The 57671-nt window shown below is 57.4% G+C and carries 44 protein-coding genes, 1 tRNA gene, 1 other RNA gene and 1 pseudogene (2 of these 47 running past the window's edge); 25 read left to right on the forward strand and 22 right to left on the reverse strand.

The annotated features are described in order from the left end of the window. Positions 1-369: the end of an acetylornithine deacetylase gene (gene argE, locus IEX10_RS00775; protein WP_188669979.1), read on the forward strand. Its footprint begins 786 nt before the window's first position; the window shows 369 of its 1155 coding nt (coding positions 787-1155); the start codon falls outside the window, past its left edge; the stop codon is at positions 367-369. Between the two features lie 10 nt (positions 370-379). Here argE and ggt read toward each other — a convergent pair whose 3' ends face one another. Beyond that, positions 380-2116 carry a gamma-glutamyltransferase gene (ggt, locus tag IEX10_RS00780; RefSeq protein ID WP_188669981.1) on the reverse strand — a complete coding sequence of 579 codons (1737 nt, stop codon included), beginning with the start codon at positions 2114-2116 and terminating at the stop codon, positions 380-382. A gap of 117 nt (positions 2117-2233) precedes the next feature. Beyond that, positions 2234-3970 (reverse strand): BCCT family transporter, encoded by a 1737-nt coding sequence (locus tag IEX10_RS00785; RefSeq protein ID WP_188669983.1) that lies wholly within the window; start codon positions 3968-3970, stop codon positions 2234-2236. Positions 3971-4272: 302 nt separating this feature from the next. On the opposite strand from IEX10_RS00785, the gene IEX10_RS00790 reads away from it, so the two are divergent. Both IEX10_RS00790 and IEX10_RS00795 read left to right on the forward strand, forming a co-directional pair. Then, on the forward strand, positions 4273-5340 hold the full coding sequence (locus IEX10_RS00790) for a type III polyketide synthase (protein WP_188669985.1): 1068 nt from the start codon (positions 4273-4275) through the stop codon (positions 5338-5340). Continuing rightward, complete coding sequence (locus IEX10_RS00795; RefSeq protein ID WP_188669987.1) at positions 5337-5852, forward strand: isoprenylcysteine carboxyl methyltransferase family protein; 516 nt, start codon at positions 5337-5339, stop codon at positions 5850-5852. The genes IEX10_RS00790 and IEX10_RS00795 overlap by 4 nt, the downstream gene beginning before the upstream one ends. On the opposite strand, the gene IEX10_RS00800 is transcribed toward IEX10_RS00795, so the two are convergent. Continuing rightward, positions 5849-6454, reverse strand: a complete 606-nt coding sequence (locus tag IEX10_RS00800) for a TetR/AcrR family transcriptional regulator (protein ID WP_188669989.1) — start codon at positions 6452-6454, stop codon at positions 5849-5851. The genes IEX10_RS00795 and IEX10_RS00800 overlap by 4 nt on opposite strands. Before the next feature lie 159 nt (positions 6455-6613). Between IEX10_RS00800 and IEX10_RS00805 the strand changes: the two genes are divergently transcribed. From IEX10_RS00805 to IEX10_RS00830, 6 genes are all read left to right on the forward strand, one after another. Further along, complete coding sequence (locus IEX10_RS00805) at positions 6614-9844, forward strand: carboxyl transferase domain-containing protein (RefSeq protein WP_188669991.1); 3231 nt, start codon at positions 6614-6616, stop codon at positions 9842-9844. Between the two features lie 36 nt (positions 9845-9880). Continuing rightward, positions 9881-11590 (forward strand): AMP-binding protein, encoded by a 1710-nt coding sequence (locus IEX10_RS00810; RefSeq protein ID WP_188669993.1) that lies wholly within the window; start codon positions 9881-9883, stop codon positions 11588-11590. Positions 11591-11686: 96 nt separating this feature from the next. Further along, positions 11687-12799 (forward strand): C4-dicarboxylate TRAP transporter substrate-binding protein, encoded by a 1113-nt coding sequence (locus tag IEX10_RS00815; RefSeq protein ID WP_188669995.1) that lies wholly within the window; start codon positions 11687-11689, stop codon positions 12797-12799. A 65-nt stretch (positions 12800-12864) separates the two neighbouring features. Further along, complete coding sequence (locus tag IEX10_RS00820; protein WP_188669997.1) at positions 12865-13410, forward strand: TRAP transporter small permease; 546 nt, start codon at positions 12865-12867, stop codon at positions 13408-13410. After that, the gene (locus tag IEX10_RS00825; RefSeq protein ID WP_188670000.1) at positions 13410-14714 is read left to right on the forward strand and encodes a TRAP transporter large permease; all 1305 of its coding nucleotides are present in this window, start codon (positions 13410-13412) and stop codon (positions 14712-14714) included. Before IEX10_RS00820 ends, IEX10_RS00825 begins: the two co-directional genes overlap by 1 nt. Before the next feature lie 543 nt (positions 14715-15257). Next, positions 15258-21116 (forward strand): DUF11 domain-containing protein, encoded by a 5859-nt coding sequence (locus tag IEX10_RS00830; protein ID WP_188670002.1) that lies wholly within the window; start codon positions 15258-15260, stop codon positions 21114-21116. A 422-nt stretch (positions 21117-21538) separates the two neighbouring features. Here the strand turns inward: IEX10_RS00830 and IEX10_RS00835 are convergent, their stop codons facing one another. The 7 genes from IEX10_RS00835 to IEX10_RS00865 form a co-directional block, all read right to left on the reverse strand. Further along, entirely contained in the window at positions 21539-22087 is a 549-nt protein-coding gene (locus IEX10_RS00835) for a hypothetical protein (RefSeq protein ID WP_188670004.1), read from the reverse strand. 93 nt (positions 22088-22180) lie between these two features. After that, positions 22181-22257, reverse strand: a tRNA-Arg gene (locus IEX10_RS00840). A gap of 100 nt (positions 22258-22357) precedes the next feature. Continuing rightward, a complete protein-coding gene (locus tag IEX10_RS00845) occupies positions 22358-23959 on the reverse strand; it encodes an ABC transporter ATP-binding protein (protein WP_188670006.1) in 1602 nt (533 codons plus the stop codon). After that, positions 23956-25065: an ABC transporter permease gene (locus IEX10_RS00850; protein ID WP_373287393.1), complete on the reverse strand. Its 1110-nt coding sequence runs from the start codon at positions 25063-25065 to the stop codon at positions 23956-23958. Before IEX10_RS00850 ends, IEX10_RS00845 begins: the two co-directional genes overlap by 4 nt. Next, positions 25062-26141, reverse strand: a complete 1080-nt coding sequence (locus IEX10_RS00855) for a microcin C ABC transporter permease YejB (RefSeq protein ID WP_188670008.1) — start codon at positions 26139-26141, stop codon at positions 25062-25064. The genes IEX10_RS00850 and IEX10_RS00855 overlap by 4 nt, the downstream gene beginning before the upstream one ends. Then, positions 26142-28061 (reverse strand): extracellular solute-binding protein, encoded by a 1920-nt coding sequence (locus tag IEX10_RS00860; RefSeq protein WP_188670010.1) that lies wholly within the window; start codon positions 28059-28061, stop codon positions 26142-26144. 195 nt (positions 28062-28256) lie between these two features. Continuing rightward, positions 28257-28775, reverse strand: a complete 519-nt coding sequence (locus tag IEX10_RS00865) for a c-type cytochrome (protein WP_188670012.1) — start codon at positions 28773-28775, stop codon at positions 28257-28259. Between the two features lie 153 nt (positions 28776-28928). Between IEX10_RS00865 and IEX10_RS00870 the strand changes: the two genes are divergently transcribed. Next, positions 28929-29783 carry a prephenate dehydratase gene (locus tag IEX10_RS00870; RefSeq protein WP_188670013.1) on the forward strand — a complete coding sequence of 285 codons (855 nt, stop codon included), beginning with the start codon at positions 28929-28931 and terminating at the stop codon, positions 29781-29783. Positions 29784-29789: 6 nt separating this feature from the next. On the opposite strand, the gene IEX10_RS00875 is transcribed toward IEX10_RS00870, so the two are convergent. Further along, complete coding sequence (locus IEX10_RS00875) at positions 29790-30260, reverse strand: SRPBCC family protein (protein ID WP_188670016.1); 471 nt, start codon at positions 30258-30260, stop codon at positions 29790-29792. Between the two features lie 49 nt (positions 30261-30309). Beyond that, complete coding sequence (nudC, locus tag IEX10_RS00880) at positions 30310-31272, reverse strand: NAD(+) diphosphatase (protein WP_188670017.1); 963 nt, start codon at positions 31270-31272, stop codon at positions 30310-30312. A gap of 99 nt (positions 31273-31371) precedes the next feature. Here nudC and ffs point away from each other — a divergent pair. Further along, positions 31372-31470, forward strand: an RNA gene (gene ffs / locus IEX10_RS00885) — signal recognition particle sRNA small type. 16 nt (positions 31471-31486) lie between these two features. Here the strand turns inward: ffs and IEX10_RS00890 are convergent. After that, positions 31487-31984: a phosphatase domain-containing putative toxin gene (locus tag IEX10_RS00890; protein WP_188670019.1), complete on the reverse strand. Its 498-nt coding sequence runs from the start codon at positions 31982-31984 to the stop codon at positions 31487-31489. Positions 31985-32037: 53 nt separating this feature from the next. On the opposite strand from IEX10_RS00890, the gene IEX10_RS00895 reads away from it, so the two are divergent. Beyond that, positions 32038-33819 (forward strand): DNA polymerase III subunit gamma/tau, encoded by a 1782-nt coding sequence (locus tag IEX10_RS00895; protein ID WP_188670021.1) that lies wholly within the window; start codon positions 32038-32040, stop codon positions 33817-33819. A 14-nt stretch (positions 33820-33833) separates the two neighbouring features. Here IEX10_RS00895 and IEX10_RS00900 read toward each other — a convergent pair whose 3' ends face one another. Then, positions 33834-34811, reverse strand: a complete 978-nt coding sequence (locus IEX10_RS00900) for an endonuclease/exonuclease/phosphatase family protein (protein WP_188670022.1) — start codon at positions 34809-34811, stop codon at positions 33834-33836. A gap of 124 nt (positions 34812-34935) precedes the next feature. Continuing rightward, the gene (locus IEX10_RS00905; protein ID WP_188670024.1) at positions 34936-35808 is read right to left on the reverse strand and encodes a DMT family transporter; all 873 of its coding nucleotides are present in this window, start codon (positions 35806-35808) and stop codon (positions 34936-34938) included. Between the two features lie 126 nt (positions 35809-35934). Here IEX10_RS00905 and IEX10_RS00910 point away from each other — a divergent pair, with 126 nt between their 5' ends. From IEX10_RS00910 to ocd, 5 genes are all read left to right on the forward strand, one after another. Next, on the forward strand, positions 35935-36888 hold the full coding sequence (locus IEX10_RS00910) for an ABC transporter substrate-binding protein (RefSeq protein WP_188670026.1): 954 nt from the start codon (positions 35935-35937) through the stop codon (positions 36886-36888). A gap of 3 nt (positions 36889-36891) precedes the next feature. Then, positions 36892-37956: a quaternary amine ABC transporter ATP-binding protein gene (locus tag IEX10_RS00915; RefSeq protein ID WP_188670028.1), complete on the forward strand. Its 1065-nt coding sequence runs from the start codon at positions 36892-36894 to the stop codon at positions 37954-37956. Next, entirely contained in the window at positions 37953-40010 is a 2058-nt protein-coding gene (locus IEX10_RS00920; RefSeq protein ID WP_188670030.1) for an ABC transporter permease, read from the forward strand. Before IEX10_RS00915 ends, IEX10_RS00920 begins: the two co-directional genes overlap by 4 nt. 320 nt (positions 40011-40330) lie before the next feature. Further along, complete coding sequence (gene rocF / locus IEX10_RS00925; RefSeq protein ID WP_188670033.1) at positions 40331-41287, forward strand: arginase; 957 nt, start codon at positions 40331-40333, stop codon at positions 41285-41287. 34 nt (positions 41288-41321) lie between these two features. Beyond that, positions 41322-42371, forward strand: coding sequence for an ornithine cyclodeaminase (ocd, locus tag IEX10_RS00930; protein ID WP_188670035.1), 1050 nt, complete (start codon positions 41322-41324; stop codon positions 42369-42371). Positions 42372-42451: 80 nt separating this feature from the next. Here ocd and putA read toward each other — a convergent pair whose 3' ends face one another. Beyond that, a complete protein-coding gene (gene putA, locus IEX10_RS00935; RefSeq protein WP_188670037.1) occupies positions 42452-45922 on the reverse strand; it encodes a bifunctional proline dehydrogenase/L-glutamate gamma-semialdehyde dehydrogenase PutA in 3471 nt (1156 codons plus the stop codon). Between the two features lie 135 nt (positions 45923-46057). On the opposite strand from putA, the gene IEX10_RS00940 reads away from it, so the two are divergent. The 8 genes and pseudogenes from IEX10_RS00940 (at position 46058) to recO (ending at position 52920) form a co-directional block, all read left to right on the forward strand. Next, complete coding sequence (locus tag IEX10_RS00940; RefSeq protein ID WP_188670039.1) at positions 46058-46528, forward strand: Lrp/AsnC family transcriptional regulator; 471 nt, start codon at positions 46058-46060, stop codon at positions 46526-46528. Between the two features lie 156 nt (positions 46529-46684). Further along, positions 46685-47719 (forward strand): PstS family phosphate ABC transporter substrate-binding protein, encoded by a 1035-nt coding sequence (locus tag IEX10_RS00945; RefSeq protein ID WP_188670041.1) that lies wholly within the window; start codon positions 46685-46687, stop codon positions 47717-47719. Positions 47720-47844: 125 nt separating this feature from the next. Further along, positions 47845-48744: pseudogene (gene pstC, locus IEX10_RS00950) on the forward strand (phosphate ABC transporter permease subunit PstC); the annotation flags it as partial. Continuing rightward, entirely contained in the window at positions 48737-49993 is a 1257-nt protein-coding gene (pstA, locus tag IEX10_RS00955; protein ID WP_188670045.1) for a phosphate ABC transporter permease PstA, read from the forward strand. The pseudogene pstC and the gene pstA, both read left to right, overlap by 8 nt. 4 nt (positions 49994-49997) lie before the next feature. Then, positions 49998-50762: a phosphate ABC transporter ATP-binding protein PstB gene (pstB, locus tag IEX10_RS00960; protein WP_188670047.1), complete on the forward strand. Its 765-nt coding sequence runs from the start codon at positions 49998-50000 to the stop codon at positions 50760-50762. A 10-nt stretch (positions 50763-50772) separates the two neighbouring features. Beyond that, positions 50773-51438, forward strand: a complete 666-nt coding sequence (phoU, locus tag IEX10_RS00965) for a phosphate signaling complex protein PhoU (protein ID WP_188670049.1) — start codon at positions 50773-50775, stop codon at positions 51436-51438. Then, positions 51435-52130: a phosphate regulon transcriptional regulator PhoB gene (gene phoB / locus IEX10_RS00970; RefSeq protein WP_188670050.1), complete on the forward strand. Its 696-nt coding sequence runs from the start codon at positions 51435-51437 to the stop codon at positions 52128-52130. Before phoU ends, phoB begins: the two co-directional genes overlap by 4 nt. A 31-nt stretch (positions 52131-52161) precedes the next feature. Beyond that, positions 52162-52920 carry a DNA repair protein RecO gene (recO, locus tag IEX10_RS00975; protein ID WP_188670053.1) on the forward strand — a complete coding sequence of 253 codons (759 nt, stop codon included), beginning with the start codon at positions 52162-52164 and terminating at the stop codon, positions 52918-52920. 11 nt (positions 52921-52931) lie between these two features. Here the strand turns inward: recO and IEX10_RS00980 are convergent, their stop codons facing one another. The 6 genes from IEX10_RS00980 to IEX10_RS01005 all read right to left on the reverse strand — a co-directional run. After that, a complete protein-coding gene (locus tag IEX10_RS00980) occupies positions 52932-53324 on the reverse strand; it encodes an META domain-containing protein (protein WP_188670055.1) in 393 nt (130 codons plus the stop codon). Between the two features lie 103 nt (positions 53325-53427). Next, a complete protein-coding gene (locus IEX10_RS00985) occupies positions 53428-55086 on the reverse strand; it encodes an acyl-CoA dehydrogenase family protein (protein WP_188670057.1) in 1659 nt (552 codons plus the stop codon). Between the two features lie 145 nt (positions 55087-55231). Further along, positions 55232-56176 carry a nickel/cobalt transporter gene (locus tag IEX10_RS00990; RefSeq protein WP_188670058.1) on the reverse strand — a complete coding sequence of 315 codons (945 nt, stop codon included), beginning with the start codon at positions 56174-56176 and terminating at the stop codon, positions 55232-55234. Further along, entirely contained in the window at positions 56161-56814 is a 654-nt protein-coding gene (locus IEX10_RS00995; RefSeq protein WP_188670060.1) for a DUF1007 family protein, read from the reverse strand. The genes IEX10_RS00990 and IEX10_RS00995 overlap by 16 nt, the downstream gene beginning before the upstream one ends. 270 nt (positions 56815-57084) lie before the next feature. After that, positions 57085-57384 (reverse strand): DUF1294 domain-containing protein, encoded by a 300-nt coding sequence (locus tag IEX10_RS01000; RefSeq protein WP_188670063.1) that lies wholly within the window; start codon positions 57382-57384, stop codon positions 57085-57087. Positions 57385-57450: 66 nt separating this feature from the next. Continuing rightward, positions 57451-57671 carry the 3' end of a phosphoenolpyruvate carboxykinase gene (locus tag IEX10_RS01005; RefSeq protein WP_188670065.1) on the reverse strand. The gene runs 1384 nt beyond the window's last position, so only the last 221 of its 1605 coding nucleotides appear in the window; its start codon lies beyond the right edge, outside the window; the stop codon is at positions 57451-57453.

Consider the following 57671-nt stretch of genomic DNA (forward strand, 5'->3'; position numbering starts at 1 on the left):
CAGCAAAGCGACCGCGATTATGTGCGTGAGCGGATTGAGAGCTTTACCCGCGATGTGCTGCTGCCAGAGATGAAGGCGAAGAACCCCGTGGCTAACATCGAGGAAATCTTTGCAAGCGAAGTGGCAGGGCTGGAACCGGACCCTGACAGCGAGGCGGTGGCCATCGTGCGTGCCCTAACAGGGGGAAACGAGACCGAAGTGGTGTCCTTTGGAACCGAGGCAGGATTGTTCCAACAGGGCGGCGTCAGCGCGGTGATCTGCGGGCCGGGTTCGATTGAACAGGCCCATAAACCGGACGAATACGTCAGCCGCGACCAGCTTGCCGCTTGTCTGGAAATGCTGGGGCGGGTTGCAGGGCAGCTTCATTAAAAAGGCTCGTTCATTCCCCGATTGCGATGCCTTCGCGTCGGGGGTCGGCCCCACCTGCGAGCGTTTCCGCAATGCTGATCCCGTGCAGGCCGGAGGTGATCGCCCCGCGTTTCACCTCGAACCCCATGTCTTGCAGCGGTTGGGTCAGCGCCTCGGTGTCGGTGCGGTCCTCTATTTCATAGGTGCCAAAGCGGTTCACAAGGCGGGGCATGGAAATCGCGCTTTGAATGTCCATGCCCCAGTCCAGCACCGCGATGATGGTTTGCGCGGTAAAGCCGATGATCCGGCTGCCTCCGGGGGAGCCGATCACCAGAACGGGTGCCCCGTCTTTCAGGACTATGGTCGGGGACATAGAGGAACGTGGCCGCTTGCCGGGCGCCACACGGTTGGCTATCGGAACGCCGTCTTTGTGGGTGGCGAAGGAAAAATCCGTCAGCTCGTTATTCAGGATAAACCCGCCCGCCATCAACCGCGATCCAAAGCGGTTTTCCACTGTCGTCGTCATGGACAGCGCGTTGCCATAGCTGTCCACGATGGAAAAATGGCTGGTAGAGGGAAGTTCAATAGATTGGTCGTCCGCACGGTTCAGTCCGTGATCAAAAGCAGGGTCGCCTGCTGTGATTTCGCCCAGCGCTGTGTCGCGGTCCAGCAGTTTAGCGCGGGCGGATGTGTAGGCCGGATCAAGCAGACCCTTCACCGGAACTGGCACAAAATCGCTGTCAGCCATATATCGGCCACGATCCGCAAAGGCCAGACGGGAGGCATCCCCGATCAACCGCCAGCTTTCCGGCGCATCAGCTCCAAGCGCGGACAGGTCATAAGGTTCCAGCAGTTGCAGGATTTGCCCGACCGTCAGCCCGCCGGATGAGGGCGGACCCATGCCGCAGACCTCATACTCGCGGTAAGTAGCACAGACGGGGGCGCGTTCCTTCACGCGGTAAATCGCCAGATCCACTAGAGACAACACGCCCGGATTGCCCGTGGCCCCTTGCACCGCTGTTACGATTTCCTGCGCCAGCGGTCCGGTGTAAAACACATCTGCCCCATGCTGTGCCATAGCGTCCAGCGTCTTGGCATAGGCGGGGTTTTTCAGGGTGTCGCCCGCGATTAATGGTTGTCCGTCAGGCAGGAAGTAATTGCGGGTTCTCTCCCATCTTCCCAACCTTTCGGGATCGGCCGCAACGGATTCTGCCAGTCTGGGGGAAACCGTGAAGCCTTCAGAGGCGAGCTTTCCGGCAGGGGCCAGCAGCTCTGCCCAAGGGCTGTTGCCCCAGCGTTTGTGGGCGGCTTCCATCAGGGCTGGGGTGGCGGGAACCCCGACCGAACGTCCGCCAACGACTGCATCGAAGAACTTCAGTGGCGTGCCGGAGTCGTCCTGAAACAGGGTGGGCGTAGCGGCAAGGGGGGCCGCTTCGCGTCCGTCGAGCGTGGTGACTTTGCCGCTGGCATTATCGTACCAGATCAAGAATGCCCCACCGCCGAGCCCCGAGGATTGCGGTTCTGCCAGACCCAACACCGCCTGAACCGCGACCATTGCATCGGCGGCAGTGCCACCGGCGCGCAGCACGGCGGCTCCGGCCTGTGCGGCGTGGGGATTGGCGGCGCTGATCATCCAGTTTTCAGCGGTGATGGAATGTCCGGCGTCCCGTTGTTCTAATGCGTTGCGGGAAGCTTCGGACCAGTCCTGTGCCAGCACGGGTGCTGCGCAGAAGAAGAAAGCTGTCGTTAATCTGGTGAGAAGGGTCATGGCAGGGCTCCGTCCGTTTACCCCACGATACGCGGCCAATGTATCCGTGCAACCCCCATAAAAAAGCAGCGCCGGACGGACCGGCGCTGCCTGATGTTTATTCAAGTCGCGGGGGGGTTATTCCGCCGGATTGATCTGGTTCTTGATCGCCTTACGCTCGGAGCGCAGACCCATGAAGATACACACGCACAAGAGCAGAAGTACTGCTGCAAACGGCAGGCCGGTCGAGATCACCATAGACTGCAGTGACGACAGGCCGCCCACAGAGAGCAACAGCACGATGGCAACCGCACCTTCGAACGTGCACCAGAACACACGCTGTGGCAGCGGTGCATCCACCTTGCCGCCAGCCGTAATCGTGTCGATCACGAGCGAGCCGGAGTCAGAGGAGGTAACGAAGAAGACGATGACCAACAGGATGCCCACGAAAGAGGTGATGGACGCCAGTGGCAGCGCATCAAGCATGCCGAACAGTTTCAGCTCCAGTGGTGCATTCACAACAGCCTGATAGCCGTCCTGAACGAATTGCTGGATCGCGGTGCCGCCAAAGACGCTCATCCACAGGACGCAGACCAGCGACGGGATCAGCAGTACGCAGATCATGAATTCGCGCACGGTACGGCCACGGGAAACGCGGGCGATGAACATGCCAACGAAAGGCGACCAGCTGATCCACCATGCCCAGTAAAAGGCGGTCCAGCCTTGAACAAAGTTGGTGTCTTCGCGGCCAAAGGGCATCGCCAGTCTCGGCAGATACTCAAAATACGCACCAAGGGCGCTAACGAAGCCCTTGAAGATGTCCAGTGTCGGGCCGACGATCAGCACAAACAGAACCAGCAGGATCGCCAGAACCATGTTGAGTTCGGACAGAACTTTGACGCCGCCGTCCAGACCACGGATCACCGAAACAAGCGCAACTGCTGTGATCGCGACGATCAGCAGAACAAGCAGGCCGCCGGAGTTTTCCACGCCGCTGTCAGCTGTATTGCCAAAGGGCATACCCAGCAGGCTGCGTGTACCTTCTTCTGCAACACCGCTACCAAACAGCAGGGTCAGACCGTTTGCTGCCTGCGTCGCGCCAAGCCCGAGCGAGGTCGCAAGACCGAACAGTGTGGCAAACACTGCGAGGATGTCGATGACGTGGCCGGTCCAGCCCCAAACCCGTTCCCCGAAGATCGGGTAGAACGCAGAGCGGATCGAAAGTGGCAGGCCTTTGTTGTAGGAAAACAACGCCAGTGCCAGCGCAACAACAGCATACATCGCCCAAGGGTGCAGACCCCAGTGATATATCGTTGCGGCCATCCCAAGACGGATCGCCTCGGCCTGATCGCCTTCAGCGCCGTTCAGCGGTGCCCAGTCGGTGCGCAGTCCGTTCTCCATTGATGTACCGCCAAAGGAACTGGAGAAGTGGCTCATCGGTTCGGACACGCCGTAGAACATCAGGCCAATGCCCATACCAGCGGCAAACAGCATGGCAAACCAGCCGAGATAGCCGTAATCCGGCTTCGCATCCGCGCCCCCGAGCCGGACGGAGCCGACAGGCAGAACAATAAGCGCCAGACTGAACAGCACAAAAATGTTCCCCGCTGAGAGGAAGAACCAGTCAAAGTTCTTAGTCACAACATTGAACATAGCTTTGAACATCACTTCGGCCTGTGCAGGCAGGGCCAGAGTAAAGATAACAAAAGCAATCACAGCAATACCGGAGATCGCAAAAACGGGGTTGTGGATGTCAAACCCAAACCGTCCAATGCTTCCGTCTACGTTGTTTTCACCGATTTCATGGTCGGTATCTATGGGAAGGTGGTACCCGTCCGGGTCCGGTATCCCCTGATCGTTATTTACGTCCGTCATCGGAGTCTCCTTGGTGATTGTTATCGTATCAGAAGCGAAAAACCGCCGCAGCTCTGACAAGGAACCGCAGCGAAAACGCCAAAAAACGACTAAACATGAGCTACTAGTGACTATCAAAAGGGCAGAACAGGTACAACCGCCAGTCCGACTCGTGCCGTTGGGCGGTATGGCGCACTGTTGCGGATTTGTACTATTGCATTTGGGATGCCCTGCATATGCGGACTTGTACAGCGGCGCGGTGGGGCTATGTTCTGGCCTAGGTCTTCGCCGCCTTGGCCGGATCGTACTAATAAAGGCACGCAATGACCGTTTACCTTCATGGAATATCCACTGCTTTGCCGGAATTTTGTCTGGACCAGACGGAAGTAGAGCAGCGGGCCGGTCTTATTTTCGGCGATAAATACCCCCAGTTTCACCGGCTTTCGCGTAGTTTCCGCAGTGCGGGGATCAAGACCCGTCACAGTGTCGTGCCGCTTGACTGGTTTTCTGAAAGCCACGGTTGGGCCGACCGGAATGCCGCTTTTATTCAAGGAGCAACTGCGCTGTTTTGCGATGCGGCCCGTTCAGCGTTGAAGGCTTCGGGCTGGAGCGCGCAAAGCGTGGATTGTGTGGTGACAGTGTGTTCGACCGGTATCGCGACACCCTCGCTAGAGGCACAGGTCCACAAAGATATGGGGTTTCGCGACGACATTATGCGCGTTCCGGTTTTTGGACTTGGCTGCGCTGGCGGGGTCAGCGGGCTGTCCCTCGCGCAGTCTATCGCGGCGGGGCGTGCGGGCTTTAGGGTGTTACTGGTGGTGGTAGAAACCTGTTCCCTGTCGTTTCGCGCCGACCGTTTGCAAAAAGCCGACATTATCGCCGCTGTCTTGTTCGGGGATGGTGCTGCGGCGGCTTGCCTGTGTGATCAAGCGCCCGACGCAGGGCCAATGGTGCAGCTTGGGCAGGGGTATCAAAAACTCTGGCCGGATACGTTGCAGATCATGGGGTGGGATATTGACGAAACCGGTTTTGGCGTGGTGTTTGACCGCTCCATCCCGGATTTCGTCAACGCCGAATTTGCGCAAGCCACCACTGCTGCACTTGCGGCGAGCGGATTGCAGCACAGCCAGATTGATCGTTATATCTGCCACCCCGGTGGCGCAAAAGTTGTCGCTGCCATTGAAACAGCGTTGGAACTGGAGGCGGATACTCTGGACAAGGAACGGGATATTCTGCGAGAGGCCGGAAATATGTCTGCGCCTACTGTGATGTTTGTTCTCAAATCCGTGTTGGAAGCGGGGCGCACAGGGCAGTTTATGGCTTGCGCGCTTGGGCCGGGGTTCACGGCGTCCTACCTGCCGGTTCATGTGTCTGCGGGGCAGGGGGCATGACGCTTGGCGCAGGTCTGTTCTTAGGGTTCATCATCCTTCAAAGGCTCAGCGAACTGGTGATTGCCAAACGCAATACCGCACGTCTGCTGGCGCGGGGGGCTTATGAGGTTGGAGCTTCGCATTATCCGGTGATGGTTGCCATGCACAGCGCGTGGATCGCCTGTCTGGTATTTGCCGGATATGATGAAACGGTTTCGCTTGGCTGGCTAGTTTTGTTTGCTGTGCTGCAAATCCTGCGGGTCTGGATACTCACCACGCTTGGGCCGCGCTGGACCACGCGGATCATCGTGCTGGAGGAGCCGCTGGTGGTGCGTGGGCCGTTCAAATATTTGTCCCACCCGAACTATACGCTGGTGGTGGCCGAGATCATCGTCGCACCGATGGTGTTGGGACTGGTCTGGGTGGCAGTTCTGTTTACTGTCCTGAACGCGGCAATGCTGTGGGTGCGGATCGGTGTGGAAGGTAAGGCGCTGGCGGGATTGCGCGATGGTGCCATAGGGGCGAACAGTTAGGAGAGATACCCTAGCAGGGCTTCCCGCGTGACTTCGGCGGCGATGGCAGCAGGGGATTGCCCGCCCCCTTCGCGAAACCAGATGCCGACCCAGTTGACTGCGCCCAGAATGATCAGACTGGCCAGTTTCGGGTCCAGATCCGCGCGCAGGGACCCATCCGCGATCCCGGCATCCAGCATCTCCCGAAACATCATATCCAGCTTGTCACGGCTGGTCTGCACACTGCGTTTGTCACCGGACGTGACCATCGGGCGGGTGTAGCTCCATAGATATTGCATATCGGGGCGCAACATGGTGACGATATAGGCCTGCAATCCGGCGTCCAATCGCGCTGCTGCGTTGCCGTCCCGCCCCAAAGCCGTCTTCACCGCGTCCACAAGCCGGTCCATTCCCATTTCATAGCACTGCATCAGCAGGTCGTTCTTGCTGCTGCAATAATTATACAGCGCCGCTTTGGTAACACCGAGTTCGGCTGCAATCGCTTCGAGAGTCACATGCTCGTAGCCTTCCGTGCCGAACTTGACGGTCGCGCAGCGCACGATTTCTCGGCGCTTTAAATCTCGGAGCTGTTTGCGGGTCGGAAAACCGGTCAATTCTGTCATTGGATGAGTATCCAGTAGCCTTATCTTCCGGTCAATAGAGTGAACAGGTAATAGTTGACTTCCCACTGGCCATATTCCTAAACTTTAGAAAGTTCAGTGACCCTCGGTTATCAAAGTGCCAGGAAGTCAGTGCAGTTTGGTTAAAGGGAGGATTGTTACATGATCAGAAAGTTGCTGATTGCGAATCGCGGGGAGATTGCCATCCGTGTTGCGCGCACCGCAGCGGCCGCAGGGTTGGAAACTGTGGCGGTTCACACGGCAGATGACGCTACGTCTTTGCATACCAAACACATGGACGCGGTGCGTGCGCTGCCTAAGGCTGGTGTGGCGGGCTATCTCGACATCGAAGCGCTGATCGCAATTGCCAAGGAAACCGGCTGCGATGCAGTGCATCCGGGCTATGGATTGCTCAGCGAACGCGCCGATTTTGCAGATGCCTGTGCGCAGGCGGGGATCATCTTTGTCGGACCGGATGGAGACACGCTGCGCCGTCAGGGGGACAAAGTGTCCGCCCGCGCACTGGCCGAAGATGCGAATGTTCCGGTGCTGCGCGGGTCAGATCCGTTAGAGAATGCTGCGCAAGCCAAGGCGTTCTTTGAAGCCCAAGACGGCGCGCCGCTGATGATCAAGGCTGTGAACGGCGGCGGCGGGCGCGGTATGCGGATCGTGCAAAATGCTGACGAAATTGAAACCGCGTTTCATCAGGCCAGCACCGAAGCGGCAGCTGCCTTTGGAGATGGCACGCTTTATGCCGAACGCTTTCTGCCTTCCGTGCGTCATATCGAAGTGCAGATCGTAGGCGATGGCACAAATGTCACCCACTTGTGGGAGCGGGATTGCTCTGTGCAGCGGCGTCATCAGAAGATTATCGAACTGGCCCCCGCGCCGAACCTGACCGAAGACACCCGCCGCGCCCTTCTGGATGCGGCTGTGGCGATCGGGCAGGCGTGCGGCTATCGCGGTTTGGGCACGGTGGAGTTTTTGGTGGAGGACACAGGTGCGTTCCACTTCATCGAAACCAATCCGCGTATTCAAGTGGAACATACGATCACCGAAGAGATCACGGGGCTTGATCTGGTGGAAATCCAGCTTGCTATCGCAGCCGGTGCGACCCTGTCCGATATCGGGCTTGATCAACCACCTGCCGCACCTGTCGGCTACAGCGTGCAGACGCGGATCAATACCGAAGTGTTGGATCAAGACGGTGTGTTCACGCCCACCGGCGGGCGGCTGACAGCCTACACGCCGCCCACGGGGCCGGGGGTGCGGATCGACGGTTATGCTTATGCCGGTTACAGCACGAACCCGAATTTTGACTCTTTGCTGGCCAAGCTGGTGGTTCACGAAAAGACCGGCGATCTGGCGCGGTTGTTTGCGAAAACGGAACGGGCGCTTTCGGAATTCCAGATCGGGGGTATTGAGACGAACATCGGGTTCCTGCGCGGCCTCTTGCGGCTGCCGGTGGTGACGGACTGGACGGTGGATGTGCGTACGCTCGATACGCAAATGTCGGCGCTGATCGGTCAGTCGGGCGGCGCGGATCGTTTCTTTGAAGCCGAAGCCGAAACCGCTGTTGTCGAAGAGGTGAAGCTACCCCAAGGCAGCGAGGCACTGCGCGCGCCAATGCAGGCGATGATCCAGCAGGTTCACGTGGCCGTGGGCGACCAGATCGCCAAAGGACAGGAAATCGCCGTGATCGAGGCGATGAAAATGCAGCATGTCGTGACCGCCGAAGCGGGCGGTGTAGTGGTCGCGGTGTTTGCCAGCGAAGGGCAAACCGTTGCCGCTGGCACACCGATGCTGGCCTTTACGCGGGATGATACGCTGGAAGAAATCAGCGCCGAGGACAGCGCTCCGGAACCTGACCATATCCGCGAGGATCTGGCCACACTGGAAAGCCGCCTTGCACGGACACTGGATGAAAACCGCCCTCGTGCGGTCGCGCGGCGGCGGGATCGCAGCCAGCGCACCACGCGAGAGATCATCAGCGGCCTGTGTGAAGGCGGCGATTTCCACGAATACGGGCAGCTGGTTCTGGCGGGGCAGCGGCGCAAGCTGGGGCTGGAAACCCTGATTGACGTATCTCCGGCGGACGGGATTGTCACGGGCGTTGGGGCGATGAATGCGGACCTTTTCGCCAGCGACAGATCACAGGTGGCTTTGCTGGCCTATGACTCTACCGTGATGGCAGGGACGCAGGGGTATTTTGGCCACCTGAAAACCGACCGGATGATCGAAGTTGCACATAAACAGGGTCTTCCCTCAGTTTTCTTCACAGAAGGGGGTGGCGGGCGTCCCAATGATGATGATTTTGCCCAAACCGTGCAATCCGGCCTGAAGGTCACGACTTTTGCGGAATTCTGTCGGTTGAAGGGGTGGGGTCCACGGATCACTGTGAATTCCGGATTTTGTTTTGCCGGTAACGCGGCCATTTTCGGGGCGGGGGATATCCGGATTGCCACCCGAAACAGCTGGATTGGGTTGGCGGGTCCTGCGATGATCGAGGCAGGGGGTATCGGCAGCTTCCATCCCAAAGAAATCGGCCCTGCGCCGATGCATGCGCAAAACGGTCTACTGGATGTTCTGGTGGAAGACGATGAAGCTGCGATTGCAGCGACCCGTCAGGTCTTGTCATATTTTCAGGGCGATGTGGCGGATTGGGAAGCCGCGGACCAGCGGATGTTGCGCCATTCCATCCCCGAAAACCGCAAGAAATCCTATCTGGTCCGCCCGCTGATCGAAGGACTGGTCGATAAGGACAGTTTCCTCGAACTTGGCGCAGAACACGCGGCAGGAATGGTGACCGGTTTCGTGCGGATCGAGGGCCGCCCGATGGGGCTGATCGCCAACAACCCGCAACATCTGGGCGGGGCGCTCGACGCGGCGGCTTCGGCAAAAGGGGCGCGGTTCCTGAACCTTTGTGCGAAGTTCAACCTGCCTGTGTTGTCCCTGTGTGACACGCCCGGCTTTATGGTTGGACCCGACAGTGAAGAAGAAGGCGCGGTTGCTGCCGCTTGCGAGTTGATCTCCGCAGGGGCCAATCTTGGTGCGCCGATGTTCTTTGTTTGCCTGCGCAAAGCCTATGGCATTGGCGCGCAGGCGATGGCGGCAGGCAGCCTTGGGGAACCTGCCTTTTCGATCTCTTGGCCCACGGGGGAGTTCGGGCCGATGGGGTTGGAGGGCGCAATCCAGCTTGGCTATCGCAAAGAGCTGGAGGCCGAAACAGACCCCGCCGCGCGGGAGGCTTTGTACACCCGACTGGTGGATGAATTGTACGAACGGGGCGGCGCGATGAACGTCGCGTCTACCCATGAAATCGACGCGGTGATTGATCCCGCGGACACACGGGGCTGGATCGCCAAGGGGCTGCGGATGGCCGAAGGCCGCTAAGCCGGACAGAACGAAATTTAAGGGGAGGACAGGATTTTGACAGACACGAAAGCGATTGAACAACAGGTGAGCGAAATACGGGCGTTGCAAGCCAAGAGCTGGCCCGCCGGTATCCCGCGCGAGATAAACTACCGACTAGGGAAAAAACCGCTTAGTCAGTATGTACGAGAAGAGGCCAGCGCCCGCCCCGATGAAGCGATGGTGCATTTTTATGGTCGCAGCCTAAGCTGGGGCGAGGTGGACAATCTGTCAGATAAATTCGCCGGTCTGTTGCAGTCCAAAGGTGTTGGTGCGGGCGATCGTGTTGCGCTGATGATGGGGAACTGCCCGCAGTTCCTGATCTGCTTCTGGGGCATCATGAAGCTTGGCGCGGTGCTGGTTCCGGTGAACCCGATGTTCAAGGCCGTGGAGCTGTCTTATCAGTTGAATGACAGCGGCGCGGAAACGCTGGTGTTTCAGGACGATCTGGCGCCGCTGGTGGCACAGGTTCTTGACAAAACGCCTGTGAAAACCCTGTTTGCAACGGGTGCGGCAGAGATGGCCGGAGAGTCGAGCCCTGTTCCCCGTCCCGAAGGAATGGGCGCGGCACCCCAAGCACAAGGCATTGCCCGATTGCTGGAAGCTATGGAACAAGCGGCGCCGTTTGAGGGACCGGATTGCACCGATTTGGATGCGGTTGCTGCACTGAACTACACCGGCGGCACCACTGGGATGCCCAAGGGCTGTGTGCACACCCACGGGGATATGCTGTTCACCGTAGCGGCTTATTGCGGGCCTGCTATGCCGGACGCCGGGGCCGAAGATGTGGTGGTGAACTTCTTCCCCATGTTCTGGATCGCGGGGGAAGATCTTGGCATTCTTGCACCGGTCTACACTGGGGCTGCCGTGTGCATTCTGCACCGCTGGGATGCGGTGGGCTGGATGGCGGCTGTTTCCCATTACCGCGCTTCTATCGTCACTTTACTGGTGGATAACGCGGTTGAGGTGATGCGCCACAAGGATGCGGGGCAATACGATCTCGGCTCGCTTGGGACGACGTCGGTTTGTTCGTTCGTGAAGAAGCTGAACCCCGCGTTTCGCGACGAATGGCGTGCGTTGACAGGCAGCACGATGGTTGAAGCGGCTTATGGCATGACTGAAACCAACACCTGTGACACGTTCACAGTCGGCTTTCAGGACGGGGATTACGATCTGTCGCAACAGCCCGTGTTTGTCGGGCTTCCAGTGGCCGAAACAGATATTATCATCCGCGATTTTGAGACAGGTGCTTTGAAACCGATCGGTGACAACGGCGAGATCTGCGTGCGCTCCCCTTCAGTGCTGAAATCCTATTGGAACAAACCCGAAGAAACCGCCCATGCGATCCGTGACGGTTGGTTGCACACGGGTGACATCGGGATGTTGAACGAGAAGGGATGTGTTCACTATCTGGGGCGGCGCAAGGAAATGCTGAAAGTCAGCGGTATGCCCGTGTTCCCGGCGGAACTGGAAATGCTGCTGGGGCGGCACCCCGCAGTGCTCGGCTCCGGTGTGATTGGGCGCAAGGACGACAAGAAGGGCGAGGTGCCGGTGGCGTTTATCCATCTCGACCCTGCGCAAGCGCAAGATCTGGACGCGGACACTTTGCAAGCTTGGTGTCGCGAGCAAATGGCGACCTTCAAAGTGCCGGAAGTCCGGTTGGTTGACGGCTTGCCGATGACCGCCACCGGCAAGGTCAAGAAAGAGGAATTGGCAGCCCTGCTCTAGGGGTGATCAAGGCGGGGACGCAGGCCGTGAGGGGCTGCGTCTGGCCGTAAAACGGGGCGTTTGGCCCTGCGTATGTTAGTTAATCGGGAGGATTACATGAGACATTTAAATCTGGCAGCACTGACAGCTTCGCTGGGTCTGGCACTGGCACCGGCAGCACAGGCAGACACATTGCGCCACGTGATCGGGGCAGCCGCGCTGAGCGGGTTGACCGACGGTACACAGTATTGGGCGGATTACATCAAGGAACAAACCGGCGGCGAGACAGAGGTCAAAATCTACGCCGGTTCCCTGCTGAACTTTGCTGAAACCTTCACTGGCCTGCGGGATGGTATTGCGGACAGTGGCTTTGTGGTGCCTGCCTATCACCGCGCGGAACTGCCCTATGCAAACCTTTTGTCCGACATGGGCACAGCGGGTGTCGATCCGGTGGCTATGGCCGGTGCTGCGAATGAATTCATGTTCAATTGCAAACCCTGTCTGGCAGAGTTCAACGATGCGGGGCAAATCTTCCTCGGGAACACTGTGACCGGCCCGTACTATATGTATAACCAGAAGCCAGTGAAGGCGCTGGAGGACTTTCAGGGCAAGAAAATCCGCGGCTTTGGACCTTTTGCCCGTTGGCTGGACGCGATGGGTGGCTCTGCGATCAGCATGGGCGCGACCGATATCTATGAAAGCATGAGTCAGGGCCATATTGACGGCAACATCCACACGCTGGAAACGCTTGATACCCTGTCCACCGGTGAAGTTGCGAACTATGCGCTGAACCAGCCGATTGCGGTGTTCATGGGGAATACCATGTTCAACGTAAGCGGCATCACTTGGGGGACGCTCGACGAGAAGACCAAACGGGCGATGATCGACGGCGCGGCCAAGGGCCATGCGATTGCCACCATCGACAGTGTCAATCAGGCGACGTCTATTCTGAATGATCCACAGGCACACGGCGTCGAACTGCTGGAGCCGGAAGCCGACGTTAAGGAAAAAGCCGAAGCCTTCCGCAAATCCGATATGGAGACCGTCGGCACTCTGAACCGTGACACCTACAACATTGCAGATGCGCCCGAGCAAGTGGCTGCGTTTCTGCAACTGGTGAAGAAATGGGAAGCGCTGGTTAAGGACATCGACACATCCGATGTGGACGCTGTAGGGGATCTTTACCTCAAAGAAATCTTCTCAAAAATTGATCCGGCCACATTGGGTTGATGACTCTGCGGCCCGTCCTGCACATCAGGGCGGGCCGTTTTTTATGCTTAACGGGGGAGGCGCCCATGGAAAACCTGATCCGACTAGATTTGATACTCACCCGCTTTATGGCGTTTTTCGCTGCAGTGGCGGTGATTGGTATGATGCTGCTTGTGGCCTCTGACGCGATAGCGCGGCAGGTATTCAGTGCCCGTATCCCCTTTGTTTCTGTCATCGTTGCAAATTACTTTATGGTCGCAATTTCCTTCCTGCCGCTGGCATTGGCCGAAGCGCAGGACCGTCATATTTCGGTCGATCTGGTCTACGGCCATTTGCGAGCCGGGGCGCAGCGGGTCGTGACCTTGCTGATCCACGTGCTGGCCGCGCTGACTTCTGCGGGATTGTGCTGGACCATGTGGGACGAGGCCATGCGCCGGTTCAACAGCGGCTCTGTCGCGGTCGAGGACGGTGTGTCTATGGCGATCTGGCAGGGGTATTTCCTGCTGCCGGCCGGATTTGGCATGCTCGCACTGACGTATATCCTGCGCATCATTCTCGGCATTGCAGGCGCGGATGAAGCCCGCGCGCCGCTGATCGTGGATGCAGAAGACCTTCCCTCGGAGACGAATTAATGACACCGGAACTTATCGGGCTGGCTGGACTGGCCATCCTTGCGCTCTTGCTGCTTTTGCGAATGCCTGTGGGCCTGTCGCTGATCCTTGTCAGCTTTAGTGGAATTTACATCCTGCTCGGTGCGCGTCCGGCTTGGGGTATCCTGACCAGTGTGCCTTACCAGTTTGCCGCGAAATGGACCCTGTCATCGGTGCCAATGTTCCTGTTGATGGGCTACGTCTGTTATCACGGCGGCATGACGCGGTCGCTGTTTGCAGCAGCGCGATCGTGGCTTGGCGCGTTGCCCGGCGGTCTGGCGATTGCCTCTGTCTTTGGTGCAGGAGGCTTTGCGGCGGTCACGGGGTCCTCTGTGGCGTGTTCTGCTGCAATGGGCCGGATTGCCGTGCCGGAGATGACCCGCGCTGGCTATGACCCCGGACTGGCAACGGGGTCTATTGCGGCGGCCGGAACACTGGGGGCGTTGATCCCGCCCTCAATCCTTTTGATCCTGTTTGGCATCTTTGCCCAAGTGCCGATTGGCCAGTTGTTTTTGGCTGGTATCGGTGCGGGCGTGCTGACCGCGATAAGCTATGCGCTGATGATCTATATCCGCGTCAGGATAAATCCCGCCCTCGCCCCCACACGAGAAGAGCCCGTAAGCTGGGGCGAACGCTTTACCCATTTGCGCGGTATCTGGCCTGTCATCACCCTGTTTGTGGTTGTGATCGGGGGTATGTTTGCCGGCCTGTTCACCGCGACCGAGGCCGGAGCGGTCGGGGCACTGGCCTCCTGCATCATTGCGTGGCTGAACGGGGGGCTGACGCTTGCGACCCTGCGACAGTCGGTGAATGAAACCATCGTGACCACGGCCGCACTGTTCCTGATTGCGATTGGTGCCAACCTGCTGACGCGGTTTCTGGCGCTGTCGGGTTCGGGAGAGCTGATCACCCAGACCATTCTGGCGTTCGGTGCATCCGAGCTGGCGCTGATCCTTGGTATTGCGCTGGTTTATATCATTCTTGGCATGTTCCTTGATCCGATTGGCGCGATGCTACTGACCTTGCCGGTGCTTCTGCCTGTGGTGGACGAGGCAGGGCTATCGCTGATCTGGTTTGGTGTTTTCGTCGCAAAGTTTTTGGAAATCGGCATGATTACCCCACCCGTCGGACTGAATGTGTTCGTGATTAAAGGGGTGGTGGACCGATCCATATCGCTTGGCACCATCTTTAAGGGCGTGATCTGGTTTCTGGTCGCGGATGCCGTGGTCGTTGCGATTATGATCGCCTTTCCACAAACGGTCCTGTGGTTGCCCGGATTAAGTTAACCATCGGACCACCGGAATTGTTGAGCCCGCGTGGTCCTTTCAAATCATCCTCCATACCCTGACCGCGCGATGCGGTTGGGGAAGCCGCTGCACCTGTGTAGCCGTTTCAAGCCCGCATCACCCCTTGTTTGCAATCCAGTTGTCGCCGCCTGTTCCTATGAGCTGGCGGCTTCGCTGTGAGGTCTCAACCTAACCGGAGTAATCTTAACACTTCCTGAAGAATCCCCGTTTATAGCTTCATTCCTATCCTAAAGAGAGCAGCTTCTATTCTTCCGCAAGAATTCAAAAGGCGAAAGATCAGATACTAAAGGAGTGTCGGAGCGCTATTCGAACACCTGCAGGTTGGCTGAGCCGAAGATTGTTAGAAAAATGATAAGCGCGATTAATATTCGGAGAACAAGACATGATGATCTACGGCAACGGTACACGCGTAATGGCTTGGCGTGTTATTCCCGAACAGTGGCTTTCTTCGATTTTCCCTGATGATACGTCCTTCAAAGCCGTTCGCTTATGTCTATTTCTTTGCATGGAAAGGGCTGCGACGTGAACCGTATTACAGTCCAATTAAAACGTCTTTCAACACACCGTCTGGCCGCCGCTTTCTGCGCGTGGTTCGGACTGACAGTCATTGCGCTGGCGCATGGCGCGTGGCTTGGAACCGGTGTGATCGATCTTACACCGGCCACACGAACCGAAATCAAGGCGCGGGTGCTGGCAGGGGAACCGGCCGTTCAAAATGGCGATATTATACAGGTGTTTTCCAGCTTTCCGACAATCGTGGACGGAACGCTCGACGGGCCGGGGGGCTATGCCACCATGTATGTCCCCGAAGGCACAGAGGTCGTTGGCGCCTTTATGACGGACGCTGCCGGAAACGAACTTCCTGCGCGCCCAGCACAAGCGACGACAGGCAGTGGTGTGTCCAAAGGCTGGGGGCCAAAGGGTCAACAGGCTTTTGATGTCTCGGCAAATGGATGGAATCCTGAATCCAACACAGCATGCCTTGTAGCCGGTTTCACCGTCACCACTGAAGATTGTAATGCCGGTCTCGCCTATATCTATGGCGACACGGGCATTTTCTATTCCTCTCGGTCAGATACGCAATTGTTTGCAAACGGGTCACTGGTGGCCGATTTGACAAACGGATATTTGGTTAACCCGACCAACGGCACCCCTTGGACCACCGTGGGTGGTTCCGGTACGGCGCGGGTTCACAACAAATGGGATGCGGTGCAAATCAATGCCTTTGGCTCCGGTGGCACCATCGACGCGAACGGGTTCAGCACCTCGGAAGAGACCTCTATCACTGGCGGGCGCGGCGCGACGCCGTTTCGCGCGGGCAGCCCTGTTGCCGGACCGGATTCCGGCTCTGATTGGGATCGCTATGGCACCACCGGACCGTGGCAGCGCATCCAATATCCGGGCAGTTGTAAGGCCGACGACCCATTGATCGTTGGACAGGAAGGGCCGGCGGTCAGCGCAGGATCTGTCTATCCCGAAACCAACAATGCAGATGTAAACTCAGAATTCGTTTGCACAGATGCCTCGGCCACAGGGTTCAGCCTGAACGGGTCCGATGCAACGCAGCTTCCGGCCGCAACCAATGCCGTGCGCTTCGCGTTTGGCGGCATCGCTCAGGGCGAGGTTTACTATGCGTCCTTGCGGCTGCGCATAACCGATGTCGATTCCCTGTCACCCATAAATGCCGAAGGCCACGGCGGCGACAGCGCAGAAGGCGGCGCGGCAGGCAACGACAACCCTTGGCGGTACTGGGTTGCCGGGTCTTCGGTCTATGCCATCCCGTCTGGCGATGACCTCGCGGTGGGGATCAGCATTAGTGAAGTCAACGGCACGACTTACACCGGCGGTGACATTCCTCCCTCTGCCACAGTGCGTTACCGCGTTGGCTATGCCAATACGTCCCTGTCGGCGATGACCAACGCAGTGCTTTCAGTTACCCTTCCCTCGCAAACCACGGGCACCTCCAATTTTGAGGTGATCAGCGGCGAGGATATTCTTCTGGTCAGCGACCCTTCGGGTGGCACGTTTTCTTTCAACACTATGGCCAACCTTGAGGGGCTCGGCTCTGGCGTGATCGAATTTGACGCGAAGCTTTCTGCAGCCGGGGGGGAAACCGTAACCGCAGACACCGCATTGTCGAGCGATCAGGGTGGCCCCGCCACGGGGAGCGTTTCAGTAGCAGTGTCCCCATCCCCGACCGAAGAAATGCCGGGCTGTTCGGGAACACGCACGCCGATTGTCGATTGGGCAAATGATGCACCGCTGACCGTCGGCGCGACCACCGCTTTTACCAACCACGGTATCAGTGGCACCGTTAGCACAACCGACATTTCAACGGGCCTAAGAACAGCGTCGATCGGCACCACCAACACGCTTTACCCCGGCATTGGCGGGAACCCGATGCTAACAGCGCGGTACGTGGAGCTGCGCTCAACCTTCGCAACGCCGTTGAATGGCATATACGTCTATATTGCCGATCTGAACCAAAATGAATCCGCGACTGTTTACGGCCTGCTTGATGGCGTGCGTGTTTCTCCGTCGATGGCTGATGGCACGGGATCATTTCCTATGACGCGGGTCGCCAACAACGATGGGTCAGTAACAGGCGAGCGGCAAAATGCGTTGGGGTCGGGTGCTTCGCGCGCGGTCACAGTGGGTTTCAGCCAGCCGATTGATACGCTGGTTATTGAACATACACCTTTGCAGTTCAGCGCGCCGGGCCTGTCCCCGTCCGGCAGCATGGAAGTCTCTGACATTTTGACCTGTCTGGATTATTCTGACGCGCCCAGCGTGCTTGGGGATGGGCTGCATAATCTGCGTGACAGTGATGACATACTGCTCGGCAGCATCAACTCTGGTGATCTAGCGCCTGGCAACGCGCCGAATGCCGACAGTGACGACGACGATGGGGTGTCGATACCGCCCCTGACGCAGGGTCTGACCTCAACCCTGACAGCGACAGTCACCGGCACAAGCGGGTATCTGCAGGGTTGGATTGATTACAACGGTAACGACGTGTTTGAAAGCGGTACCGCCGAACAAATCATTCTTGATTTGCAAGACGATGGGACCGGCAGCGACCAGTTTGCTAATGACGGGCAAATCGACATTGAGATCGTCGTGCCAGGAGATGCTGTGCTGGACCAGACTTTCGCCCGTTTCCGCTGGTCTTCGGTGCAAACACTGTCCCCTACAGGCTTTGCACCGGACGGGGAAATTGAAGATTATGCTGTTACCATTGCGGCCGCCCCCATCGTGGACCGCGGCGACGCGCCCGCGTCCTATGGTGACCCGCAGCACATCATCGCGGATGCAGGTGTTGCGGGCACCTATCTCGGCGCCATTTCCCCTGATCCTGAGGCTGTTTCACAGGCCAGCGCAGATGCCACCGGCGATGATCTTGACGGCAATGACGATGAAGATGGCGTAGCGATGCCTCAGCTTTATGTGGGCGCAACCGGAGAGATTTCAGTGACAGTAAACGAAGTGACTGCGGGGCTTGGTCCAATCGCTTATCTTCAAGCGTGGATCGATTTCGACGCTGACGGAACCTTTGACGAGGTCGACATGATCGCGTCAAACCTGCAGGACGGGTCTGCCGGTGATAAGGACGGGCTGGTAAACGGTGTGATTGTCTTTGACGTGAATGTACCGGCCAGTGCGACGCAACTTCCTACTTTCGCGCGGTTCCGCTGGTCTACAACGTCTGGCGTGGTGCAGCTCGCGCTGGACGGTGAGGTTGAGGATTATTCCCTGACCTTATCCGGTGATAGCCCGCCAATTGTCTGTGACGCAGGGCTGTATCTGATCGCTTCGGGGGATTCGACGTTGAAACGGTTGAACTTCTCGGCGACGCCAACGGGATATGCGTTGAACCTGCAAGATATTGGTGCATCGGGTGAAAACCTTGAAGGCAGCTGGGGGTACAATGAACTCGACGGGTATATCTACGGTGTTCCCGATGGCAGCAGCCGCCTGTGGCGCGTTGACGGGGCTGGGGCGTTTACACGGATGCCCGATCCAACGGGAGGGGTTGAAAAGGGCAAGACCGGCGGGGATGTCCTGCCCAACGGTATTATGGTTTATCAGAGCGATAGGGATGTGTTTCAGCTTCTAGATATTACCGTGCCCACCGCTTCTGTGAACGGGGGGGAGTTGCTGACCAGTGATGAAATACGGACCGAGGATTTCGCCTACAACGAACAAGACGGTTTCTTGTACGGGATCGATGAAAACACAGGTCAGGTCTTCAAATTTTCTGCAAATGGCGGCTCTGCCAGTGTTGGAACAGAGCAGGTCACGTTCTTTGGCCCAGCCACTTATACCGGAACCTATGGCGCAGCCTGGTTTGATGAAAACGGCTTGTTCTACGTCTATGATGACGCAACCAATAATGTTTATCTGGTCGACACGACCACCGGTATTTCCCAGCGGATCGCCACAAGTTCGGACGAAGAAGGCGGTGGAAACGATGGCGCTTCGTGCCGCGGGCCGTCCGTTATCCCGTTTGGCAGCGTTGCGGGGAACATCTATGTGGATCAGGACGGTTCGGATGTGAAAGACGGGGCAGAGATCAATCTCGGCGGTGGCGTTTCAGTGTCGATTTACGATGATCGCGGCACTCCCAATGATCTGAGCGACGACAATTTCATCCGCACTGTAGAGACTTTGGCGGACGGGACCTACACAATTGGCAACCTCTCTGGTGGGTCGACCTACCGGATTGAAGTTGACGAAGCAGATACCGACCTTCCGGCAGGCTCTACCATCGGTACGTCCAATCCGCTGGTGTCGGTGTCGGTGGTGCCGAATGCGACGACGCAGGACCAGAATTTTGGCTTCGATCCGGGGGAAAGTGACCTTTCCATTACCAAAGTGGCCTATAAAGCTAACACCAGCACTGTCATTACAGAGGCAACAGCAGGGGATTTAATAGACTGGGTTATTTCGGTTAACAACTCTGGTCCCGGCTCCCCCTCTAACGTGACCGTCATCGAAAAATTGCCAGACGGGTTTGAATATCTGAGCGATGATGCACCGGCCACCGGGGATTATTTCGATCCCTCCACCGGTGTGTGGTTCGTGGATGAAATCCTGTCAGGGGCGGTAGAAACCCTTACTATTCAGGTGCGCGTGCTGGAAACGGGGACACACATAAACGAGGTGGAGATCATCCGTTCCTCCCTGCCAGACAGTGACAGTGATGTGGAAGTCGGTTCCAAGACTGACGACCTTTCCGATGGCATTGCGGATGACGATGAGGATAGCTACGAAATCACCTTGAAAACCGGTGGACCGACGCTGTCCGGGCGTGTGTTCAACGACAATGGTACCGGCGGCGGCACAGCTCACGACGGCGAATTTAACGGTGCGGAGTCCGGTGCTCCAGCCTCCACTCTTAGCATTCTAAACGATAGTGGCGACACGATTGCCCAGCCCAAGATCGCGGCTGACGGGACATGGTCCTACGCATTGGACGGGTCCTACACGGGGCCGTTAACCCTGACGGTCACGCCTGAAACCGGTTGGATGCCAGTCTCTGAAAACAAATCCGGTTTGCCAACTCTTGTGGATGCCAGCGTATATGATGGCACCTATACATTCACGCCGACAGCAGCCACAGATTATGCAGATCTTGATTTCGGCGTCATTGAAGAACCGCGACTGACCGAAGATCAGACTGCGAACATCGCAGCAGGCCAGGTCGTAAATCTGACCCACGAATATTTCGCAACAACAACAGGAGATGTCACCTTCATTTACGGTGACAACTCGCAGACACCTGCAAATGGATACAGCGCAGGCATTTTTCTCGATCCCGATTGTGATGGCACCCCCGACACCGCTTTGACCGGTGCCATCGCAGTCGTCGACGGAGATCAAATATGCCTCGTGTCCCGTATCTCTGCAGGTGCTGGCGTCGGCCCCGGAGGATCATTTGTCTATGATCTTGAAGCACGGACCGCTTTGGTGAACACTCCCCTCAGCACGGTGGCCATCAACACGGACCGCATTACCTCCGGTGCCGGCGCTGGCCTTATTTCCTTGCGCAAGACAGTACGGAACGAGACCGAGAACACGCCCGAAAGCACCGCGAACAGCGGCGGGGTTGGGGATGTGCTGGCCTATCGGATATATGTCGAAAACGTCAGCCCCTCTGCGGCGACCGATGTCATCATCTTCGACCGGACGCCAGCGTATACATCGCTGTCCGAGCCTGTCTCAACGCCTGTCTCTCTCGGGTCGAGCATCAGTTGCTCGCTTACCGTGCCAGCCATAAATGTCGCTGGCTACGCCGGCCCGTTGCGTTGGGACTGCGCCGGAAGCTACCCACCAAGTGCTGCCGGATTCGTGGCCTTCAAGGTCCAGATCGATCCGTAAGGGGGAGGGGATACCTGCATAGCACGAGGGTCAGTTAATGAGGTGGGGCCGGTCTATTCCTGAAGTGGAGCCAGACACGGGCTAGTCAGCTCTGGTCTATTCCAAACTGTTGGTAAGATGCGAACATGGCTAAATGCTAGTACTGTTAATGCTCTCTTCTAAACTCAATTAAAACCAACTTTACTAGGATCCTCATCTTTAAAAATCCTATTGAGAATTAGAAATGCAATCTCGGAACCTGGGGCTGGCCAAAACAGTCCGTACCGGGACCATATACCCATCCGTTTTCACTAAACATAAAAGCGCAAATTGGGGAGGTACGGGGTCTAGAAATCCGAATTCACTGCCGAACATCTCTGTGATCCGACTAACGTTCTGCAATTCCCCGCAATTAATCCGTTCCCCACAGGCAGCCTGTACCGCTAACAACTGGATGCCGTATAGCAAATGGGAATACAGCGTGGCACGTTCAATATCACCGATTGGCCCAGCCTAATCGCCATTATTCTAACGGCTCGTTCAGAATGCAGGAAAGAAGAAATGACGTCACCGTGCCTGACTGCATCAAGCGTTAAAACCGTTGCTTCCAGTGGTGAAGTGGGAGGTGTTTTTTCGATCATGGCATCTAGAAAAACTAGATTTGGCTTGTTACCGTTTTTAATTATTATCTGAGCTACCGGGTGACATCCAGTGATGTCCATCCGCCATACAGGCTTCAATTCTAAGAACAGCTTATAGCTTGCACAGGCTCCAATGTTTTCAAAAATGTCTCTGTCGTTTTTTACCAAAAGAGATTCACCCTGGGCCGCTGCCAGCCGTACACCCCCGATAGAAAACATTACAGTTATAAGAAGGAGGGTGATTGCCGTGCGAGAGTAAGAGCCGGGTGCTCGTCCATTTCTAAGGGTTTTGAACAAGAAGTTTTCTTCAAATTTTTCTGAAAGAAAAACAGGGAGTGGTTGATTATTCAAGGAAGAAAAATGTTCAAGGACTGGCGAACTCTGAGCTACAGGTTCGACACTTAACCGTTAAGGCTAATGAAATCAATGATACGAGGGGGGAAGTGGCGGACCGAGGAGGATTCGAACCCCCGACCCCCTGATTCGTAGTCAGGTACTCTATCCAGCTGAGCTATCGGTCCGTGAGGGGCGGTTTAGCGGTGGGGCAGGGGGAATGCAAGGGACAAATTGCAGGGTTTGTCGGGTTATTTTATTTTTCTTTCCCCAGCCGTTTTTAGCGCCTTATTCGACAGGGGTGTTCAAGCTCTCGGCGTTGAAGGCGGCGGCGATCAGGGCTTTGGCGTAGTCTGTTTTGGGGGCGTCGAAAATCTGGTCACCGGTCCCTGATTCCACAATGTCGCCCTGCCGCATGACCAGCACTTTATGGCTAAGCGCGCGGACGACTTTCAGGTCATGGCTGATGAACAGGAAGGCCAGCTTGTACTTTTGTTGCAAATCACGCAGCAGGTTTACGATCTGCACCTGCACCGTCATGTCGAGCGCGGATGTCGGTTCGTCCAGCACCACAAGGCGGGGCTTCAGAATCATGGCGCGGGCAATGGCGATACGCTGGCGCTGACCGCCGGAAAATTCGTGCGGGTAACGGTCTATGGTGGCAGGGTCTAGCCCAACCTCAACCATGATGTCCTTCACCATTTGTCGCGTGTCCATGCCGCGGGTGGAGCCGTGAACGCCAAGGCCCTCGGCCACGATCTGTTCGACGGTCATTCGGGGCGAGAGGGATCCATAGGGGTCCTGAAACACCATCTGCATGTCACGGCGGATGGGTTGCAGGGCCTTGTTTTTAAGCCCCTGCACGTCGCGTCCCAGGAACACCACCGGACCTTCGGAGGAGATCAGTCGCATCACGCCTAGCGCGAGTGTGGTCTTGCCCGAACCGCTTTCCCCCACCACGCCAAGGGTTTCGCCTGCGCGGATGGAAAAGCTGGCGTCATTAACCGCTTTGACGTGATCGACCACACGGCGCATCAGCCCGCGTTTGACGGGAAACCAGACGCGAAAATGTTCGGTGGAGAGGATTTCGGGCGCATCTTCTGGCACCGGATCAGGGGTGCCTGTGGGTTCTGCGGCCAACAGGGTTTTGGTGTAATCGTGCTGGGGGTTATCAAAAATCTCGGCGGTGGGACCACTTTCAACGATTTTGCCGTGCTGCATCACACAGACCGTATCGGCGATTTTGCGCACGATGGTCAGGTCGTGGGTGATGAACAGCATCCCCATGCCTTCGGCCTTTTGCACATCTGCCAGCAGGTCAAGGATTTGCGCCTGTATCGTTACATCCAGCGCGGTAGTCGGTTCGTCCGCGATCAAAAGGTCCGGCCCGTTGGCCAGCGCCATTGCGATCATGACCCTTTGGCGCTGACCGCCGGACAGGGTGTGGGGGTAATCGTTCAGGCGGGTTTCAGGATTGCGGATGCCAACTTTGTTCAGCAGGTCGAGAATGCGTTCCTGTGCGGCCTTTCCCGTTAGCCCCTGATGCAGCGCAAGGCTTTCGGAAAGTTGCTTTTCAATGGTGTGCAGCGGGTTGAGCGAGGTCATCGGTTCTTGGAAAATGAAACTGATGTCATTGCCCCGCACGCGGCGCAGTGTGGTTTGATCAGCGTTGATCATTTCCGTGCCACGATATGTGACCGAGCCTGAGACATTGGCGCTTTCGGGGAGGAGTTTCACGCTCGACAAGGCGGTGACGGACTTGCCCGAGCCGCTTTCGCCCACAAGGGCAACGGTCTCGCCCGCGTGGACGGTAAAGCTGACACCCTGCACGGCTGGGGCGTTGCTGCCAAAGGCGATGGTCAGGTCTTGGACGTTCAGGACTTCGCTCATTTAAACGTCTTTCGTGGGTCAAATGCGTCGCGCACGCCTTCAAAGATGAACACCAGAAGGGAAAGCATGATCGAGATGCTGGCAAAGGCGGAAAACGCCAGCCAGGGGGCTTGTAGGTTGTTCTTGGCTTGCAGTGCCAGTTCGCCGAGCGATGGGTAGGTGGGCGGCAAGCCAAAGCCGAGGAAATCGAGCCCCGTCAACGCGCCAATGGCCCCGGTGACTTGGAAGGGCAGGAAGGTCAGCGTGGCCACCATCGCGTTTGGCAGCAGGTGGCGGAACATGATCTTCCAGTCAGTGACCCCCAGCGCACGGGCGGCGCGGACGTATTCAAAGTTCCGCGCGCGCAGGAATTCCGCGCGTACCAGTCCGACCAGTCCCATCCATGAAAACAGGATGATGAGCCCGGTCAGGATGACGAAGTTCATCGTGAATATGGCCGACAGGATGATGATGACATACAGCATTGGCGTGGAGGACCAGATCTCTAGTATCCGCTGGAAAATCAGATCGACCCAGCCGCCGAAATACCCCATCACAGCGCCCGCTGCGATGCCGATGGCGGAAGAAACCACCACAACGATCAGCGCGAAAACGGTCGAGATGCGGAAGCCGTAGATCACCCGTGCCAGCACATCGCGGGTCTGGTCGTCGGTGCCAAGCCAGTGGCGGGCGTCCGGCGCAGAGGGGGCGGTGTCCACATCATAGTTGATCGTGTTGAAGCTGTACTTGATGGGGGCCCAGATCAGCCAGCCCTTGTCGATCGGTTCCCCGTTGACGATACCGTCGGCGGCGTCGTCAAAGGTTTCTTCGGGGGTATCGAAACAGGCTTCGAGCCCACCGCTGCGGATCAGGCAGGGCAGGACTGGGTCCAGATAATCCGCCTCGGTTTCATAGTCACCGCCAAATTTGGTTTCGGGGTAGAATTGGAAAGCCGGGGTGTGCAGTTCGCCGTGGTAGGACACCAGCAACGGTTTGTCGTTGGCGACCAGCTCTGCGAACAGGCAGATGAAAAAGACCACGCCGAAGATCCATGCGGACCAGACCGCGCGGCGGTTGGCGCGGAAATTGGCGATGCGGCGCTGTGCGATGGAGGACTTGAACATCATGTATTGCGGCTCTCAAAGTCGATGCGCGGGTCCACGACCACATACATCAGATCGGAAATCAGCCCGACCAGCAGCCCCATCAATCCAAAGATATAAAGCGTGCCGAAGAACACCGGATAATCGCGGTTGAGCGCGGCCTCAAAGCCGAGCCGCCCCAGACCGTCGAGTGAGAAGACGATCTCGATAATCAGGGACGATCCGAAGAACACGCCGATAAACGCACCCGGAAATCCTGCGATAATGATCAGCATGGCGTTGCGAAAGACGTGGCCGTAAAAGACCTTTTGCTCCGTCAACCCTTTGGCCCGCGCGGTCATAACATACTGCTTGTTGATCTCGTCCAGAAACGAGTTTTTGGTCAGCAATGTCAGTGTGGCAAACGCCCCGATGGTGGAGGCTGTCACGGGCAGAACGATATGCCAGAGGTAATCCATGATCTTGGCGTACCAGCCCAACTGGTCGAAATTGTCCGAGGTTAGACCGCGCAGCGGGAACCATTGCACGTAGGACCCACCGGCAAACAGCACCAGCAGCAGGATCGCGAACAGGAAGCTCGGGATTGCGTAGGCGGCGATGATGATACCCGAGGACCACGTGTCAAAGCGTGATCCGTCCCGAACCGCCTTGCGGATGCCAAGGGGGATCGAAATCAGATAGGCCAGCAGCGTTGACCACAGACCAAGCGTGATCGACACCGGCATTTTTTCAAGGATCAGGTCGAGCACTTCGATGGAGCGGAAGTAACTTTCGCCGAAATCGAACTGCGCGTAATTGGCGATCATCTGCAAGAAGCGTTCAAGGGGGGGCTTGTCGAACCCGAACTGGGCTTCCAGTTCCTTAATGAAATCTTCGGGCAGGCCGCGCGCACCTTGATAGGTGTCATTACCCCCGCCAGTGGCCACTTCTGCGCCGCCGCCGGTGATCCTGTCAGTGGCAGAGCCTTCCTCGGACAGTTGCGCAAGGATCTGTTCGACCGGACCACCCGGCACGAACTGGATCAGCGTGAAGTTGATCAGCATGATCCCGAGCAGGGTCGGGATCATCAACAAAAGTCGTCTGAGGATATACGCGCCCATTTAACGTAATGCGCCCTGTGCCTTGAGGTCATCCAGCTTCTGCTGGTCCATCCACCATGTATCCATCACGCCACGGGCGTAAAAGGGCTTTGTTTCGGGGCGGCCAAAAACATCCCAATAGGCGATGTTATGGGCGGGCTTGAACCAGTTCGGCACCCAGATATGCAAGCTGCGCAGCACACGATCGAGCGCGCGAACGGCGGTTTCCATATCCTCGCGGCTTTCGGCCTGTGCGATTTTCACGATCAGCGCATCCACCACAGGATTGGACAAGCCCGAGAAGTTGGAGCTGCCCAGCGAATCCGCACCGGTTGTGCCAAAGGTCGTGGCCAGTTCCTCACCGGGGGAGAGAGACATCACAAGGCGGCCCGGAATGATGTCAAAGTCGAAATCCTCTTGTCGCTGCTGGTATTGCGCCTGATCAATCATGGAGTATCGCGCATCAATTCCGAGCCGTTTGAGGTTTTCTACATAGGGATTGATGATGCGCTCAAACGAGGGGCTGTCGTCGAGGATTTCAAGCGACAGAACCTCGCCCTGCGCATTTGTGCGCTTGCCATTAACCACTTTCCAGCCAGCGTCATCCAGCAGTTTGCCAGCTGCACGCAGGGCCTTGCGGTCGGCCTGATCTATGCGCGAGATTGCGGGGGTAAAAGGGGGATCGGCAAAAATGCTTTCTGGCAGTTGATCGCGGAAAGGCTCCAACAGCGCCAGTTCGGCCCCTTCCAGCGGACCTTCGGCCTGCATGGTGGAATTTTCCCAGAAAGAATCCGTGCGTTCGTACAGGCCGTAGAACAGGGTTTTGTTCGACCATTCGAAATTGAACACCATGCCGATGGCTTCGCGTACGCGCGGATCGGCGAATTTTTCCTTACGCATGTTGATCCACAGACCTTGGGTGCCGGTCGGACGGTTGTCTGGGATGCTATCGCGGATCACCCACCCTTTATCGAGCGCGGGGAAGTCATAGCCGGTGGCCCATATTTTGGAGAAGAATTCTTCGTGGAACAGAAACGCGCCCGCCTTGAAGGCTTCAAAGGCAACAGTGCGGTCGGTGAAATATTCGTAGCGGTAGCAGTCAAAGTTGCCGGTACCGCGATTGTGGGGCAGGTCTTTGGCCCAGTAATCTGGGTTCTTGCAATAACTTATGGATTTGCCCGGTTTGATATCTTTGGCAGTATAACCGCCGGAAGTTACCGGAACCTCTATCGTGCTTTCGCCAAAATCCCGATCCGCATAGTAATGTTCTGCAAGAATAGACAGGCCACCTGCAACGCTTGGCAGATCGCGGGTGTTGGCATTTTCGCGGAAGGTGAATTTGACGCGGTGGGGGGACAGGGCCTCTACGGTTTCGATGTCCTTGTAGATGATCTTGTAAACGGGGTGGCCTTTTTCCATCAGGATATTGAAGGAAAACACGACATCATCAGCGGTGATCGGTTCGCCGTCAGAAAATCGGGCTTCGGGGCGCATGTTGAAAATTACCCAACTGCGATCCTCGGGGTATTCCAGCGTTTCCGCCACATAGCCATAGGCGCTGTCGGGTTCGTCGCTCGATCCGACAAGCAGACTGTCGTACATCAGACCCAGCCCCTGAGCCGGTTCGCCCTTCAGAATAAACGGGTTGAGGCTGTCATATGTTCCTGAAGCACCCGTGCCGAGGAGGGAAATAGTGCCCCCTTGCGGTGCGTCTGGGTTCACGTAATCCCAATGGTCAAAATCCGCAGGATATTTCAATTCTCCGAAGGTAGAGATGCCGTGGGATTTGATCACATTCTCTGCGCTGTCATCCTGCGCCAGTGTGTAGGTCGCCCAAAAGACCAGCGTAAGAAATCCGAAACTGGCCAGCATGAACTGGGCTGCCTTCGTGATCCGTTGCGACTGCGTTGCGGCGCGTGCCGGTCCCCGCGATTTTTCCATCTTTTCAACCTCACTGTAGGGCACTTGTGAACGTGCTTTACCACAGTAAATAGGTATTATCCCTGTCAGGTAAACAGCTACGCGCGATACTGTGTGAAAATGTTATGAAACCCGTGCGAAAAATCGCCGGAGGCCGTGCCAAAACGAAAAAAGGCCACCCCGTAGGGCGGCCTTTGATACCGGAATTCGTAATATTTACTGAAGTGTCTGAAGATAGGAGATCAGGTTCGCGCGGTCTTTTGGCTTTTTCAGACCGGCAAAGCTCATCTTTGTACCGCTCATGTAACCGGATGGTTTGGTCAGGAACCCGTCGAGGTTTTCCACAGTCCAGTCGCCGCCGAAAGAAGCCATTGCGTCAGAGTATTGGAAGCCGTCCATGCCGCCGATCGGACGACCAACAACGGCGTGCAGGGTCGGGCCCGTGCCGTTGGCGCCAGGTTCAATCTTGTGACAGGCTTTACACTTAGAGAAGACTTTTTCGCCTTTGCCCGCATCCGCGGCTGCCATCATCTCTTCGAGAGAGATTTCAGGTTCGTCGCTGCCCGAATCAGAGGCTTCGGCCACTTCGATCGGGTATCCCGATGTGTGCTCTTCGTCACCGTGGCCGGTTGCGCCCACGTGATAAAGGGTCTCGCCTGCCCAGCCTAAAAGAAGAAAGACGAGCAAAGCACCACATGCGCCGCCCACAATCTTGGTTGTTTCCATTGTGTCCATGGTTCTACCTACCTTGAGGAGCGGGACGGGAATCCCGCACATTCTTTTCCGCGCTCGTTCTAGCGCCTTCCCCTCACCAGTTGCAAGGTGTACAAGCCGCGACGAAACGCCCTTTGGCCGGAAAAGTTACGCTTTTTAGGGAGCAAATGCAAAATGATACGAAAAGTAGGCAAAATTGCCTTTCAAGGAGAACTCGGGGCTTACTCCCATCAGGCCTGTCAGGCGGTTTATCCGGATGCAGAGGTTATTGCGTGTAAAACCTTTGAAAGTGCGATTGCGACTGTCAAACGGGGCGAAGCGGATATTGCCATGCTGCCGGTGGAAAATTCCACCTACGGGCGGGTGGCGGATATCCACTATCTGCTGCCGGAAAGTGGCCTGCATATTATCGGTGAACATTTTGAGCGGGTGCACATCAACCTGATGGGCGTTCCCGGTGCAACGCTGGAGGAGGTAAAATCCGCCAAGAGCCATACGGTATTGTTGGGTCAGTGCCGCAAGTTTCTGAAAGAACACTCCCTTCTGCCGGTAACTGGGGCGGATACTGCGGGATCAGCGCAAGAGATTGCGGCAAAAGGGGATAAAACCCAAGCCGCGCTGGCGGGGGATCTGGCGGGAGAGATTTACGGGCTGGAGGTTCTGGCCCATCACATTGAGGACAACCAGAACAACACCACGCGTTTTCTGGTAATGTCACCAGAGCCGGTGAACACGCCCCAATCCGACAAGGAACTGATCACCACTTTTGTGTTCCGCGTCCGCAACATTCCCGCCGCGCTATACAAGGCGATGGGCGGGTTTGCCACAAATGGTGTGAATATGGTGAAGCTGGAAAGCTATATGATAGGCGGATCTTTCACGGCGACGCAATTTTATGCGGATATCGTCGGGCATCCCGATGATGCCCCTGTGCGCCGTGCGCTGGATGAGTTGGAGTACTTCACCACACACCTCGAAATTCTTGGTGTGTATGAGGCAGACCGCTCCCGCGGGGTGCCTCTTGGCTAGGCAGGTTTAGCGCCGCGCAGCGTTGTAGTTGTTTTCGATGTAATTCGCATAAGTCCAGAACCGGTGGTTAAACTTCCGGTTCATGCTGTTCTTCGCCAGCTTTGCCGATTGCAGGATCAGCCGTGCCGAGATGCTTTTGGGTTTCAGAACGGTGGTGGCTTTGATCCGCGATTGTTTGCGGGTCAGGGCCATCGCTTCCATTGTGACATTGGCCTCGATCCCCGAAGCAACCACCATGAATTTTAACAGGTTATCGGGGCGGAACTCTGTCAGTTCGATTTCAAAGTTGCGGTGCTTGCCGCGAAAATCGCCTTGAATGTTCCAGCACATGCCCACGCCTTTTTGCGCCAGATCATCCGTGCGTTGCACTTCGGCGCCCACCCGCATCGCATAGGATTCGTAGCTTTCGAAATCGGAAAGCTGTGCAAACACAAAGTCGAGCGGTGCATTTACATCTTGGACACTGGAAAACTGCATGGGGTTCTGCCTGTTACTTGTTTTTGCCGGTTAAGGGAATCGATCCGCGTCAATCTAATGTGTCGGACAACCAGTTGTGAATTAAAAAATGGGCGATAGAGCCCTTACGCGCCGGTCTAAGCTGCGGATTGTCCGAGTGTGTTGCTGCAAAGACCTCTTCGCGGGTGAACCAGCGGGCGTCTTCTATCTCTTTGGGATCAATAACGATTTCGGTGTTTTCCGCTTCTCCTGCGCAGCCGATCATCAGGCTGGACGGGAAGGGCCAGGGCTGTGACGACAGGTAGCGCACCCGGTTCAGCCGGATGCCACTTTCTTCAAAAACTTCGCGCCGTGCCGCGGCCTCCATCGTTTCGCCCGGCTCCATAAATCCGGCGAGAAGGGAATACATGCCATCGGGCCAACCATGGGACCGCCCCATCAGAACCGAATTGCCTTTGGTGGCCAGAACGATCACCACCGGATCGGTGCGGGGGAAGTGGCTGGCCTTGCAGGTAGGGCAGTCTCGCTGCCAACCAGCCTGTGCCAGTTCGGATTTGGCCCCGCATTTGGCGCAGTGGTTGTGATGCCGGTGCCATTCAAACATGCCCCGCGCGGTGGCGGCCAGTTCGGCGTCCCGTGGCGTCATTTTTGCCATGATTCCCCGCAGTTCGGAAAACACCTGCGTTTTCTCAAAGCCGGGGTAGAGATTTTGCGAGGGGTCAAAGAAATTCGATAGGGCGGCAGCATCCAGCGCGGGGTCCTCCCACGGGGAAATGTCATGGGCAAAGACCGCCTTGCCGTCTTCTTCAATCCCTAGATAAATCGCGGGGTCCGTGGCCTCGGACAGAACCTGATGATCAGGGGAGATCCGCATCAACGCCTTGGTTTCATAGTCAAATAGCGGCTTTCCACGCCAAAGCGCGATGGCGTGTCCGGCCTTGCGCAGTTCTTCAAGCTTCGCCGCATCGCCGCGATGTTGTGCGGCGCGGTCCAGTCCCGAGCCGCCGAAAGTCACCTGTTCCGCATTCAACATTTTATCGTCAATTCCTTGTTTGGCCGTTTTGTGGCACGCCAGACAAAGGGTTGCAATCGTGACCTTGGCAAATCGGACAGAAGACCCTATATACCCGATTGAGAGGCTGGCGCGGGCAAGCGCCTTGCTAACTCGGCCAGGTCCGGAAGGAAGCAACCGTAACGAGTCCCGTTTGGGTCGCTGTCCAGTCTCTCACTTCCAATACATCAACGCTTTATGGTTCCTGCACGGCACCCGCTGCGGCCCAATCCCGTTGTTTGGTGTTCTCAACAGCCCCGTGTCGCACTGCGCGGATTTTCGTCAGGGCCGTATCCGCAGGTTCGCCCAGTTCGACCATCAGACGCATCACCATCATACCGGACCGCCCGCGACCGCCAAAACAATGGGACAGGACTTTGCCACCGTTTTGCAAAATTCCCCGCGCCGTGCGGGACGCTTCGGTCCATTTTTCTTCTGTGTTGCCTTTGGGCACCCCGAAATCCGCGATGGGCAGGTGAATCCACTGCACGTCCGCTTCGGCCAGACGGTCGGGCAGGTCTGCGGCCCCTGCGCGGTCCATTTCCGCCTTTGTTGTCATGGTCAGCACAAGGTCGGGGTTCCAGCGCAGCAGTGCGATCATATCCGCGTCCATCCGGCCACCGCGTCCGGGAAGGGGGGAAATGCCCAGCGTTCCGCTGGAAAGGGGGATCGGGTATATGGTGAAGTCTGGCATGATGCTTTAGGGTTTTGTAAGGGATACGAATCTAACGTGGTACAGGGTAGATCATGACGCAAGAGGCAAACACAGGCTATCAGGTTCTGGCACGCAAGTACCGTCCTGCGACCTTTGAAGATCTGATTGGTCAGGATGCTATGGTGCGCACCCTGAAAAACGCTTTTGCGGCGGACCGGATCGCCCATGCCTTTGTTCTGACAGGCATTCGCGGCACCGGCAAAACCACCACAGCGCGGATTGTGGCCAAGGGGATGAACTGTATCGGACCGGACGGGCAGGGCGGGCCGACAACGGACCCTTGCGGCGTTTGTGATATGTGTGTCGCCATTTCCGAGGGGCGTCATGTGGACGTGATGGAGATGGACGCGGCGTCCAATACCGGCGTGGCCAACATCCGCGAGATTATCGATTCCGTCCATTACCGTGCAGCATCGGCGCGGTTTAAAATTTATATCATCGATGAGGTTCACATGCTGTCCAACGGTGCGTTTAACGCGCTGTTGAAAACGCTGGAAGAACCCCCCGAGCACGTCAAATTTATTTTTGCGACGACCGAAATCCGCAAGATCCCCGTCACGGTCCTTAGCCGCTGCCAGCGGTTTGATTTGCGCCGGATTGAACCCGAAGTGATGATCGCCCATCTGCAGAAGATTGCTGCCAAGGAAAACGCGCAGGTGGCAGAGGATGCGCTGGCGTTGATTGCGCGGGCTGCGGAAGGATCGGTGCGGGATGCGATGTCGCTGCTCGATCAGGCGATTGCCCACGGCGTTGGCGAAACCAGCGCGGATCAGGTCCGCGCCATGCTTGGGCTGGCAGATCGCGGGCGGGTTCTGGACCTGTTCGACATGATCATGAAGGGCGATGCGGCGGGGGCGTTGAACGAATTGTCGGGCCAATATGCCGAAGGCGCCGACCCGCTGGCGGTGCTGCGTGATTTGGCGGAAGTGACCCATTGGGTTTCGGTCATTAAAATCTCGCCCGAAGCGGCTGATGATCCAACCGTTTCACCGGATGAGCGCACCCGTGGTAAAACCGCAGCCGAAGCCTTGCCAATGCGGGCGCTGACGCGGATGTGGCAGATGTTGTTAAAGGCGCTGGAAGAAGTCTCGGTCGCGCCGAACGGGATGATGGCGGCCGAAATGGCGATTATCCGGCTGACACATGTGGCGGAATTGCCAAGCCCCGAAGATCTTGTACGTCGGCTGCACAATGCGCCGACGCCCCCACCACTTCCCGGTGGTGGTGCAGGTGGAAGCGCCGGTGCCCCGACGCAGGGCGGCAGCGTTCCTAATGCCGGTACGATTGGGGGTGGCCCGTCCGCCGGTGCGCCGGTGGCGATGATCGCAGGCGGCGGTGCGGTGCCTTCGGGTCAGCCCGACACCGAACAGGCGCTGGCGCGGTTCGTGCGGTTTGATCAGGTGGTCGATTTGATCCGTGCGCGGCGGGATATGAAGCTGCTGGTGGAGGTTGAAAACTATCTCCGGCTGGCGAAATACACGCCGGGGCGGATTGAATTCCAGCCCACGGATGACGCGCCGACGGATCTGGCCTCACGGTTGGCGGCACGGTTGCAGACATGGACCGGTGTGCGCTGGGGGGTGTCCGTGGTGTCCACGGGCGGGGCGGATACTGTGTCCGAACAAAAGGCCGCGCATCGGAGTGACCTTCAGGGCCGCGCCTTGCAGCATCCCCTTGTGATGGCCGCCATGTCCCGCTTTCCAGGCGCAGAAATCCGCGATATCCGGTCGCTTGAGGAAATCACCGCCGATCCAGAGGAAGAACTCGAAGCACAAATGCTCGACGATGACTGGGACCCGTTCGAGGACGATTAAGCCTGCTTGCGCTGCTATTGCGTGAGCGCGGGCTCGATATAGACGGTGGCTTCCATCGGGAAATGATCCGATCCCACATGGGGGCCACGCCCGAATGAGACCATTTTAACCTCTTTGGTCACAAATAGCTGGTCTATCGGAAAGCGTAACAGGGGATGGGTCGCATCAAAGCTGGAATAAAAGCCGCGCCCGACCCGCGGGTCGAGGAAATCGCCCCTTTCTTTTATGTGCTTTGAGGTGCGCGACCACGCCACATCATTGAAATCCCCGATGCAGATCACCGGAAGTTCGCGCTTATGAGCGATGGTTGCCGCCCGTAAAAGCTGTGCGTCCCGTTCGTCAGTATCCTCGCCCGGAATAGGTGGTTTGGGGTGCAGCCCGATATAGCTGAAACGCGCGCCGTTCGGTGCCACCAGCAAGGCAACAGCCGTTGGCGTGTCGTCGCTGCTAAGCAGTCGGAAGGCGAAATCCTCGACCACGAGATTGGTCGCAAAAATCATCCCGTAGTGGGTTTTGTGCGGATGATATTCCACAGTTTTGTAAAGAGACAACACCTCGGCCAAGGCAGCGCGCCATGTATCGTCCGTTTCCATAAGCAACAGCACTGCGGGTTGTTCTTTCCGGATGTAGTCAGCGATCTGTTGGCGATCCTCGTTTTCTTTTAGGACGTTAATGGATGTGACGGTGAAAATCTCTGCATCCGGATGAAGCGGTTCCAGCGCCAGTTCGGTCGGGTAAAGGGATGTGTAGGGAATGATTTTTGCGGACTGGTACACAAGTACGCCGAGGCTGATCACTAAAACCCACAAATAGCCTGCCGGACGCAGCCAAAGCGTTGCAAGGCAGCAGACGGCCGCCAGTGTGGCAATGTGAAGACGCGGAAAGTCCCAACCTCTGATCCACCACTCGTTTGAGGGGATGAATGGTAGGGCTGTAGTGACGGCGACTGACAGGAATAAAAGCCAGAGCAGCGTCTTCAGGAGTGTGACCATTAACCAGAGGCCTTCTATTTGGGGCGCAGTGTCTTGGACAAACAAGCTAGTGTGATGGTGTTGTGTGGGAAAGGGACCTGTGAAGAATACTTGAGTATTTTTGGAACATTGAAGAGGTTACAGGTCAGGATACGGATGGTTTCGGGGCTATGACTTCGGTTAGGGCTGCGCTGATCACCAAGGCTGATCCGACGAGTTCCGGCCAGCCGAAAGGCTCGGACAAAAAGATTGCGCTTGAGGCAATGCCGGAAATGATCTCTCCGGTAAGCAGGAAGGACAGGAGCGTTGGGTTTAGCCTTCGGGCAGACCATAGCGTGGCCACAAGTACAGGAGCAATGTAAAGCATACCACTCGCGAGCGCGAGCATCACAGGTTCGAGTGGATCGACTGGCGCGGGAAGAGCGTGACCGGTGCCAAACGCAAGAGCGGTTCCAATGACCATACCGCCAACGCAGCCGAACAGGCCCAGGGTTCGCGCGCCGATGTCGGGTCCGGTGAAGACCAAGGCTGAACCGACCGCCCAACACATCCCAGACAAAAGCGCAAGAAGATCGCCAAGATTCCAGTGGGACAGGCTGATTTGGCCGCGGAAGATTAGGGTAACGCCACAGACCGCCAGCACGAGTGCAAGGCCGTTGATCCATCGCAACTTGCGCCCCATGAACAGCCATTCTATCCCGATCGCCCAAGCCGGAGCGAGATAGAACAGCAGAACCGCGCGCACTACGGTGGTTTCGGTAATTGCCGCAGAATAAAGCACCATCGCCCCGCCGATCAGAGCCCCGCTTGCCATGGCGCGCAGGTCGGTCCGGCGGCGTCCCGAACGGGCGAAAAACAACAATAGCAAGACGGGCAAAGCCCCTGCGTTCATCGCGGTTCCCGCCCATGCACCGTCCAGTCCGGATGATTCGAGCGCACGAACTGGCAGCCACCACAGCCCCCAAAACAATGCGCAAACAAAGGCGAGCCACACCGGTAGGTAGGAAGATTTGGTCATTTTGCCTGCACTTATATAGTCCGAGACCCCGTATAGGCCCATTTCCGCAATAAAAACTTGTCAGCCGGTGTGCAACGCTATTTATATTGATTCATCAGTCAATAAAAAAACTTCAGGGAGAAACACATGAGAAAACTATTGCTATCTGCTGCATCGGTTATGGCACTTTCCACCGGCGCGCAAGCTGCTGATATGGGCGCTGTGGACGAGCCGATCAAGCTGGCTGTGAATGAATGGACCGGACAGCACATCTCGACCCACATTGCGGGCCAGATGCTGGAAGCTGCCGGTTACACCGTTGAATATACCACTGCCGGTTATATGAACATGTGGCAAGCGATGGCCGACGGCGAGGTTCACGCCGCGCTTGAAGTCTGGTCTTCCAATGTGTCCGACCAGTTTGCCAAGCTGGAAGCCGAAGGCACTGTGACCGAGATTTCCGATCTGGGTCTGGTCGCACGGGAGGGCTATGCCTATCCGAGCCATGTTGAAGAACTCTGCCCCGGCCTGCCAGCTTGGGAAGCGCTGAAGGATTGCGCGGGCAAGTTTGCGACAGCCGAGACCCTGCCGATGGGGCGTTTGGTCGATTATCCGGCGGATTGGGGTACACCTGGTGCTGATCGTGTGACGGGTCTTGGACTGCCATTCAAAGCGGTGCCTGCGGGTTCCGAAGGCGCGTTGATTGCAGAACTGCGCGCATCGACCGAGAAGAAGTCGCCGCTGCTGATCGTGTTCTGGCAGCCTCATTGGGCGATGTCTGCGTATGATGTGAAATTCGTGGACCTGCCAGCAGCGGAAGAGGCCTGCTTTAGCGATCCGGCGTGGGGTGTGAACCCGAACGAGACCAGCGATTGTGATTTCAGCTCCACCCGCATTTTCAAAACAAGCTGGGCCGGATTTGAAGAAAAATGGCCTGCTGCTTATGAAATCCTTGAGAACTACAAGCTCGACATCGCTGCACAACAGCCGCTTATGGGCGCAGTCGATGTGGACGGCGGCGCTGTCGAAGAGGTTGTTTCGGAATGGATGGCGGCCAATGAAGCCACTTGGAAGCCAGTCGTTGACGCGGCGATCAACTAAACCATGACAGGGACAGGCGGGCCGGATGCTCCGGCGATTGCGGTGGATGGTCTGTGGCAGGTCTTTGGCGATGGTGCCAGACCTGCGCTGTCCGAACTGTTAAAACCCGGCGCGGCCACAACGGATGGTGTGGCCCGCCGACTTAAGGAACAAGGGTTAATTCCTGCTGTGCAGGACGCCAGCTTTACGGTGAAAGAAGGCGAGCTGTTCGTGATCATGGGGCTGTCGGGTTCGGGGAAATCTACCCTGATCCGCTGTATGTCCCGTCTGGTTGAACCCACAAGCGGCAGCGTTTTGATGGCCGGTGAGGATATCCTCGCCGCCAGCAAACGCCGGATGATAGAACTGCGTCGGGACAAGCTGGGGATGGTATTCCAGCACTTTGGTCTGTTCCCGCACATGAGTGTGGTCGACAACGTGGCCTTTCCGATCAAGATGAAGGGTGTTGGCCTGAAGGAACGGCGTGCGCGTGCGATGGAAGTGATCGAACTGGTCGGTCTTGGCGGGCGCGAAGATGCCTACCCGCGCGAGCTTTCGGGCGGGCAGCGCCAGCGCGTTGGCATTGCGCGGTCTTTGGCGGTCAATCCCGATGTGTGGTTTCTGGATGAACCGTTTTCCGCGCTCGACCCGCTGATCCGGCGGCAGTTGCAGGATGAGTTTCTGAACATTCAGGCCACCCTGCGCAAATCCATTGTGTTTATCACCCACGACATCGGGGAAGCGCTGAAGTTGGCGGACCGCATTGCGATTATGCGCGACGGGGTGATCGTTCAGATCGGCACACCGAGCGAGATCGTGCTTAATCCGGTGGATGATTACGTGCGGGAGTTCAGCCGCGATATTCCAAAAGGCCGTCACATGACGCTCGAAGCGTTGATGGAGCCGGTGGACGTTGCCCCTGACAGAGGCGGGCCGGAGCTGCGCACTGCGATGACGCTTGATGATGCGCTTAGCGCTTGTGCGCTGACGTTTGAGCCGATGGCCGTGCGAGACGGGGAGGGTAGGGTCGTTGGTTTGTTACACCCCGAAGCACTGGCCCGCGCTGTTGGAGAGGCACAATCCACATGAGCGGTCTTTCCCCTTTGACAACTGCGCTGGACAGTAAGGGCAAACAGGCTGCGGCGTTGGTGGTTTTTGTCGGGCTGCTGTGCCTGCTGGCCGCCCCTTATGCACCGTGGCTTGTGGCTTGGCCATCGGTCCTGACCGTTCCCATGTCCGAATGGATTTCCCAAGGGTTGGGCGCGTTTTTTGACCTGATTAAACCTGCCATGCGGTGGGTGAGTTGGGTGCTTGGCTTTGGGATGGCAGCGGCGAACTGGCTGCTGGTGTCCACCCCTTGGGTGGTGGTGATTGGTATGACGACGGCGGTTGGCTGGTATCTGGGCGGGCTGAAGATGGCAGCGCTCGGGTTTTTCGGTCTGCTGTTTGTTCTGGCTTCGGGTTACTGGGTCGAGAGCATGAACACGCTGGCACTGGTGTTTGTTTCCGTGCCGTTAGCGCTGTTGCTGGGTACGGCAATCGGTATTCTGGCCTATGAGGTCGCCCGTGTGAAAAAGGCGGTCGAGGCGGTGCTTGATCTGATGCAGACAATCCCGACCTTTGCCTATCTGACACCGCTGCTGTTGTTGTTTGGCTTTGGCCCTGTGGTCGGTCTGATTGCCAGCGCGATCTACGCCGCGCCGCCAATGGCACGCAATGTGTTGCTGGGGCTGGAGCGGGTAGAGTCCGAGATTAAAGAAGCTGCCGTAATGTCCGGTGGCACCCGTGCACAGCAGTTGTTTCTGGTGGAGTTGCCAAGCGCGATGACCCAGATCATGGTCGGCGTAAACCAAAGCCTGATGGCCGCGCTGTCGATGGTTATCATCGCTGCTGTCATCGGCGGCTTTAACGACATCGGTTGGGAAGTTCTGCTGACCATGCGCAAAGCCCAGTTCGGGCAGTCCTTTCTGGCCGGTTTGGTGATCGTGGTTTTTGCGATTGTGATTGACCGCATGTCAGGTGCGCTTGCGCAAGAGCGGCGGCGTTATAGCACGCGGGTGGTCTGGTGGATCATCGTCGCTTCGCTGGTAGCAGCTGTTGTCTTGCGGGATATTCTGCCTGATGCCGGAACGCTTAGCTACTTTGGCGGGGTTGCGGATGCGGTCGACCAGTCGGTCGGGGATTTCACGCGGGTCTATGGCACAACGCTTGATACGGTGAAAAATACCGCGATGTTTTATGTGCTGCTGCCTTTGCGGATCGGTCTTGATGATGCGGTGCTTCCGTTCACTTGGGGGTTCCAGTGGACCGCCGCCATGTCCGCTTGGGTCTATGCGATTGGTGTGACCCTTGCGGCGGTACTTGCGTGGCAGGGGCGACTGACGCTGGGGCTGTGCCTGTTGCTGCTGATCGGGGTGATTGAAACCGGCGTGACGCAATTGCCGTGGATATTTGTGCTGGTTGGCGTTGGGGCGCTGGGCTGGGTGTCATCGGGCTGGCGGCTGTCGGTTCTATGTGTCGGACTGCTGGGGCTGATCCTGATTTCCGGCCTGTGGGACCGCGCCTTGCTGTCGCTGTATCTGTCCGGCGCTGCGGTGTTCACCTGCGCCGTTCTGGGCGGCGCGCTGGGGCTGTGGGCTGCGGTCAGTCGCACGGCTTGGGCCGTGATCCATCCGGTCTGCGACATGCTGCAAACCATCCCGCTGTTCGTCTTTTTGATCCCAATGCTGATGTTCTTCCAGATCGGAGAGTTCAGCGCCTTTCTCGCGATCATCGCCTACGCCATCGTCCCGATGATCCGCTACACGCGGCACGGTTTGGTCACAACACCGGAGGACATGATCGAAGCGGCGACCTCTAGCGGGGCGACCAACTGGCAGATCATGCGTGAGGTGCGGGCACCTTATGCGGCACCGACGATCCTTCTGGGGCTGAACCAGACCATCCTTTATGCCTTTGCCATGCTGGTGATTGCCGCGCTGATCGGTACCACCGGTCTGGGGCAATCCATCTACATCGCGCTCGGTCGGGCGGATGTGGGGCTGGGCATCACCGCAGGGGCCGCGATGGCGATCCTTGCGCTGGTGGCGGACAGGTTGGTGCAGGGCTTTGCCGAGGAACGGCGCAAGGCGCTGGGGCTGTAAACGGACCGCGATACATCACTTAACAGGAGGGGCTGTGTCCCTCCTGTTAACCGTTGCAGACCCTGCTGGGTGTTTACTTGGCGGAAATTTCCGCTAAAAAGACCCTAGGAATAACGCCAGTGGCGTTTGGTTCCCGTCGGGGGATGGCCCTCGGAACATGCGCGATGACGGGATGACACGGGCTACGAAGGTAGCTGCTGAAGCCCCCTCTCCAGAACTGCCGCCTGCTGAAAAGGTGGTCAATCGGATAAGATGTTTGCGGCCCTGACGGATGTCGGGAGAGCGGGGCATCTTCAACATGTTTAAGAAAGGAACACCGGATGGATAGCAAAACCTGTATCTTGATCGGAGCCCCTGTGGATTCCGGCAAACGCCGGCAAGGTTGCTTGATGGGGCCAGATGCCTACCGCGTGGCCGGATTGGCGGACACGCTGACGGCGCTGGGCTTTAACGTAGAAGATCGGGGCAATGTGGCGATGGGGTCAATTGAACCGGCCAGCAGTGACAACCCCGAAGTCTTTGCACTGGGCGAGACCATTGCATGGACCAAATCCCTGAAAACTGCGGCCAAGGATGCAATGGGGCTGGGGTTCCCGATCTTTATGGGGGGCGATCACAGCCTGTCCCTTGGCACTGTGTCCGGTGTTGCTGCCCATGCGCAAGAACAGGGCCGGCCGCAGTTCGTTCTGTGGCTTGATGCTCACAGCGACTACCATTCCCCGCTGACGACCGCCTCGGGTAACCTGCACGGAACGCCGGTGGGTTATGTTTGTGGGCGGGACGGCTTTGTCGGTTTCCCCGAACTGGAAGCCCCCGTGCCGCCATCGCAGGTTTGCATGATCGGGCTGCGCTCTGTGGACGGGGCGGAAAAGGCGGAACTGTCGCGGCATGATTTCATTTTGCACGATATGCGGGCGATTGATGAAAACGGGATCGCGCCCTTGTTGCGGGGGTTCTTGCAGCAAGTGGCCGAACAGAACGGGCTGCTGCATGTCAGCCTCGATGTGGATTTCCTAGACCCCTCTATCGCGCCTGCCGTTGGCACAACCGTGCCAGGCGGTGCGACCTTTCGCGAAGGCCATCTGGTGATGGAGATGCTTTGCGACAGTGGATTGGTCAGCTCGCTTGATCTGGTTGAACTGAACCCGATCCTTGATGAACGCGGCAAGACCGCAACGCTGATGGTGGATCTGGTGGCGAGCCTGATGGGGCGGCGCGTGTTTGACCGCCCGACCGAGAGTTTTTCCGGCCTCAAGACCGGACCCGGCGTGCATTAAGCCGCCAAGTGACAAGATTATTGGAGATATGAAGATGACCAAACTTAACCCGTCCAAACTGGCCATGGTGCCTTTTGTCAGCGTCGATAATATGATGCGGCTGATCCATTTCGTCGGGCTGGAAACCATGCTGACAGAGATCGCCGACTACATCGAGGAAGACTTCAAGCGCTGGGAACTGTTCGACAAAACACCCCGTGTCGCAAGCCATTCTTCCGAAGGCGTAATTGAACTGATGCCGACTTCGGACGGCGAGGTTTACGGCTTCAAATACGTAAACGGCCACCCCAAGAACACGAAAGAGGGTTTGCAGACCGTTACCGCCTTTGGCTTGCTGGCCAATGTGGGCAACGGCTATCCGGTGTTGCTGTCGGAGATGACGATCCTCACGGCGCTGCGCACAGCAGCGACCAGCGCGATGGTCGCCAAACATCTGGCGCCAAAAGGGGCGAAGACTTTGGCGATGATCGGGAACGGCGCGCAATCAGAGTTTCAGGCGCTGGCGATGAAAGCCATCGTCGGGGTCGAGAAACTGCGCCTGTTTGACATCGACAGCGCGGCCACCGCCAAAGCGATGAAGAACCTTGAAGGGCAGGGGCTGGAACTGGTCGCGTGTAAAACGCCCGAAGAAGCGATCGAGGGGGCGCAGATCATCACCACCTGCACCGCCGACAAGCAATACGCCACCATTCTGACCGACAACATGGTCGGCGCGGGTGTCCACATCAACGCCATTGGCGGCGACTGCCCGGGCAAGACAGAACTGCACGCAGATATCCTCAAACGCTCTGATGTGTTCGTGGAGTATCCACCGCAGACGCGGGTGGAGGGTGAAATCCAGCAGATGCCGGAAGACTTTGCCGTCACCGAGATGTGGCAGGTGATCAACGGCACCGCCAAGGGCCGCACCTCTGACCGTCAGATCACCCTGTTTGACGGCGTGGGCTTTGCGGTCGAGGATTTCTCGGCCCTGCGGTATGTGCGGGACCGGCTGAAGAACACAATGTTTTATCAGGATCTCGACATGCTGGCCGACCCCGACGATCCACGTGATTTGTTCGGAATGGTGCAGCGGGCCGGTTAAGCGGATCAGAAAAATCCCCCTCCCGTAAAAGGGAGGGGAATGCCTGCGGCGCGGATATTTGTAGAAAATGGAAGCGGGGGTTACCCCTCAACTGAGGCGAGCAGGGCGGCGTTGCCGCCTGCGGCTGTGGTGTCGATGCAGATGTGGCGTTCAAGGATGCAGTGTTCGGCCAGATCGTCGCCTGTGACCAGTGGGATCAGGCGGCCATTTCGCGCGGCGAGGGCGCGGCGGGCGGCGGTTTGATCGTCGGACGTGGACCAAAGGGCTACGATATCAAAGCCGCTCAAGCGGCGGAGGGCATCTGGCGACAGGGTTCCACCGACACCGTTGCTGACCTCCGGTGCGACTTCCAGAGCGGCGCAGCCGTTCTGGCGGGCGATGCGGGCTTGTTCTGCGGCGGCTTCCGGTGTCGGGCCGAGGCACAGGACCGTGCCGCGCCCGAAAGTAGAGAGCTGGTTGCTTTCCCCTGTCGGGCCGGGCAGCAGTTCAGAGGACAGGCGCGGGCGGCGGATTGCGTTCATCGTGTCCAAGGCGTTTTGCACGGACTGTTCATCCGCAGCCGCCCCTGTTTCTGCTGCGATATGTTGCGCGGCGGTGGCGGTGAAGCGTTTGACGTAGTTCGGGCCGCCGGCTTTGGGTCCGGTGCCTGACAGTCCTTCTCCGCCAAAGGGTTGCGATCCGACAATCGCGCCGATCTGGTTGCGGTTGATATACATGTTACCAACATTCAGACGGGCCGTGACCTGGTCAATCCGGTCATCAATGCGCGAGTGCATTCCGAATGTCAGGCCAAAGCCGGTATCGTTAATGTCATCAACAATCGTGTCGAGCTGGTCGGCGCGGTAGGTGGCAACGTGGATCACAGGTCCGAAGATTTCTTGCTCCAGATCCTTGATGCCATCCACTCTGATCACGGTAGGTGCAACAAAGGTGCCGCTGTCGGGCGTGCGCAATTCCTTTAGCACGCGGCCTTCCTTGCGGGCAGCTGCGATATGATCGCGGATGCCTTTGGCAGCGCCTTCGTTGATCACTGGCCCCACATCCGTGGCGTACTCCCAAGGGTTGCCGAGCACCAGTTCGTCCATCGCGCCAAACAGCATTTCAAAGAAAGGTTCGGCCACATCTTCCTGCACGTACAAAACACGCAGGGCGGAACAGCGCTGGCCTGCGGATTGGAAGCCCGATGCGATGATGTCGCGCACGGCTTGTTCAGGCAGGGCGGTGCTGTCCACAATCATCGCGTTCAGCCCGCCGGTTTCCGCGATCAAAGGGGCGTCGGGGCTGGCGTGTTCGGCGAGCGATTTGTTGATGGTCTGCGCGGTGGCGGTGGAGCCGGTAAAGCAGGTGCCGTTGATCTGCGGGCTGCCGGTCAGGGCTGCACCAATGTCGCGGCCGCGACCGGGAAGAAGTTGCAGGGCGGACTGCGGAACGCCTGCGCGGTGCATCAGGGTGACAGCGACGAAGGCGGTTAGCGATGTTGGTTCCGCCGGTTTGGCCAGCACGGCGTTACCTGCCGCCAATGCCGCTGCGATCTGGCCGGAAAAGATGGCGAGCGGGAAGTTCCACGGTGAAATACAGGTGAAGATGCCGCGCGGGTCTGTCGGGGCAAGGCGCTCGGCCTCATCCGCGTAATAGCGCAGGAAATCCACCGCCTCGCGCAGTTCGGCGATGGCATCCATCGGGGTTTTTCCTGCCTCGCGCGTGAGCACGGCAAAGAATTCGCCGAAATTTTCCTCATACAAGTCAGCTGCTTTGCGCAAGGCGCTTGCACGCTCGGATGCGGGCACATCCCAGACTTTTGCGTTGGCAATGGCGGTTTTAGCATCTTCCGAGTTGGCTTGCAGGACATGTCCTACGGTATCTTCGGGGCGGGCGGGGTTGATCACGTCGATCATTTCCCGTCCGACGACTTCTGCCACCAACAGAGGTTTGGCCTGCCATTGATGGGATTGGAACGGGGTGCGGGCGGTGTCAATTTCGCCGAGATCATCAAGGTCGTGCAAATCCCACCCGCGAGAGTTCTTGCGCGGGGCAAAAATGTCAACGGGCAGGGCGACAGGGCTGTGAGGCGTGGTCTCTAAGGCTGCAAAAGGATCGGCGGCGACCTCTGCGGGGGGGACGGTTTCGTCAATGATCTGGTTCACAAAGCTGGAGTTCGCGCCGTTTTCCAACAGGCGGCGCACCAGATAGGCCAGCAAATCCCGATGGGCCCCAACAGGGGCATAAATCCGGCAGCGGGTGCCTTCGTTTTTCAGAACAATGTCGTGCAGCGCTTCGCCCATACCGTGCAAGCGCTGGAATTCGAAGTTTGTCTTATCGGTGGCCATTTCCAGAATAGCGGCGACGGTGTGGGCGTTGTGGGTGGCGAACTGCGGGTAGATGCGGTCTGTCATCCCCAGCAGCTTTTGCGAGTTGCAGATATAGGCCACGTCGGTTGCAACTTTGCGAGTGAACACCGGAAACCCTTCTGTGCCTTCCACTTGGGCGCGTTTGATTTCCGTGTCCCAGTACGCGCCTTTCACCAGTCGCACCATAATCTTGCGGTCCAGATCGCTGGAGAGTTGGTACAGCCAGTCAAGCACCGCAGAACAACGTTTTCCAAAGGCTTGGACCACCACACCGAAGCCGTCCCATCCGGCCAGATCGGGATCGCGCAGCACGGCTTCGATCACATCAAGGGACAGGTCCAGACGGTCTGCTTCCTCGGCGTCGATGTTGAAACCCATGCCAGCCTTGCGCGCCATACGGGCGAGCCTTTTGGTGCTGGCGGTCAACTCGCGCATGACACGGTCGCTCTGGCCTACTTCATAGCGGGGGTGCAGCGCGGAAAGCTTGATCGAGATACCGGGGTTTTCGCGGATATCATCGGATTTGCAGTGTTTAGCCAGTTGGGTGATGGCATCGGCGTAGCTGTCGTAAAATTTCTCCGCGTCATTCGCGGTCAGCGCAGCTTCGCCCAGCATGTCATAGGAATAGGTGAAACCCTTGCGGGCTTTTGCACTGCCACGAGATACGGCTTCCTTGATAGTTTGACCCAGCACAAATTGCGCCCCGAGTTCGCGCATCGCACGAGAGACAGCAGTGCGGATCACAGGTTCCCCCAGACGACGTACAGCAGATTTCAGGGTGGCGGCGATGCCGGGTTCTTCGTCGTGCAGCACCTTACCTGTCAGCATCAAGGCCCAAGTGGAGGCGTTCACCAGCGAGGAAGAGGATTTCCCCAGATGGCTGCCCCAGTCGGACGGGGCGATCTTATCCTCGATCAGCGCATCCACAGTTTCGGAATCCGGCACCCGCAGCAGGGCTTCGGCCAGACACATCAGCGCGATGCCTTCATCTGTGGACAGGCCGTATTCCGCCATGAACACTTCCATCATACCCGTCTCGCCACTGGTACGGATGTCTGTGACCAGCTTGCAGGCGCGACCAGCTGCGGCTTGTTTTACAGCCTCGGGAATGGCGCTTTGGGATTGCAGGTCGCTAAGGATTTGAGTCTCGTCTGCAAGGTGCAGGTCACGGATGGTTCGGCGCAATTCAATCAGAGAAGTCATGGCTGTTCACCTTGAAGGGTTATGTCCCGACCTTATTACCACGAGTATTTTGGGCGAAGTGCCTATTTTTATTGCTATGGGGTGTAAATTGACCCAATTATGAAGGTATCTATGGGCAATTAGGTGGGATGCGGGATGGTTGATGGGCAAATAGACGGATATGACCGCAAAATCCTTGCGGCGTTGCATCGGGACGGGCGCATGGCGATCACCGAACTGACCGCGTTGGTGGGATTGTCCAAGACCCCCTGCCAGCTTCGGGTAAAGCGGTTGCGCGAAACGGGGTTCATCCGCGGTTTTCGGGCTGTGCTGGATCTGGACAAACTGGGGCTGGATCACATCGCCTTTGTAGAGGTCACGCTGTCAGACACGCGGGAGGCTGCTTTGCAGGCGTTCAATACGGCGGTTGGGGCCGTGACCGAGATCGAGGAATGCCACATGATTGCGGGCGCTTTTGATTACCTTTTGAAAGTGCGCACCAGTGACATCAAAGCCTATCGGTCCATTCTGGGGGAAGTGATCTCCAATCTGCCCCATGTTGCAAACAGTTCGACCCATGTGTCGATGGAATCCGTCAAGGATGCCGGAGAGAACCCAGCATTCTAAGGATTTAACCCCGTTTGGAACGAAACCCGCGTCATGGAACTGTTACACAAACGCGGAACAAGTGTCACATAACTGAAATATGAGCGTCACATCGGCTTCGTATTACCGCCTCATCCGAGACGAATCGGACCGTATGAAAAAATGGGAATGGACCTCATGTTTACAAAAACGCTTTGCGTATCTGCGATTGCTCTGGCCACTGCTGCTGCTGCGCCTGCATTCGCCCGTGATCAAATCAAAATTGTCGGATCTTCAACAGTATTTCCGTTCTCGACAACTGTTGCAGAACGCTTTGGTAAATCCACCGAATTCAAAACCCCTGTTGTAGAGTCCACAGGCTCCGGTGGTGGTTTGAAACTGTTCTGCGCTGGTGTTGGTGAAGACACACCGGACATCACCAATGCGTCCCGCCGGATCAAAGCATCCGAAGTTCAAATGTGTGCCGACAACGGTGTGACAGATATTGTCGAAGCCAAGATCGGTTATGACGGAATCGTGCTGGCCAACTCCAAAGAGTCCGGCCAACTGTCGATTTCGCTTGGTGATCTGTTCATGGCGCTGGCCAAAGACGTTCCGGGTGAAGCCGGTGAAACAACGCCGAACCCTTATACCATGTGGAACGAAATCAACCCTGACCTGCCAGCGGTAAAGATTGAGGTTCTGGGTCCGCCACCGACATCCGGTACACGGGACGCATTTGTTGAACTGGCAATGGAAGGCGGTTGTAAGGCGGTTGATTGGGTCAAAGACCTGAAGAAAACCGACAAGAACGCCTATAAAGCCTTGTGTCACACTATCCGCGAAGACGGTGCTTATGTGGAAGCTGGTGAAAACGACAACCTGATCGTTCAAAAGCTGCAAGCCAACCCTGCCGCATTTGGTATCTTCGGGTATTCCTTCCTCGAACAGAACTCTGACGCGGTTCAGGGTTCCATGATCAACGGTGTTGCGCCGGAATTCGAATTGATCGCTGAAGGGGACTACCCTGTTTCCCGTTCCTTGTACTTCTATGTGAAGAAAGCCCACGTTGGCGAAGTTGCTGGCATCGAACAGTTCCTCGCTGAATTTACGTCCGAGGATGCTTGGGGTGAAGAAGGCTATCTGGCGGACAAGGGTTTGATCCCGATGACCGAAGCAGAGCGCGAGCAGGGCGCGAAGGCCATCACTGGCCTGATGAACCTGTCGATGTAATCGAAAAAAACTGTCGGGGCGCCTGACACCGGGCGCCCCAAACCCAAGACCAAAGGATATGGCACATGGCCACTTCTGATAGCGCGACCATTGATCTGGTTCACTCCCAGCGCAAGAAAGGGTTTGAACTGTTTGTGATGGGTGTGCTGATCCTGTGTTCACTGGTGGCGGTTGCTGTCACTGTGGGCATTGTTTTGTCCCTTCTGTTTGAAGCCTTCCGCTTTTTTGAACGCATTCCCCTGACGGATTTCCTGTTTGGCACCAAGTGGAGCCCGCAAACGGCGCTGCGTGCGGATCAGGTTGCAGCCGAGGGCGCGTTCGGGGCGGTGCCGCTTATTACCGGCACGCTGCTGATTTCGTTTATCGCCATGTGTGTGGCAACGCCGCTGGGCTTGCTGTCAGCGATTTACCTTTCGGAATACGCCAGTAAGCGCAGCCGCAATCTGATTAAACCCGCGCTGGAAATCCTCGCCGGTATTCCCACCGTGGTTTACGGCTTCTTCGCCGCCCTGACTGTTGCGCCGCTGCTGCGCGCAGGGGGCGAAAGCGTCGGGTTGAGCGTGTCCTCTGAGAGCGCGCTGGCCGCGGGGCTGGTCATGGGGATGATGATCATCCCGCTGATTTCCTCGCTGTCTGATGATGTGATTAACGCCGTGCCACAGGCGATGCGGGATGCGTCCCTAGGCATGGGGGCGACCCATTCGGAAACCATCCGCAAGGTTGTTCTGCCGTCTGCCATTCCGGGCATAGCCGGTTCGCTGTTGCTGGCGGCCAGTCGTGCGATCGGGGAAACCATGATCGTTGTGATGGCGGCAGGGCTTGCGGCCAATCTGACCGCCAATCCGCTGGAAGCTGTCACCACTATTACCGCGCAAATCGTTGCACTTTTGACCGGCGATCAGGAATTTGACAGTGCCAAAACCCTGTCAGCTTTCGCCCTTGGTCTGGTGCTGTTTGTCACAACGCTGGTGCTGAACGTCGTCGCACTGCGCATTGTCAGAAAATATCAGGAACAATATGACTGATCTCATCACTCCTTCAGCCCAGCTGAAATCTCGCAAGTTGGCGGAAAAGCGGTTCCAATGGTACGGGCGCGGCGCGATCTTTGCCTCGCTTGCCTTTCTTGTCGTGATGGTCGGCTCGATCCTTTACAAAGGCTCCGGCGCCTTCACGACCACGGATGTGGCGATTGTCGTGGACCTTGGCCCAGAGGCTGTGGACCCTGCCAACCCGCAGGATGCGCGGTTTGAGAAGATCGTTAAGGATGCGCTGAAGGCCCGTTTCCCAGACGCCAACAAGCGGGCCGAGCGGCGCAAGCTTTACGGCCTTGTGTCCAATGACGCCGGGTTCGCGCTGGAACGGTTTGTTCTGGCAAATCCTGATGCAATCGGCACGCAGGCGAAGGTCTGGTTCCGCGCCTCTGATGATTTGGACATCCTGCTGAAAGGCACAGTGGATCGCACGGTTGATGAATCCGAACGCCGTCTTAGCGATCAGGAAATCGGCTGGATCGACACGCTGGTTGCGGACGGGGACGTAAAGCGGGGCTTCAACTGGTCCTTCTTTACCAATGGCGACAGCCGCGAGCCCGAACTCGCCGGTATCCTGAGCGCGCTGACAGGATCGGCCCTGACCCTGCTGGTTTGTTTTTTATTCTCCTTTCCAGTGGCCATTATGGCAGCAATCTATCTTGAGGAATTCGCCCCGAAAAACCGGTTCTCGGACATTATCGAGGTGAATATCAATAACCTTGCTGCGGTGCCGTCCATTGTGTTCGGTTTGCTTGGCTTGTCCATGTTGCTGAACACCTTTGGAATGCCGCGCTCCTCCCCGCTGGTGGGCGGCTTGGTGCTGTCGCTTATGACGCTGCCCACGATCATCATCGCAGCACGGGCGAGCCTGCGGGCGGTGCCGCCGTCCATCCGTGAAGCGGCCCTTGGTATGGGCGCAAGCCCTGTGCAGGCGACCTTCCATCACGTTGCGCCACTGGCTTTGCCCGGTATCATGACCGGCACGATTGTCGGCATGGCGCAGGCGCTGGGGGAAACCGCGCCGCTGCTGATGATCGGTATGGTGGCCTTTATCGTCGATGTGCCCCAGTCCATTCTGGAACCGGCCACAGCCCTGCCAGTACAGATTTTCCTGTGGGCTGATGCTCCGGAGCGGGCCTTCCTTGAAAAAACATCCGCAGCGATCATCGTCTTGCTGCTCTTCCTGATAACGATGAACCTGCTTGCAATCGTGTTGCGCCGCCGGTTCGAAAAAAGGTTCTAAGACTATGTCCAAGACAGCCATTATTTCGGCAAACGACGTTGATGTGTTCTACGGTGAAAAGCAGGCGCTTAACAAAATCAATCTGGATATACCGGAGAATAAAGTCACATCGCTTATTGGGCCTTCGGGCTGTGGTAAGTCTACGTTTCTGCGCAGCATCAACCGGATGAACGATCTGGTGGACATCTGCCGCGTGGAAGGCAGCATCACTATCAAAGGGCAGGATATTTACGCCCCCGAAGTGGACGTGGTCGCACTGCGGGCGAAGGTGGGGATGGTGTTTCAGAAACCGAACCCATTCCCGAAGTCCATCTATGAAAACGTGGCCTACGGGCCGAAAATCCACGGGCTGGCGAAATCCAAAACGGATATGGATGAAATTGTAGAATGGTCGCTGATCAAAGCGGGGCTTTGGAAAGAGGTCAAAGACCGGCTCGATCAGCCGGGCACTGGATTGTCCGGCGGCCAGCAGCAGCGTTTGTGTATCGCGCGCACCATCGCGGTGAAGCCGCAAGTGGTTCTGATGGACGAACCTTGTTCAGCGCTGGACCCGATTGCCACCGCGATCATCGAAGAACTGATCGACGAGCTGCGCAGCAACTTCACCATTGTCATTGTCACCCACTCCATGCAGCAGGCCGCACGCGTGTCCCAGCGCACTGCCTTTTTCCACCTCGGAGAGCTGGTAGAGAGCGGACCGACAAAATCGATCTTTACCTCGCCCGAAGATGAACGCACACAGAATTACATTATGGGCCGGATCGGCTAGGAGCAGAGACATGGAAAACACGCATATCGTAACACGGTTTGATACCGACCTTAAAAAGATCGAAGCGATGCTGGCTGATATGGCCGCGAAAGTGGGCGAGCAGGTTCTGAACTCCGGTAAGGCGCTGGTGGACGGGGACGAAGCGCTCGCCAAGCGGGTGGCCAAATCGGACGCGGAAATCAATGCGCTTGAGAATAAGATCGACGAAAAGGCGATCCGCCTGATTGCCCTGCGCCAACCGATGGCCGAAGACCTGCGCAGCGCGATTACAACGCTGAAAATTTCCTCTTCGCTGGAGCGGATGGGCGATTATGCCAAGACCTTGTCCTACCGCGTGCGGGCTGTGGATGATTTCTCGGCGATGAGCGCTGTTCTGCGTACCTTGGCGGAAACATCCCAAAAGGTGGCTGCGATGCTTGCCCTTGTGATGGAGGCCTATGTGGAACGGGATCTGGCCAAAGCCGAATCGGCCAGTGCGATGGATGACGAGATCAACGACCGCACCGACGCCCTGTTCCGCGAGCTGCTGACCTACATGATGGAAAACCCGCGCAACATCGAACCCTGCACCCATTTGTTGTTTATCTCGAAAAACATGGAACGCTCCGGCGATCAGGTTAAGAACATAGCCGAGCAAGTGCATTATCTGGTCACAGGGGAACTGTACGAACAATGAGTAGTGGACCGAAGATACTGGTTGTGGAGGATGAGTCCTCCCAGCTTGAAATGCTTGTCTATAACCTGAGCGTCGAAGGTTATGAGGTTTTCCAAGCAGAAACCGGCGAGGAGGGGCTTTTGATCCTAGAAGAACAGGCCATCGACCTGATCGTTCTTGACTGGATGTTGCCCGGAACCTCGGGGCTGGAGGTCTGTCGTCAGGTGAAGCGCAATAAGGACACTAAGACCATTCCGGTAATCATGTTGACTGCGCGCGGCGAAGAAGACGACAAAATCCGCGGATTGGATACCGGTGCGGATGACTATGTGGTCAAACCCTACTCCGTGCGCGAGCTGATGGCACGGGTGCGGGCCGGATTGCGCCAAGCCACGGGCCAGCTCGGGACCGATTTGCTGGTCTATCAAGGGCTGAATATGGACCTTGTGCAGCATAAGGTAACGCTGGCCGATGCGGTGATTCCGCTGGGTCCGCTGGAGTTCAAATTGCTGCGGGTGTTCATGGAGGCACCGGGGCGGGTTTGGTCACGGGATCAACTGCTGGACCGTGTTTGGGGCGACAACCTGAACGTGGATACCCGCACCGTGGATGTGCATATCGGGCGGCTGCGCAAGCAACTGGCCAAGGTCAGCGATCTGGACTTTGTGCGCACGGTTCGCGGCTTTGGCTATTCCCTTGATACCACCGCTTGAGCACGGCACGGTTTAGCCCTAGCTTGCGCTGATGGAATGGCGCGATGAAGGGGTGATCCTGTCCGCACGGCGGCACGGTGAAAGCTCGGTAATACTTGAGGTTCTGACCAAGACCCACGGACGGCACGCTGGCGTGGTTCGCGGAGGTGCGTCCCGCAAACTTGCCCCTGTGTTGCAACCGGGCAATCAGGTAGAGGTCGAGTGGCGTGCGCGGCTTGAGGAACACCTCGGCGGCTTTCATGTGGAATTGCTACGTTCGCGCAGTGCGATTATGGGGGACCGCGCCGCGCTGGCCGCGCTTGGCGCGATTTGTGCGCTCGGCGGATTTGCCCTGCCAGAGCGGATGGAATTGCCGGAAATCTACACGCGCACGATTGATCTGGTGGATGCTCTGGAGGCTGGGGAGGGCTGGCAGGCAGACTATGCGATCTGGGAATTGATGCTGTTGGAGGAACTGGGCTACGGGCTTGATCTTGGGTCTTGTGCGGCCACGGGGACCACACAAGAACTGGTCTATGTCTCGCCCAAAAGCGGGCGGGCGGTGTGTCGTTCCAGCGGATTGGCCTATGCGGACCGGATGCTGCCCCTGCCAGTGTTCTTGCAACTTGAAGGTGCGGAACCGGAGGCGGCTGATATTTTGGCCGCGCTTAAAACCACCGGCTATTTTCTGGAGCGCTGGCTCGCCCCTGCGCTGGGCAACCGTCCCTTACCAGAGGCACGGGGCAGGTTGGTGCAACTGCTGACACGCCGCGTCAAAAAAGATGCACAAGGCGACAGCGCAGCCGGATAACGCTTGCTGGGTTATTGCAGCCGGTATTCCAACTCGCCGCCGCTGTCATTGCTTAACAGTAGCGTATCGCCCTTGCGTTCGATCATCGACATCTCGCTGAAGGCTTTGAAATAACGCCCCTCAAGCTCCATCTCCGGACAGGCCCGCCGCGTAGCACCGACTGCGCCGGTTTCAAACCACGGTAGGGGCGCGGTTTGCTCCCCGAAATAGCTGTTGCAGGGCGCTTGTCCCGCAAGCCGGCCTGTTTCAGGGAAGGTCAGGGTGATGGGAGTTTCAACAGGCACATCATTCATACGCACCAACAGCCACTGATCGTCAGGCCCGCTGACACCGGAGATGGTTTCATCCTTCTGACAAGCAGACAGAGACAGGGCGAAGGCGAGCGATGCGAGGAGAAATTTCATGGGGGTAGAGTGTCAAAAAACGCCCAAACCGGCAACCGGTGTTTGGGGACGCCAGCGGAATGTCGCAGAGGGGCGGTAGGCTTCCTCTGCGACAGGTTCACGATCAGTTGCGGCCGATTTCGAGCAGGCGGCGGGCGATGACGGTGGCTTGAATTTCCGCAGCACCTTCAAAGATGTTCAGGATACGCGCATCGCAGAGCACGCGGCTGATCGGGTATTCCAATGCAAAGCCGTTGCCGCCGTGGATTTGCAGCCCGTTGTCGGCAGCCGCCCACGCCACCCGTGCGCCGAGCAGTTTTGCCATGCCTGCTTCGAGGTCGCAGCGGCGGTCGTGGTCTTTCTCCCAAGCGGAGTGATAGGTCAACTGCCGCGCGATCATGATCTCGACTGCCATCATGGCGATTTTGGACTGGATGCGGGGAAAATCCAGCAGTTGTTTTCCGAACTGTTTGCGTTCTTGTGCGTATTGCAGCGCGATCTCCATCGCGTTCTGGGCCACGCCAATAGCGCGCGCCGCTGTCTGGATGCGGGCGGATTCAAACGTCTGCATAAGCTGCTTGAAGCCTTGGCCCTCCACACCGCCCAGAAGGTTCTCCCCCTTCACTTTGAAGTTGTCAAAGGCCAGTTCGTATTCCTTCATGCCGCGATAGCCGAGCACTTCGATCTCACCGCCGGTCATGCCTTCAGTGGGGAAGGGGGCTTCGTCTGTGCCCGCGGTCTTTTCCGCGAGGAACATGGACAGGCCGGAGTAATTGGTGGTGTCAGGATCGGTGCGTGCCAGCAGGGTCATCACATTGGTCCGTGCGGCATGTGTGATCCACGTTTTGTTGCCGGTCACCGTCCAGTCATCCCCGTCCTTCACCGCGCGGGTGCGCAAGGAACCGAGGTCCGAACCGGTGTTGGGCTCGGTGAAAACAGCCGTTGGCAGTGTCTCGCCAGAGGCAAGCTGGGGCAGCCATTTCTGTTTCTGTTCTTCCGTGCCGCCGCCGATAATCAGTTCAGCCGCGATTTCGGAACGGGTGCCAAGTGATCCAACCCCGATATAGCCGCGCGACAGTTCTTCGGAAACCACCACCATAGAGGCTTTGGACAGACCGAACCCGCCGTATTCTTCAGGGATGGTCAGGCCGAACACGCCCATTTCGGCCAGTTCCTCGATGATTTCCATCGGGATCAATTCGTCCTTCAAGTGCCATTCGTGGGCGTATGGCAGAACCTTGTCATCTGCAAAGCGGCGGAACTGGTCGCGGATCATTTCCAGCTCTTCATCAAGACCGGTTGCGCCGACGGTGGATGCACCGTCCCGTTCCAGCATGACGGCGACCAGACGGGCGCGTGCGGCCTGCGTGTTGCCTTCCTGTGTGAGGGTTTGAACGCTTTCCACCGCGAGGGCCATTTGATCCTGTTGTGACAGGCCAAGATCTTGCAGGCGGACCACTTCGCCCTGTGACATCGGAATGCCGCCCCAAATCTGCCAAAGGTATTCGCCAAAACCGATTTGCAGCAGAAGTTGTTCCAACTCGCTGAACTTGCCGTCTTGTTCCAACCGCGTCGCCCATTTGTGCATCTGGCGCAGGGATTCCAGATAGGTCGCGAACCATGCGAGCCCGTGGGTCGCGAACTGGTGTTCCTCAAGCGCTTTGCCGTTCAGACGCCCGTCGATGTTGACTTGCTCGGAGAGTTTCTGGCGGGCGCGATCTACTACGTTTTCAACAGCAGGAATGGCAGCAGCGCAGGTGTTCAGCAGATTTGGCAGCAACATATGGGATTCGTCCTTGTGAAGGCTTCAAGTGTTGCAAACTGAAGTAAGTGGCCTGTTGGAGCGGGTCAATGCTGCGGCGCAATAAAAATGCTGTAATGCGGCAAAATGTGTAAGATTGTTGCGAGAGCGTCCCCACGGGGGCCGTTTACAGGGCCGCGCGCAAGAGCTGGCTGGCGACGATAACAACAATAGAACCAGCGGCGAGTTCAAGCACCGGCACGGCCACGCGCAGCAGCGGGGCGGAGGTCAGGCCCTGCAGTGTGCTTTCGCGCAGGCCCACGGCGGCCAGTGCAACGGCGATAGTGACGCTGGCCGTGCCAAGAGCCATTGCAAAGGTGCCCATGATGCCAGCGGTTACAATTCCCATACGCCACGTCAGGATCAGCAAGAAAATTGCGCCGGTGCAGGGGCGCATGGCAATCGCGCCGACCAGCACCAGAAGATCGCGCAAAGAAGAGACATTTGCGGCTTCTTCGACGGTGGGGCCATGATGGTGCCCGCAATCTTCGCACACATCGCTGTGGTGGGTGTGGTCGTGATGATGGTGGTGGTCATGCTGGTGGTCATGCGCGTGACTATGAGTGTGTTCTGTCGTAGCACGAGCGCGCCAGAGTTTTCGCGCACCCCGCAGGATCAACCACGCCCCGACTAGCAGGATCGCGCCATAGCTTGCAGGGGCAAAGTAATCCTCTGCCGCGCCAACAAGCTGTTTGCTGCCCCAGCCCAGCAGGAACACGCTGGCATAGACCAGCACCACAGCAGTGACCGCTTGGGCCAGACTGGAAACCAGCGCTATCATGGCAAGACGTGTCATCGCCACCCGCGCGCCAAGTCCGTACCCGCCAATCAGGACTTTGCCATGCCCTGGTCCGACCGCATGAAAAAAACCATAGGCAAAGCAGACCCCCATCAAGCCGAGCGTTGCGCCCGGATTGCCAGCCCGCAAGGCCCGCAGCGACCCCGCCATGGCGTTTTGGAAATCCCTTTGCATAGTCGCCGCCCAGACAGCGGTGGCGTCAAATCCGCCTCCGATCCAAAGTAGAATTAAGGCGGCCGCCGCCGCGATGGCGAAAATCAGGAGGAGGCGCATTCTAGAAATACCGTGTCTGCAAAGAGTTCACCAACCTCGGGAAAACTTTCATCCCCTTCATATTGCGCGGAGTTTTCGCCGTAGAGCAGGCTTTCCACCGCGTCATAGGCTTTGGGCAGGTCGGCGGCTTGAATAGCAAGCGAGCAGTCGGGATTGTCAATGACTTCGACCCCGTGGTCGAGCGTATAGGCGCTGTAGAACGTGGGGTCGTAGACCTTAACGATGGTTTCGGCGGTTGTTGGTTCTATGCGATCCAGCAGGGGGCGGATGTGCCACGTCAGTAGGCGACCGTCCTGAAGGGTTGCACCCGCTTCCATCGGCGGACCGAGCGCGACTTTCGCGTCTTCGTGGGTGACATAGAGATCGCCCTCAAACCCTTCGACCCAATTTGTGTCAAATCCGGCGAGTTTTTCCTGTTCTTCAACGGTGATGGTTCCGTCCCCGTCCTGATCAAGCTCCAGTTCTTCCAGTTGGAGGAGGGAATAGAACTCGTCATAGGACCAGAACACGCGCAAAGCGGCCAGTTTCCCTGTGTCGTCGAACAAGAAGTTGATGCCCGCATCCACATAGACATGGGGGTGGGTTACAGCCTGCATTGGCGCGAGAGAGAGCAGTGCGGTAAGGGCGATACGTTTCATAACAAGATTTTAGGCGGGGGGCGTGACGCGGGCAAGCGGAGAGTTCACGGCGTAAGCGCAACCCCGCTGGTGGCGATGCGTTTTCTACTCTTTCAGTGCAGTAGCAAAGGGTGTTTGCTGGTGCCTGCCCGGCCGATCACCCTGCAATTATGAAGCGTCTTAAATGAAGCTTCATGATTAAGGATTTGTTAGGGCTTGCGCTGCTCACGCCTGGACTATGCGCAAACCGCTGTGCAGGTGCCTTGTGACAATCGTCCGCTTAGATCTGCGCTACGACAGCAGCATCTCCCGCGTGGTGGGGATCGCCAACGCCACGACCAGTAGAATTTGCGTGATCAGGATCAGGTTCAGGACCAAGGCAAACGGCTGCTTGCGCGTCTTGTGGCGCAACGCATATTGCGCCCATTTCGCCCCAAGTGACCCGCCAAGGATCGCAAGGGCCAGCAGCGTATTCTCCGGCACCCGCCAACCCCGCTTTTCAGCCTGCCGCTTGTCATGGCGAAACAGAAGGACAGTCAATAAATTTATCACGCCAAGATAAGCGCCGAGCGGGAGAATAATGTCTATCATGGCATCCACAAAGAAAAATGGCCGGAGCAGAACCCCCGGCCAATTCATTTAACAGTCAGTGCAGGTTTAACCGGCCTTCACTTTTTCCGCCAGCACGTCATCGCTTACATATTCTTCATACTGGGCGAAGTTGTCGCTGAACATCTGCACCAACTTGGCGGCGTTGCGGTCATAGCTTTCAGGATTGTCCCAGGTGCGGCGCGGATCAAGCAGGACATCTGCCACGCCTTCACAAGAAGTTGGAACGTCAAAGCCGAAGTTCTCATCCTTGCGGAATTCCGCATCCT

The organism is Neptunicoccus cionae (assembly GCF_014643735.1).
Taxonomy (GTDB): Bacteria; Pseudomonadota; Alphaproteobacteria; order Rhodobacterales; family Rhodobacteraceae; genus Amylibacter; species Amylibacter cionae.

What these genes read in the sequence shown, in the direction of transcription:
- pstB (WP_188670047.1), top strand. Translation starts at nt 49,998, where the DNA reads ATGTCCAAGACAGCCATTATTTCGGCAAACGACGTTGATGTGTTCTAC.
- IEX10_RS00980 (WP_188670055.1), bottom strand. Translation starts at nt 53,324, where the DNA reads ATGAAATTTCTCCTCGCATCGCTCGCCTTCGCCCTGTCTCTGTCTGCT.
- IEX10_RS00820 (WP_188669997.1), top strand. Translation starts at nt 12,865, where the DNA reads ATGGAAAACCTGATCCGACTAGATTTGATACTCACCCGCTTTATGGCG.
- IEX10_RS00900 (WP_188670022.1), bottom strand. Translation starts at nt 34,811, where the DNA reads ATGGTCACACTCCTGAAGACGCTGCTCTGGCTTTTATTCCTGTCAGTC.
- IEX10_RS00815 (WP_188669995.1), top strand. Translation starts at nt 11,687, where the DNA reads ATGAGACATTTAAATCTGGCAGCACTGACAGCTTCGCTGGGTCTGGCA.
- IEX10_RS00920 (WP_188670030.1), top strand. Translation starts at nt 37,953, where the DNA reads ATGAGCGGTCTTTCCCCTTTGACAACTGCGCTGGACAGTAAGGGCAAA.
- IEX10_RS00795 (WP_188669987.1), top strand. Translation starts at nt 5,337, where the DNA reads ATGACGCTTGGCGCAGGTCTGTTCTTAGGGTTCATCATCCTTCAAAGG.
- ggt (WP_188669981.1), bottom strand. Translation starts at nt 2,116, where the DNA reads ATGACCCTTCTCACCAGATTAACGACAGCTTTCTTCTTCTGCGCAGCA.
- pstA (WP_188670045.1), top strand. Translation starts at nt 48,737, where the DNA reads ATGACTGATCTCATCACTCCTTCAGCCCAGCTGAAATCTCGCAAGTTG.
- IEX10_RS00855 (WP_188670008.1), bottom strand. Translation starts at nt 26,141, where the DNA reads ATGGGCGCGTATATCCTCAGACGACTTTTGTTGATGATCCCGACCCTG.
- putA (WP_188670037.1), bottom strand. Translation starts at nt 45,922, where the DNA reads ATGACTTCTCTGATTGAATTGCGCCGAACCATCCGTGACCTGCACCTT.
- ocd (WP_188670035.1), top strand. Translation starts at nt 41,322, where the DNA reads ATGACCAAACTTAACCCGTCCAAACTGGCCATGGTGCCTTTTGTCAGC.
- IEX10_RS00865 (WP_188670012.1), bottom strand. Translation starts at nt 28,775, where the DNA reads ATGGACACAATGGAAACAACCAAGATTGTGGGCGGCGCATGTGGTGCT.
- IEX10_RS00995 (WP_188670060.1), bottom strand. Translation starts at nt 56,814, where the DNA reads ATGAAACGTATCGCCCTTACCGCACTGCTCTCTCTCGCGCCAATGCAG.
- nudC (WP_188670017.1), bottom strand. Translation starts at nt 31,272, where the DNA reads ATGTTGAATGCGGAACAGGTGACTTTCGGCGGCTCGGGACTGGACCGC.
- recO (WP_188670053.1), top strand. Translation starts at nt 52,162, where the DNA reads ATGGAATGGCGCGATGAAGGGGTGATCCTGTCCGCACGGCGGCACGGT.
- IEX10_RS00910 (WP_188670026.1), top strand. Translation starts at nt 35,935, where the DNA reads ATGAGAAAACTATTGCTATCTGCTGCATCGGTTATGGCACTTTCCACC.
- phoU (WP_188670049.1), top strand. Translation starts at nt 50,773, where the DNA reads ATGGAAAACACGCATATCGTAACACGGTTTGATACCGACCTTAAAAAG.
- IEX10_RS00905 (WP_188670024.1), bottom strand. Translation starts at nt 35,808, where the DNA reads ATGACCAAATCTTCCTACCTACCGGTGTGGCTCGCCTTTGTTTGCGCA.
- IEX10_RS00850 (WP_373287393.1), bottom strand. Translation starts at nt 25,065, where the DNA reads ATGATGTTCAAGTCCTCCATCGCACAGCGCCGCATCGCCAATTTCCGC.
- IEX10_RS00915 (WP_188670028.1), top strand. Translation starts at nt 36,892, where the DNA reads ATGACAGGGACAGGCGGGCCGGATGCTCCGGCGATTGCGGTGGATGGT.
- IEX10_RS00945 (WP_188670041.1), top strand. Translation starts at nt 46,685, where the DNA reads ATGTTTACAAAAACGCTTTGCGTATCTGCGATTGCTCTGGCCACTGCT.
- IEX10_RS00940 (WP_188670039.1), top strand. Translation starts at nt 46,058, where the DNA reads ATGGTTGATGGGCAAATAGACGGATATGACCGCAAAATCCTTGCGGCG.
- IEX10_RS00990 (WP_188670058.1), bottom strand. Translation starts at nt 56,176, where the DNA reads ATGCGCCTCCTCCTGATTTTCGCCATCGCGGCGGCGGCCGCCTTAATT.
- IEX10_RS00860 (WP_188670010.1), bottom strand. Translation starts at nt 28,061, where the DNA reads ATGGAAAAATCGCGGGGACCGGCACGCGCCGCAACGCAGTCGCAACGG.
- IEX10_RS00985 (WP_188670057.1), bottom strand. Translation starts at nt 55,086, where the DNA reads ATGTTGCTGCCAAATCTGCTGAACACCTGCGCTGCTGCCATTCCTGCT.
- IEX10_RS00895 (WP_188670021.1), top strand. Translation starts at nt 32,038, where the DNA reads ATGACGCAAGAGGCAAACACAGGCTATCAGGTTCTGGCACGCAAGTAC.
- IEX10_RS00805 (WP_188669991.1), top strand. Translation starts at nt 6,614, where the DNA reads ATGATCAGAAAGTTGCTGATTGCGAATCGCGGGGAGATTGCCATCCGT.
- phoB (WP_188670050.1), top strand. Translation starts at nt 51,435, where the DNA reads ATGAGTAGTGGACCGAAGATACTGGTTGTGGAGGATGAGTCCTCCCAG.
- IEX10_RS00800 (WP_188669989.1), bottom strand. Translation starts at nt 6,454, where the DNA reads ATGACAGAATTGACCGGTTTTCCGACCCGCAAACAGCTCCGAGATTTA.
- IEX10_RS00790 (WP_188669985.1), top strand. Translation starts at nt 4,273, where the DNA reads ATGACCGTTTACCTTCATGGAATATCCACTGCTTTGCCGGAATTTTGT.
- IEX10_RS00875 (WP_188670016.1), bottom strand. Translation starts at nt 30,260, where the DNA reads ATGCAGTTTTCCAGTGTCCAAGATGTAAATGCACCGCTCGACTTTGTG.
- IEX10_RS00890 (WP_188670019.1), bottom strand. Translation starts at nt 31,984, where the DNA reads ATGCCAGACTTCACCATATACCCGATCCCCCTTTCCAGCGGAACGCTG.
- IEX10_RS01000 (WP_188670063.1), bottom strand. Translation starts at nt 57,384, where the DNA reads ATGATAGACATTATTCTCCCGCTCGGCGCTTATCTTGGCGTGATAAAT.
- IEX10_RS00825 (WP_188670000.1), top strand. Translation starts at nt 13,410, where the DNA reads ATGACACCGGAACTTATCGGGCTGGCTGGACTGGCCATCCTTGCGCTC.
- rocF (WP_188670033.1), top strand. Translation starts at nt 40,331, where the DNA reads ATGGATAGCAAAACCTGTATCTTGATCGGAGCCCCTGTGGATTCCGGC.
- IEX10_RS00785 (WP_188669983.1), bottom strand. Translation starts at nt 3,970, where the DNA reads ATGACGGACGTAAATAACGATCAGGGGATACCGGACCCGGACGGGTAC.
- IEX10_RS00845 (WP_188670006.1), bottom strand. Translation starts at nt 23,959, where the DNA reads ATGAGCGAAGTCCTGAACGTCCAAGACCTGACCATCGCCTTTGGCAGC.
- IEX10_RS00870 (WP_188670013.1), top strand. Translation starts at nt 28,929, where the DNA reads ATGATACGAAAAGTAGGCAAAATTGCCTTTCAAGGAGAACTCGGGGCT.